The organism is Candidatus Hydrogenedentota bacterium (assembly GCA_035450225.1).
In the GTDB taxonomy this organism is placed as follows: domain Bacteria; phylum Hydrogenedentota; class Hydrogenedentia; order Hydrogenedentales; family SLHB01; genus DSVR01.
This window is the reverse complement of record DAOTMJ010000006.1, coordinates 1-57,671: the sequence shown is the minus strand read 5'-3', so window position 1 is coordinate 57,671 and position 57,671 is coordinate 1. Positions and strand designations below refer to the sequence as shown.

The 57,671-nt window shown below is 57.9% G+C and carries 41 protein-coding genes (1 of these 41 running past the window's edge); 23 read left to right on the top strand and 18 right to left on the bottom strand.

Annotated features, from left to right (window positions below):
• The 5 genes from P5540_05660 to P5540_05640 all read left to right on the top strand — a co-directional run.
• On the top strand, positions 1-662 hold the end of the coding sequence (locus P5540_05660) for an NADH-ubiquinone oxidoreductase-F iron-sulfur binding region domain-containing protein (protein HRT64296.1). It extends 1,168 nt beyond the left edge of the window; 662 of the gene's 1,830 nt are visible here — the last part of the coding sequence; the start codon falls outside the window, past its left edge; the stop codon is at positions 660-662.
• Entirely contained in the window at positions 662-2,065 is a 1,404-nt protein-coding gene (locus tag P5540_05655; GenBank protein HRT64295.1) for a 2Fe-2S iron-sulfur cluster-binding protein, read from the top strand. The genes P5540_05660 and P5540_05655 overlap by 1 nt, the downstream gene beginning before the upstream one ends.
• On the top strand, positions 2,062-3,360 hold the full coding sequence (locus P5540_05650) for a glycosyltransferase family 4 protein (protein HRT64294.1): 1,299 nt from the start codon (positions 2,062-2,064) through the stop codon (positions 3,358-3,360). The genes P5540_05655 and P5540_05650 overlap by 4 nt, the downstream gene beginning before the upstream one ends.
• A complete protein-coding gene (locus tag P5540_05645) occupies positions 3,357-4,595 on the top strand; it encodes a PQQ-binding-like beta-propeller repeat protein (protein ID HRT64293.1) in 1,239 nt (412 codons plus the stop codon). Before P5540_05650 ends, P5540_05645 begins: the two co-directional genes overlap by 4 nt.
• Before the next feature lie 111 nt (positions 4,596-4,706).
• Positions 4,707-5,798 carry a uroporphyrinogen decarboxylase family protein gene (locus P5540_05640; GenBank protein HRT64292.1) on the top strand — a complete coding sequence of 364 codons (1,092 nt, stop codon included), beginning with the start codon at positions 4,707-4,709 and terminating at the stop codon, positions 5,796-5,798.
• Between the two features lie 102 nt (positions 5,799-5,900).
• Here the strand turns inward: P5540_05640 and P5540_05635 are convergent, their stop codons facing one another.
• The 4 genes from P5540_05635 to P5540_05620 all read right to left on the bottom strand — a co-directional run bounded on the left by P5540_05635 (position 5,901) and on the right by P5540_05620 (position 11,339).
• Complete coding sequence (locus P5540_05635) at positions 5,901-7,754, bottom strand: DUF4340 domain-containing protein (GenBank protein ID HRT64291.1); 1,854 nt, start codon at positions 7,752-7,754, stop codon at positions 5,901-5,903.
• A 112-nt stretch (positions 7,755-7,866) separates the two neighbouring features.
• On the bottom strand, positions 7,867-9,546 hold the full coding sequence (locus P5540_05630; protein HRT64290.1) for a GldG family protein: 1,680 nt from the start codon (positions 9,544-9,546) through the stop codon (positions 7,867-7,869).
• Between the two features lie 3 nt (positions 9,547-9,549).
• The gene (locus tag P5540_05625; GenBank protein ID HRT64289.1) at positions 9,550-10,380 is read right to left on the bottom strand and encodes an ABC transporter permease subunit; all 831 of its coding nucleotides are present in this window, start codon (positions 10,378-10,380) and stop codon (positions 9,550-9,552) included.
• A complete protein-coding gene (locus P5540_05620; GenBank protein HRT64288.1) occupies positions 10,377-11,339 on the bottom strand; it encodes an ABC transporter ATP-binding protein in 963 nt (320 codons plus the stop codon). The genes P5540_05625 and P5540_05620 overlap by 4 nt, the downstream gene beginning before the upstream one ends.
• A 742-nt stretch (positions 11,340-12,081) precedes the next feature.
• Here P5540_05620 and P5540_05615 point away from each other — a divergent pair.
• Together P5540_05615 and P5540_05610 are read left to right on the top strand one after the other, a co-directional pair.
• On the top strand, positions 12,082-13,647 hold the full coding sequence (locus P5540_05615; protein HRT64287.1) for a glycosyltransferase family 39 protein: 1,566 nt from the start codon (positions 12,082-12,084) through the stop codon (positions 13,645-13,647).
• A 56-nt stretch (positions 13,648-13,703) separates the two neighbouring features.
• The gene (locus tag P5540_05610) at positions 13,704-14,753 is read left to right on the top strand and encodes a sialidase family protein (protein HRT64286.1); all 1,050 of its coding nucleotides are present in this window, start codon (positions 13,704-13,706) and stop codon (positions 14,751-14,753) included.
• A 15-nt stretch (positions 14,754-14,768) separates the two neighbouring features.
• Here the strand turns inward: P5540_05610 and P5540_05605 are convergent, their stop codons facing one another.
• The 4 genes from P5540_05605 to P5540_05590 all read right to left on the bottom strand — a co-directional run bounded on the left by P5540_05605 (position 14,769) and on the right by P5540_05590 (position 18,330).
• The gene (locus tag P5540_05605) at positions 14,769-15,959 is read right to left on the bottom strand and encodes an MFS transporter (protein HRT64285.1); all 1,191 of its coding nucleotides are present in this window, start codon (positions 15,957-15,959) and stop codon (positions 14,769-14,771) included.
• Positions 15,960-15,969: 10 nt separating this feature from the next.
• The gene (locus P5540_05600) at positions 15,970-16,779 is read right to left on the bottom strand and encodes a PIG-L family deacetylase (GenBank protein HRT64284.1); all 810 of its coding nucleotides are present in this window, start codon (positions 16,777-16,779) and stop codon (positions 15,970-15,972) included.
• Positions 16,780-17,020: 241 nt separating this feature from the next.
• On the bottom strand, positions 17,021-17,650 hold the full coding sequence (locus P5540_05595; GenBank protein ID HRT64283.1) for a hypothetical protein: 630 nt from the start codon (positions 17,648-17,650) through the stop codon (positions 17,021-17,023).
• 86 nt (positions 17,651-17,736) lie between these two features.
• A complete protein-coding gene (locus P5540_05590) occupies positions 17,737-18,330 on the bottom strand; it encodes a TetR/AcrR family transcriptional regulator (GenBank protein HRT64282.1) in 594 nt (197 codons plus the stop codon).
• A 541-nt stretch (positions 18,331-18,871) separates the two neighbouring features.
• On the opposite strand from P5540_05590, the gene P5540_05585 reads away from it, so the two are divergent.
• The 6 genes from P5540_05585 (at position 18,872) to ispE (ending at position 26,754) form a co-directional block, all read left to right on the top strand.
• Positions 18,872-19,570: a hypothetical protein gene (locus tag P5540_05585; GenBank protein ID HRT64281.1), complete on the top strand. Its 699-nt coding sequence runs from the start codon at positions 18,872-18,874 to the stop codon at positions 19,568-19,570.
• Between the two features lie 64 nt (positions 19,571-19,634).
• On the top strand, positions 19,635-21,128 hold the full coding sequence (locus P5540_05580; protein HRT64280.1) for an alpha-L-arabinofuranosidase C-terminal domain-containing protein: 1,494 nt from the start codon (positions 19,635-19,637) through the stop codon (positions 21,126-21,128).
• A 91-nt stretch (positions 21,129-21,219) separates the two neighbouring features.
• Complete coding sequence (locus P5540_05575) at positions 21,220-22,512, top strand: Gfo/Idh/MocA family oxidoreductase (protein ID HRT64279.1); 1,293 nt, start codon at positions 21,220-21,222, stop codon at positions 22,510-22,512.
• A 172-nt stretch (positions 22,513-22,684) separates the two neighbouring features.
• Complete coding sequence (gene lon, locus P5540_05570) at positions 22,685-25,030, top strand: endopeptidase La (GenBank protein ID HRT64278.1); 2,346 nt, start codon at positions 22,685-22,687, stop codon at positions 25,028-25,030.
• 31 nt (positions 25,031-25,061) lie between these two features.
• Entirely contained in the window at positions 25,062-25,874 is an 813-nt protein-coding gene (locus P5540_05565) for a segregation/condensation protein A (GenBank protein HRT64277.1), read from the top strand.
• A gap of 1 nt (position 25,875) precedes the next feature.
• Positions 25,876-26,754 carry a 4-(cytidine 5'-diphospho)-2-C-methyl-D-erythritol kinase gene (gene ispE, locus P5540_05560; protein ID HRT64276.1) on the top strand — a complete coding sequence of 293 codons (879 nt, stop codon included), beginning with the start codon at positions 25,876-25,878 and terminating at the stop codon, positions 26,752-26,754.
• 29 nt (positions 26,755-26,783) lie between these two features.
• Here ispE and P5540_05555 read toward each other — a convergent pair whose 3' ends face one another.
• The 3 genes from P5540_05555 to P5540_05545 are packed head-to-tail and all read right to left on the bottom strand — an operon-like array spanning position 26,784 to position 30,405.
• Positions 26,784-28,337: a GDSL-type esterase/lipase family protein gene (locus P5540_05555; protein ID HRT64275.1), complete on the bottom strand. Its 1,554-nt coding sequence runs from the start codon at positions 28,335-28,337 to the stop codon at positions 26,784-26,786.
• A 3-nt stretch (positions 28,338-28,340) separates the two neighbouring features.
• Positions 28,341-29,633: a hypothetical protein gene (locus P5540_05550; GenBank protein HRT64274.1), complete on the bottom strand. Its 1,293-nt coding sequence runs from the start codon at positions 29,631-29,633 to the stop codon at positions 28,341-28,343.
• 19 nt (positions 29,634-29,652) lie between these two features.
• Positions 29,653-30,405: a ThuA domain-containing protein gene (locus P5540_05545; protein HRT64273.1), complete on the bottom strand. Its 753-nt coding sequence runs from the start codon at positions 30,403-30,405 to the stop codon at positions 29,653-29,655.
• Positions 30,406-30,571: 166 nt separating this feature from the next.
• Between P5540_05545 and P5540_05540 the strand changes: the two genes are divergently transcribed.
• The 3 genes from P5540_05540 to P5540_05530 all read left to right on the top strand — a co-directional run bounded on the left by P5540_05540 (position 30,572) and on the right by P5540_05530 (position 33,674).
• Positions 30,572-30,835: a metal-sensitive transcriptional regulator gene (locus P5540_05540; protein HRT64272.1), complete on the top strand. Its 264-nt coding sequence runs from the start codon at positions 30,572-30,574 to the stop codon at positions 30,833-30,835.
• A gap of 15 nt (positions 30,836-30,850) precedes the next feature.
• On the top strand, positions 30,851-33,271 hold the full coding sequence (locus P5540_05535; GenBank protein HRT64271.1) for a DsrE/DsrF/DrsH-like family protein: 2,421 nt from the start codon (positions 30,851-30,853) through the stop codon (positions 33,269-33,271).
• A 130-nt stretch (positions 33,272-33,401) separates the two neighbouring features.
• Positions 33,402-33,674, top strand: a complete 273-nt coding sequence (locus P5540_05530) for an acyl-CoA-binding protein (protein HRT64270.1) — start codon at positions 33,402-33,404, stop codon at positions 33,672-33,674.
• A gap of 97 nt (positions 33,675-33,771) precedes the next feature.
• Here the strand turns inward: P5540_05530 and ppdK are convergent, their stop codons facing one another.
• From ppdK to P5540_05515, 3 genes are all read right to left on the bottom strand, one after another.
• A complete protein-coding gene (gene ppdK, locus P5540_05525; GenBank protein HRT64269.1) occupies positions 33,772-36,498 on the bottom strand; it encodes a pyruvate, phosphate dikinase in 2,727 nt (908 codons plus the stop codon).
• Positions 36,499-36,670: 172 nt separating this feature from the next.
• Positions 36,671-38,812, bottom strand: coding sequence for a hypothetical protein (locus tag P5540_05520; protein ID HRT64268.1), 2,142 nt, complete (start codon positions 38,810-38,812; stop codon positions 36,671-36,673).
• A 41-nt stretch (positions 38,813-38,853) separates the two neighbouring features.
• Positions 38,854-40,317, bottom strand: coding sequence for a radical SAM protein (locus tag P5540_05515; GenBank protein HRT64267.1), 1,464 nt, complete (start codon positions 40,315-40,317; stop codon positions 38,854-38,856).
• A gap of 206 nt (positions 40,318-40,523) precedes the next feature.
• Here P5540_05515 and P5540_05510 point away from each other — a divergent pair, with 206 nt between their 5' ends.
• From P5540_05510 to P5540_05480, 7 genes are all read left to right on the top strand, one after another.
• Positions 40,524-41,870 carry a radical SAM protein gene (locus tag P5540_05510; GenBank protein HRT64266.1) on the top strand — a complete coding sequence of 449 codons (1,347 nt, stop codon included), beginning with the start codon at positions 40,524-40,526 and terminating at the stop codon, positions 41,868-41,870.
• Between the two features lie 111 nt (positions 41,871-41,981).
• Positions 41,982-44,006, top strand: coding sequence for a sulfatase (locus tag P5540_05505; protein ID HRT64265.1), 2,025 nt, complete (start codon positions 41,982-41,984; stop codon positions 44,004-44,006).
• A gap of 98 nt (positions 44,007-44,104) precedes the next feature.
• Complete coding sequence (locus P5540_05500; protein HRT64264.1) at positions 44,105-45,568, top strand: radical SAM protein; 1,464 nt, start codon at positions 44,105-44,107, stop codon at positions 45,566-45,568.
• A 15-nt stretch (positions 45,569-45,583) separates the two neighbouring features.
• On the top strand, positions 45,584-47,026 hold the full coding sequence (locus P5540_05495) for a radical SAM protein (protein HRT64263.1): 1,443 nt from the start codon (positions 45,584-45,586) through the stop codon (positions 47,024-47,026).
• Positions 47,027-47,096: 70 nt separating this feature from the next.
• Positions 47,097-47,804, top strand: coding sequence for a hypothetical protein (locus tag P5540_05490; GenBank protein HRT64262.1), 708 nt, complete (start codon positions 47,097-47,099; stop codon positions 47,802-47,804).
• Positions 47,805-47,807: 3 nt separating this feature from the next.
• Positions 47,808-49,271, top strand: coding sequence for a radical SAM protein (locus P5540_05485; protein ID HRT64261.1), 1,464 nt, complete (start codon positions 47,808-47,810; stop codon positions 49,269-49,271).
• Positions 49,268-50,758, top strand: a complete 1,491-nt coding sequence (locus P5540_05480; GenBank protein ID HRT64260.1) for a radical SAM protein — start codon at positions 49,268-49,270, stop codon at positions 50,756-50,758. Before P5540_05485 ends, P5540_05480 begins: the two co-directional genes overlap by 4 nt.
• 47 nt (positions 50,759-50,805) lie before the next feature.
• Here P5540_05480 and P5540_05475 read toward each other — a convergent pair whose 3' ends face one another.
• The 4 genes from P5540_05475 to P5540_05460 all read right to left on the bottom strand — a co-directional run bounded on the left by P5540_05475 (position 50,806) and on the right by P5540_05460 (position 57,483).
• Positions 50,806-51,738, bottom strand: a complete 933-nt coding sequence (locus P5540_05475; protein ID HRT64259.1) for a carbohydrate ABC transporter permease — start codon at positions 51,736-51,738, stop codon at positions 50,806-50,808.
• 103 nt (positions 51,739-51,841) lie between these two features.
• Positions 51,842-52,762 carry a sugar ABC transporter permease gene (locus P5540_05470; GenBank protein ID HRT64258.1) on the bottom strand — a complete coding sequence of 307 codons (921 nt, stop codon included), beginning with the start codon at positions 52,760-52,762 and terminating at the stop codon, positions 51,842-51,844.
• The gene (locus P5540_05465; GenBank protein HRT64257.1) at positions 52,759-54,117 is read right to left on the bottom strand and encodes an extracellular solute-binding protein; all 1,359 of its coding nucleotides are present in this window, start codon (positions 54,115-54,117) and stop codon (positions 52,759-52,761) included. The genes P5540_05470 and P5540_05465 overlap by 4 nt, the downstream gene beginning before the upstream one ends.
• Before the next feature lie 63 nt (positions 54,118-54,180).
• Positions 54,181-57,483, bottom strand: a complete 3,303-nt coding sequence (locus tag P5540_05460; GenBank protein HRT64256.1) for a DNA methyltransferase — start codon at positions 57,481-57,483, stop codon at positions 54,181-54,183.
• Positions 57,484-57,671 lie beyond the last annotated feature (188 nt).

Genomic DNA, 57,671 nt, shown 5'->3' with positions numbered 1-57,671 from the left:
AGATTGTCGAGGAGATTGGCGGCGGCGTCCCGGACGGCCGAACTTTGAAAGCGGTGCAGGTCGGCGGTCCTTCGGGCGGTTGCATACCGTCCTGTCTCGCCGATCTGCGCGTGGACTACGAATCGCTTGCAAAGGCGGGTTCGATGATGGGATCCGGCGGGCTTGTCGTGATGGACGACACCGATTGCATGGTCGAAATGGCGCGGTATTTCCTCTCGTTTACACAACTCGAATCCTGCGGGAAATGCGCGCCGTGCCGGATTGGAACAAAGGAGATGCTGGCCATTCTCGAACGTCTTTGCGAAGGCCGCGCAAAAAAGACCGATCTAAACGATCTGGAACGTATAGCGCACGCTGTAAAGAAACAGAGCCTCTGCGGGCTTGGCAAGACGGCGCCCAATCCGGTTCTTACCGGACTGCGCTTCTTTCGGGACGAATTCGAAGCACATGCGGCGGGGCGTTGTCCAGCGCACAAATGCAAGGCGCTCGTCACATATACAATTACGGATGACTGCATAGGTTGCACGAAATGCGCCCAACGCTGTCCGTCCGGCGCGATTCAACCTGCGCCTTACGAAGTGCATGTCATCAACCAGACGAAATGCGTACGTTGTAATGCGTGTTACGAAATTTGTCCAGTACAGGCGGTAAGAGTGGAATAATGGTGCGTGTTATCGTAAACGGGAGATCGGTCGAGGCGCCCAAAGAGGCCTCGTTGCTCGACGCGGCGCGCCTCGCGGGGGCGGAGGTGCCCACGCTTTGTTATCTCAAGGAAACCGGCCCTTTGACCTCGTGCATGATCTGCGTCGTAAAAGATGTGGCGACGGGCAAACTGCTGCCGTCGTGCGCGGCGCGCGTTACGGACGGCATGGCGATCATCACCGACGACGACGAAATTCGTGAAGCACGCCGGGCGGTTCTCGCCATGCTGCTGAACGAACATGCGGGCGATTGCGAAGCGCCGTGTTCGCTTACATGCCCGGCCGGGCTTGACATTCCACGCATGTTGCGATACATCGTCGCAGGGGATGCGGATGCCGCCGCACGGCTTGCCCGGCGTGACTTGGTATTTCCCGCGACGCTGGGCCGGATCTGTAGCGCGCCCTGCGAGCGCGTGTGCCGCCGGGCACAATACGACGCGCCCATCGGAATACGCGCGTCGCATGCTTCGCTGCCGGTTCAACCTTTTTTCAGGGACGCGCCTGTTTCGGGAAAGATGATCGCCGTGGTCGGAGCCGGGTTGGCCGGACTCAGCGCGGCCTTTACCGTTGCACGATTGGGGCACACATGCCATGTGTTCGAAAAGCGCTTGCGTGCCTGCGATTCGTTGCGTTCGCTGCCCGAGCTGCCCTGGGAAATCCTCGACGCGGAAATCGAAGGGATCCGTGCCGCAGGCGTTGCAATCCATCTCGAAACGGATGTGGCGCCCGAATCCCTCCTCCAAGGCTATGACGTCGTGATTGCGGCGTGCAATGACCGCCGTGAATCCAACCCGCGCCTCCTTGACGCTGACGAGGAATCCATGCCCGTGCGCGCGGTGGCCAACGGCAAACGGGCCGCGTTCGATGCCGATGCGATCCTGCGCAAGAGGCCGCCCCTGTCCGCGAGGCCTTTCAACTCATCACTCGGCATGCTGGACGCGAATGAGTTGCCGCACTATGCCGTTGATCGCCTGCGGAATACGGCCCTGAACGACGCAGGGCGCTGCCTGCATTGCGACTGTTTGAAGCGGGTTTCGTGCAGGTTGCGGCAATACGCCACGGAATACGGACTCGGGCCGCGCCTCAAACGGACCATTCCGCGTCCCTTCGTCAAACCGATCGCGCAATCCGATACCATCATTTTCGAACCGGGCAAGTGCATCAAATGCGGGATATGCGTCGAGTTGACGCGATCGGCGGGCGTGCGTCCGGGCATGACGATCGCGGGCCGCGGATTCGACGCTTGCGTGCGTCCCGCGTTGGGTGCGACGCTGGCGGAAGGGCTTGGTGTCGTGGCCGCGGCGTGTGTGCGCGCGTGCCCGACGGCGGCGCTCGCCTATCGGGATGCGGAAGAGACGTCATGAGAATTCTTTATCTTGTACCGGGCAGCGGCGGCAGTTTCTACTGCCAGAATTGCCTGCGCGATTACGCGATTGTCCGGGCCTTGCGCAAGCAGGGTCATGACGTGATCATCGTTCCTTTGTATTTGCCGATGTTCGATCAGCAAATGGCCGCCGAGAGCGACGCGCCCATCTTTTTCGGCGGCATCAATGCCTATCTTCGCGAACGCATTCCCCTGTTCAGAAAAGCGCCTCGCTGGATCGAACGTCTTCTCGACGCGCGTTGGATACTTCGCCGCGCGGCCTCGCGCGAGGGAACGACCAAGGCCGCGGACTTGGGTGCAATGACGCTCTCGATGTTGAACGGCAGAGAAGGAAACCAGAAAAAGGAATACGAACGTTTCATGGAATGGATCGGCGCACAGGAAAAGCCCGATGTCATCCATGTGTCGAATGCGCTGCTGCTTGGATTTGCACCGCTTATTCGCGACACGCTGGGCGTGCCGCTGGTGTGCGGTTTGCAGGACGAGGAACCGTGGGTGGACGCAATGCGCGAGCCACACAGCCGCCTTTGCTGGGATGCATTGGCGGATCGCGGGCAGCACGTCGCGGCGTTCGTTTCGACAAGCCGGTGGTATGCCGATCGGATGATCGATCGCATGGGCATTCCGCCCGGGCGCATGCGCGTGGTGCATCCCGGCATTGATGCGGCGCAGATACGGCCCGTGGATCTATCCTTCGATCCGCCCGCGATAGGCTACCTTGCGCGAATCAATGAGGCACAAGGATTCGACGCCGTTTTTGATGCCTTTCTCCAATTGAGGGCGGAATCCGCCTTTTCGGAGTTGAAACTTCGCGCCACCGGCGGCGCAACGCCCGCCGACCGTGTTTTTCTACAATCCGTTCAGGCGCGACTGCGGGAAGCGGGCGCGACCGATTCGGTTCATATCGATCGCGAATTCCAGACCCTGCCGCACCCCGATTTTTTCGACGGCCTTTCGGTCATGTCCACCCCGGTGCGGGGCGGCGAAGCCTTCGGCATGCCATTGATCGAGGCGATGGCGCGCGGCATACCCGTGGTTCAGCCGAATGTCGGTTCCTATCCCGAAATCCTCGCGGAGGGTGGCGGTGTGCTCTACGATCCCGCCGAAGACGGCGGCCTGGCGGATGCGTTGCGCTCCGTGCTCTCCAATCCCGAATACGCGCGTGATCTTGGATGTCAAGGCCGCGAAGTCGTCCTGCGACGATTTACCGTGGATCGTGCCGCCCGCGAGATGATTAATATATACGAATCGGTTGCGGGGAGGTTGTTGCCATGAACAAACGCAAGGGGCGCAACGTTCTCTTCCTTGCTCTTTTAGCGGTTGTACTGGGCATGGTTGTTGCCGTGGAGTACGGGAGACGGGCTGCGCCGCATTCCAATGATCCCATCCGGCAGAAACCGGCGAATAACGTTCCCGCGCAACCTCCCGAAATTTCGCAAGGCGAATGGAACACGTTTCATGGCGACAGCGCGTTGCGTGGCGTCGCCGACGCATCGTTTCCGGAGCGCCTGGAAGTCCGGTGGCGTCTGAAAACACGCGCACCCGTCGAACAGCCGCCCGTGGTGTCCGGCGGGATCGTTTTTGTCGTTACGGCACGTGGAGAGATTATCGCGGCGAATCTCGATGGAAAAGAAGTGTGGGCGCGCGAACTGTTTACAGGTGAAATCGCTAACAACGAACCTGTGCGCAGACGCATCGAGGCGCCGCCCGCCTGTTTCGGAGGCATATTGTTCGTGGGATGCGACGAAAACATTCTTTTTGCGATGGATGCGGCATCAGGACGCGATCTCTGGCAATTGAAACTGGAAAGCCCGGTCCGCGGCGCGCCGAACTTTGAAGCCGGACGCGTGTACGTCATCGATCGAGCGGACGGCGTCCTCGTCTGTGTGGACGCGAAAAGTGGTAACGTCATTGGACGAGGCACAGGCGTCGGACGCAGTGATGCGCCACCTTCCGTTTCGGCGGAAGCGGTCGTGTACGGCAGTTGCGCATGTGAAGTGCATGTTTGTTCACCCGTGGACGCCAAACGACTGCGCAACATCAAACTCGACGCGGACAGCCAGGTCGCAGGCGGCGTTGCGCTCTCGAACGGTCAACTCGTATCCGGCAGCCGGAGCGGTAAAATCATCGCGGCCGACATCAACACGGGGGCGACTGTTTGGATAAACAGAGATCCGGGCGCGGAAGTCTTCGCCACGCCGGCCGTGAATGGCGACTGGGTGATCGCGTCATCGTACGACGGATTCGTCTATGGCATTGCGCGCGGCGACGGCACAACGCGCTGGCGTTACGACACGGACGGGGGTATGCCGTTGTCCCCGGTGATCGCCGGCGACCAGGTGATTGTCGCCGTGGAAGGCGAATTGCTTCTTCTGCGCCTTGCCGATGGCGCGAAAGTTTGGTCGCTCAAACTCAGTGACCGCATCACCGAGCCCGCCGTCGTCCGTGGCCGCATTTTTGTGGGCAGCGAAGACGGAACCGTCGTCTGCCTGTCCCCGGCGATTCAGTAACCGGCCCGGGAAAAATCCCCATCGCGTTCGTGCAATGGGATGTTCGGATGCGATACTCTCTCGTCTTGAAACAAGTATTTCCGGGCATTTGAGCACAAACAGGATATGGACATGAATTCACGCGAACGCACGTTTGCCGCGCTGTCGTTTACAGAGCCGGATCGCGCCCCCGTGGACTGCTGGCTGTCGAGTGGCATGAAAACGAAACTCGGCTTGCAGTCCCCCGAACGATACGAGGCCTTTCTCGACGCCTACGACGTTGATTTGCGATATATCGAAGGCCCGGTTTACATCGGTCCGCCGCTGCGGACATGGGACGATGGATCGGACGAGGATATATGGGGCGTGCGGCGCCGTTTGGTCGAGGCGCGCGTGGGCGAGGGTATCGAGCGTTACCGGGAAGTGGCCGTTTCGCCGCTGGCCGGCGCGCAAACGGCCGAGGATATCGCGCGGTATCCTCATTGGCCGTCGCCGGACTGGTTCGATTATTCGACAATCGAGGCGCAATGCGACGCGATTCGCGCCCGGGATCGCGTGGCGGTCTTCGTGGGCGACCGGCTGAACCGTCTTGCCCAGCTCAAACCGGCGATGTATCTGCGCGGCGTCGAACGGATATTCATGGACATGGCGGAAAACCCGGAATTGGCATTGTCCATTATCGGCCGGATTCGGGCCTTTTACCTTGCGTATGCGGAACGAATTTTCGACGCGGCCCGTGGCAAACTCGACATTGTGCTTACGGGAGACGATTTTGGATCGCAGCAAGGCCCGCTGGTATCCCCGCCGATGTGGGAGGCGTTTCTGGGAGAGGGTTTTGCGGCTTATGCCGCGCTGGCAAAACAATTCGGCGTCCGGGTGATGCACCACACCTGCGGCGCTGTGCGCCCGCTGATTCCGCTCATGATGGCGCGCGGCCTCGATATCCTGCAATCCCTGCAGCCCGAAGCGGAAGGGATGATTCCCGCGGAATTGAAGGCCGAGTTCGGCAAGACGCTCGCGTTTCACGGCGGGATATCCATCCAACGGACCCTGCCGTTCGGCACTCCCGAAACCATTCGCAAGGAAGTTGCCGATCGAATGCGAACGTTCGGACGCGGCGGCGGCTATATCCTATGCACGGCCCACAATATCCAGGCGGACACGCCCGCCGCGAATGTCCATGCCTTGTTCGCGGCCTACGCGGACCTTGGACGTTACCGGTAGGAACCGGTCGGCTGCATATTTCGTCCGCGGTCTTGCAGTGCAAACTGCTGTGCGATTGTTCTTGACTTTACTCAATACCGGATTCCGTGTAACGGTTTTTCGTCAGGAATCGAGAGATCGTATGTTCTTGAGGGATTCGCGGATTTCGTCCAGGAGGGATTGGGGTATGCGATAGACCCCCGGCAGGAAGGGCGAAGTCGCGAAACGTTGCTGGGAGTCGTCGGGTGCGGGTTTACCAACGACGAGCGGTCCGATTGTACTTCCGCCGGATGACCCTTCGTCTGTTTCCAAGGTCACCGAAATGGCGGCGGCGGGCGCATCGAGGCCATAGAGAGCGGGATCGGCGGGCGGCTCGGCCGATTCCAGCGCATCCGCCCGCACGGAGGACAGGGCTTTGAGCATCGCGCCCATGTCGGATTGGCTGTCCAAAGTTCGGCCTGCCGGTTCCTGGATAATCCATTGTCCATGCGCCTTCTCGAAAAGATAGGACGTGCCGTCCATGGTCATGGCGATTCGGGCGGCTTCTTTCACATCGAAAGCCATCAGGTCTTTTTTCTGGAAGAAAAAGAGCGGTTTTGTGATGGCCGCGACATCGAGTTGGCCGAGCAGGGTTACGCATCCGTTGTCCTGCATGGCGTAATAATGTGTGTTGTCCGCGGTGGGCGTGCCGACGCGGATGACGGCGGGCGGTAATCCGTTTTTGAGATGGAAAGTGATTTCGACGATGGGTTTTTCGAGTCCGAATTCAGGCTTCGGATCTCCGGGAAAACCGCGGCCCTGAAGCGCCTTGAACGCCGCCAGGAGATGGGAAACCGCCACCTGATCGGTGTTCACGCCGGGCGGCGCGGTTACAAGCCATCCCTTGTCTGGATCGTTGCGCAACGTGATATCGGTCGCGCCGGCCACATAATGGATGGCCTCGACATCCAGGAGCGGGTGGCTCAGCATGCGGGCTTCGCGAAAGGCATCCGGTGTGCGCGGCAGCAGGTTGAGTAATCCAGGATCCATCACGAACACGGCGGGGTAGGCGGCATTTTTAGCAAAGAGACCGCCGGCTTTCTTCTCATCGCCGGTGGATTCCAAAGCGCCGACCAGCAAGGTTTGGGGCGCCTTGCCGGCGGGCTGGAGGGTGATGCGCGCCTTGGGGGGATCCAACCCGTAACTGTCGAGTGCCTTGGGTTCCTCGACATACTTCTGCGCCGTGGCGAATTGGACATATTTCACCAATTCGTTGAGGGCCTCCTGATTGGCGACGGCTTCGATGGGCGAAGTCATTTTCCAGAGTCCATCGTCGGATTTTTCCACGACGACGACCACGGATTCCTGGCCGGGTTCGGGATGGTTTTTGCTTTCGCCGGTTGCGACGCCGGTCCAGAAACGCGCAAATTCGATCCGGACGATTTCATCCTTGCCCAGCGCAAGCACATAGGGGTCGCGCAGGAGACTCAGGGGACGATCCATTTCCTGAAAGGCCTTTTGCGCGGCCAGAAAAACAACGCCGTCGCCAGTCAGGGCGTACCGGAAGGTCTGCGTCGGCTCGACCGCGCCGAAGGCGATTTCGAGGGATTCCCCGGAGGCCGTCTTGGCGGCGATGGAGAGCACGGGTTTGTCCAATGCGTATTTGGCGAGATCGCTGGTGTCTTTGGCAATCGTCCGCTCGTTGGCCAGCGCGGCCAGCGCGGCGGCCAACCGGTCCCATACCACGACATTGGGGCGGATTTGATCATGCGGCTTGACGATTGTCCATGTGCCGTCCGGCGAGTGGGATGCGACGACAGGCGTTTCGCCGATGCGGCGCACTTCAATTTCTCGAAGGGCTTCGGGACCGAATGAAAACAGTCGTTTGACCTCTTCCCGGCGCACTTGCCGGCCCGTTTCGTAACGGGTCATGCCCCAATACGCAATGCCCAGCACAATCAACACCGTCAATAAGAGGCCGGTCGTCTTGAAGTTCATCGGGGGCTCCTCCGGCAATTATTGAAACCCGAATCGGGGGTTTTCCCACCGTGATTGTGCATATCCATATACCGGTGACTGCAAATGAGATGACCGTCGGACAATATCGGTATCATTGGTGCTTTCTCCGGAAGGCATAGGCGGCGAGGCCCGCGAGCGTCACGGCTTGCAGGGTGCCGAGGACGGCTATCCACACGAGGACGCGCTGGTCGAAGTCCGTAAGCAGGACGGGCGGATCCTGTTTGCCGGAGGGCCGTATCGCGATGAGATCCTCGTTTTCCGTGAGCCATGCCACGGCATTGAGAATGAGGTTGAGGTTGCCCGGCATGGCCGCGATTTGGCCGTTGGCGACAAAATCGGAATCGCCGAACACGACAATACGCGCGTCGCGTGTCTGGCCGGAATCGCCGATGGCGGCGTCCGTCTTGGCCGTGACGGCCACGCCCATCGAAAGCGGGCCTTGCTGTTCTTCGGGATTCTTGATGGCCTTGCCTTGCGACATAAGCAGCGCGAGATCCGTCTCGGCGAAGAAGTCCGGCGTCGTTCGCAACAGTTGCGATCCGGCGACCCCCGCGGGCATTCGTTCGTCCAGGCGCACCGTGCAAGCCGCCTGAAACAGCGCATTCTGATCGCAGTGCTGCGTGACGGGATGGCGTGCATTGAATGCGCCCATGAAGCCGGTCTCGGGCGTGTCTTCCTTGAAGGGCGCCTGGTTTGCCGTGAACGGCACTTTCCATTTTTCGGTGGGAGATACGGCCATGTCAGCGCCGACGATGATGCCGTAACGTTGTTTGAGCCAGGGCATGAACTGTTCGATTTGATTGGGGGAGGAATCCAAGCGGCGTCGCGGATCCATGAGCAGCAAAAGGCGCCCGCCGTGGTCCAGATAGGCTTGGATGGCCTTGATTTCTTCGGGATGCAGGTCTCCGTGAAGGCCGGTCGTGCCCATGCCGTTGATGAACAGGACGCTGCAATGCGGCGGGATTTCAGGATGCGTAATGGAAATGGCGATGCGTTCCGTTTGGTAGGACTCGCTTTCAAGGACGGTCTTGAGCAACGTGCCCCCGTCTTTTTCGTCCTTGTCCTCCGTGCTGCGCTCGCCGTGTCCGGTGAGAAAGGCGATCGTGGGCTGCGTGTCGCGGACGACATTGATCAGGGCGTTCGTGAAATCCTTTTCTTCAAGCCGCGGACTGCCCCCCTGGAGCATGATGACTTTCTGCCGCGTGCCGCATCGGACCACCACGGTGCCCTGCGTGCTGGCATGGGTGATTTTGAGTCCTTCGAGTTGGGCGCGATCGACTTGGGGATCCAGTATCTGTATTTTCAGATGCGGCGTGTGGCGTTGACACAATTCGAGAAAACGTTCCGTCTTTTCCTGGGCGATACGCACAAGTTCGTCGTCAATCTGGAGGAAAAAACAGATGACGTCCACATCCTTGTTGAGGTTTTCAAGCACTTGGACCGTCTGGGGCGCCAAGGTACGGCGGCCTTCCGCCGTCAAATCCCATGACCATCCGCCGTGTTTTACAAAGGCGTAGATCATCATGCAGATGCCCAGAAACAGGATCGAAGTGATGACGGCGTTGATGTCGTGGAGGAAACGTCCCTTTTGGACCTGCCGGGAGACATGCATCAGAGCCATGGCCAACCATGCCAGACCGCAGGCAATTCCGAGGATCAGCGGAACCGCCACCCAAAAGGAAAAAAGCGTCTGTTGGAGGACCAGCAGGTTTGCGCCGACCAGCAACAGCGCCAACGCCACAAGGCCGCACAATGAACGGGGGTGCGCCATGGTTTATGCCCTCCACTTCCGGCTTTCGATCGCGCGGAACGTCAGGAACAGGAAAAAGGCTGAAACCAGCAGGTAGTATGCGATATCTTCCGGCTGCAGAATGCCCTTTGCCATTTCCTTGGCGTGCGCGTCGAGCGGCAGTTGTTGGACCGCTTCGCGAAACACCCCGTACACGGTCCCCGCGGCGTTGCGCAGCGTTTCGGGCCAGGTGTCCGGCGCGGGATTCTTCTTGGGAAGGTTCTCGCCGAGCGTGCCGAGGATATAGAGCACGAGGCTGAGACCGAATGTCATTGTGCCCGCAGTGATCTGATTGCCGGCCATCGCCGACACGAAAAGGCCGAGGCTCATGAAGGCGGTTCCCATGAGAAAAACGGCCAAGAGGCCAAAAAGAAGAACGTCTGCGGCCACGGTCGCGTAATAGGCCATGATGCCCAGATACACCCCGATCACCGCCATCATGACCAGCAGCATGCCCAGCGCGGCGCCGAATTTTCCGAAAACGATTTCACGGTCGCGCAGGGGATGCGTCAGCAGCAGTTCCATCGTGCCGCGGTTGCGTTCCTCGGCAAGCAGCCGCATTGTGACCAGCGGCCCGATGAACATGACCAGCATGCCGCAGAAAACCAGGAACGGGCTCAACAGCGTTTCCGTGAAACTCGGCACGCCCGAATAGGCAAATTCGGACGGATTGACGCTGACCTTGGCATAGAACAAAAACGACGCGCTGAATCCAAGCCCGGATATGAGCGCATAGGTTCCAACGACCACGTAGCCGATGGGGGTCAGGAAATAACTCGCGAATTCGCGTTTGCAGACGGCCCATGTGTTTCTCATGACGGGTCTCCCGCATCGGACGTGACCGCCGCCACGAAGATGTCCTCCAGGGTGCGTCCCCGCTCACGAAGGGCGCGAAGGGTATATCCGGCCCCGACAATCGCCCCGGCGATTTGCTCCCGCCATGGGCCTCCGGATACGCCTTGGACACTGAAGCGGCCTTCGCCTTCGTCCACCACTTTTTCGATTCCGTCCAAATCCATAAGAATTTGCCTGATCCGGTCCGCATGGCCTACATCATTCCCCTGAAGACCGGCATCCGGAATGCCAATTTGGATTTCACAGGTCGTTTTCGGGCCGCCAACCAGATTTTCCATGGAATCCTGCGCGACGATGCGTCCCCGGTGAATAATCAAGACGCGCTGGCAGATCATGGTCACTTCGGGAAGGATGTGGGTGCTCAGCAGGACGGTGTGTTCCTTGGCGAGATCCTTGATCATTCGGCGTATTTCGATGATTTGCTGCGGGTCGAGTCCCACAGTGGGTTCATCCAGGATCAGGACCGGCGGATTGCCGATAAGCGCCTGCGCCAAGCCGACCCGCTGCCGGTAGCCTTTCGAGAGGTTCGCGATAATGCGCTTGGCCATATGCGCCACGCCGCATCGTTCCATCACGTGGTTGACCTCGCGCGTCCGGGCCTGCCGCGGAATTCCTTTGATTTCAGCGACATAACGCAGAAAACCCGATACGAGCATTTCGCCATACAGGGGTACATTCTCGGGCAGGTAGCCAACACGTCGCTTGACCTCGATGGGATTCCGCGTAATATCGAATCCCTCGACAAGGGCCGTGCCGCTCGTCGGAGGCGAAAAGCCGGTCAGGATGCGCATCGTCGTCGTTTTGCCCGCCGCGTTCGGTCCCAGGAATCCCAAAATTTCGCCGGATTCAACACAGAACGACACGTCGTCAATCGCGGTTATCGGCCCGTAGCGTTTGACAAGGCCTTTGACCTCGATCATGAGTGGCCTCCTTCGGACCGGCTTGGGAAATCCTTGCCGAGTCCATAATGGGTTTCGGAAGCATCCATTTCTGCCATTATAAAACGATATGTAGTGTCGAGTCCACTGACATCATCAGGCTATTGTGTTTTGGAAAGGAATCCCCTCGATTTTCAGGGGCTCAAAATAATGCTTGACATTATGAAATATGTCAAGTAATATCCCATTATTGGACGGCAGACTGACAAAAAGTGTCCATGATTCGGCAGAATGGGTCGAAAAAAGGTGTTGCGAATGGCGACCCTGCGCAAAACGCCGATGACGTTGATTGGTATAATCTATTAGAGTTGAATGAGTTAGGCAGATTGCAGTCCGGTGTCTTCGAGTAGGCACAGGTTATGCTCTTTCAAACCGACGCCACCAAATTGAATCGGGGAGAAAGCGAGGAATATGATTGTTCAGTGCTGTATTTGCAAACAAGTCCGCAAAGGCAAACAATGGGTCCAACCGGATCCGGTTGCCTTGGCCGATGAGCATATCAGCCACGGCTACTGCCCGGCGTGCGCTGTGCGGGCATTTGCGGAAATTCGGGCGATGATTGGCGCGAAGCGAACTCCGCCCAAATGGGCGGCCGTCCCTTGAGACGGACGAAGGCGAATTGTATGGGCGGGCTGCCGAAGCCCGCCTTTTTGGTTTTGGGGTATTGCGCTTGATGGACTGTGCAGGGCAAGAAAAAGAGAGATAATGGAGTTTGCGGGGGACAATGGAGCCAACCGCTGACAGGGCAAGCATCCAGTCATTCCTTGTGCGCACGGGAATCCCTGTAACGGGTATTGGAACATCATTCGTCTGTCTGACGGGGATCATGATGGTCGCGGCGCTGCTTCGTTGCTGGCAATTGCCGAACGAGTCGGCGTGGTGGGATGAAGTCGTGACTCTGCGATGCCTTCCGGAACCGGCGTTGGGGGCCTTCATCCGGTGCGAACGGGCAAAGGACCCGCCCATGACGCCCGTTTATTTTACGTTGGCCCATGCGTGGTCGCGGATCTTCTCGCCCGATGAAAGGGTCATGCGCATCCTGTCCATCATCACGGGATTGAGTTCGATAGTCTTGCTTTACGTCCTTGGACGGCGAATCATCAATGCCAACGCGGGACTCATCGCGGCGGCGGCAATGGCGGTTTCACTTCCTCACGTCTATTATTCGCAGGAAATCCGGGTGTACGCCCTTGTCATGCTCCTGGCGATCCTCTCCATGTACGCTCTAGCGGGGGCGATGTCATCGAAAGGCCCGGCATGGTGGGTATTGCATCTCGCAATCAATGCCTTGCTCGCATTTACTCATCTTTTTTCAGTTTTTTTATTCGTGGCGCAAGGGCTTTATCTTGCGGCATGCCGGAGACGGCGAATTTGGATTCCATGGGGCGTCGCACACGGCATCGTCGCGATTGGACTTGCCACGTGGCTGTTGGACGCGGACTTCAAGGGAATCCATGGCGCGGCATCATGGATGGCGCGTCCGGGTTGGCGCGAGGCAATCGTGGCGTTGCTCATCTTCGCCGGCGGGCGTCCGACAAACGAAAATCCGTCCGCGCATCTCTCAACAGGCGTTTCGCTCGATTTTCCTTTGGCCGTTCTGGTTTTTGGGTTGATCGGTTGGTATCTGCTGCACATAGTCAAAACGGGAAAAAAGGGCAGGTGGACGTGCCCGGACATGCCCGTCGGGAATGTTCAACGGCCAATCGCCCATTGCCGCCGGCCGTATCTTATTCTACTTTGGCTTGCCGTGCCGACGATGGGCCTTTTTGCCGTTTCATGGTTGTGGCGTCCCTGTTTTGTGCCGCGTTATGTGCTGTACGCATCGCTGCCCGTCTATCTTTTGCTTGGGGCGGCTGTGGATGCCATCCCGCGGCGATGGGCAAAGCGGGCCGTCTTGTCCGCGCTGCTTCTGCTCTACGGTCATCAAGCGAGCGCGGTTGCCGTGGGACCGTTCCGTCCGGACTGGCGTTCCGCATGCCGGTACGTCGAGGCGCAGGCGGGGCCGGAGGACACCTTCATCGCTTTTCAGGATCTCAACCTGTGGGCGATGGCATACCATAGCCGCTGGCCGCGGGAACGGCTGGACTGCGCATTGGTCTGGTCGGAGATCCCGGCCCACGTGCGCAAGGCCCACGATCGCGGCGGGACGGCTTGGGTGGCCGTATGGCTGTGGGCCGATCCATCGCGCATCGAAGCGCGTTTTCGTGAAAACGGCTGGCTTTTTACGGATACGGATTTCAAGGGCTGGCCACGGCTACGCATCTATCGCGTGAACGCGCCGCAAAATTGACACCCCCGTCCGGCAGAGCCTATTCTTCGATGCAGACATGCAGGAGGAATTTCGTAATGAGAATCAATGCGATGGTAGCGGGCTTGTCGATCGTAATGTCCCTGTCGGGATTGCAGGCACAGGGCCAACGGGTTGTTGACCGGGATTACGTGCTGGTGTGCGCCGACGCGGGGCAGGGCGCGTATGAGGCGTTTCCCGACGTTTGCCGTCTGAAAGACGGCCGCCTTCTCTGTGTGTTCTATGCGGGATACGGCCATGTTTCACTTCCAAACGACGCCCTTCCAAAAGGCGGCGCCGTGGCCGGCTGCTTCTCGTCGGACGAGGGAAAGACGTGGACGCCCGCGCAGATCGTCCACGACGGTCCGGACGACGACCGCGATCCGTCGGTTGTCCAACTGGCCGACGGGCGAATCCTGTGCAATTTCTTTTCGTTGCGGGCCAAGGAAGGCGGCAAATGGGACGGGTTGGGAAGTTGGCTGGTCGAATCGTCCGACGGCGGAAAAACGTGGTCTGAACCGCGTTGCATCAGTTCGACCTACTATTGCAGCGCGCCCATCCGCGAAATGCCCGGCGGGGTGCTGGTTCTGGGTTTGTATCGTGAAACCGGCAGCGACGCCAACGGGGCGGTGACCCTTTCGTCCGACGCCGGCCGAACATGGTCGAGACCGGTTGACATAGACAATGGGGGTCTGCGCCTCGATGCGGAAACGGACGTGATCCGCCTCAAGGATGGCGCGTGGTACGCGGCGCAGCGCACCGCCAAGGAAAGCATGCGGTATTCGGTTTCCGAGGACAACGGCAAGACGTGGAGCGTATCGCAGCCGATGGGATTTCCCGGGCATTGCCCGCATCTGCACCGCACCCCCGAGGGGATTATCGTTTGCGCCCATCGCATCCCCAACACGAGCCTCCACTACTCCCTCGACGAATGCCGGACATGGAGTCCGAATGTCGAAGTGGATACCGTCGGCGGCGCCTATCCGAGCATGGTTACGCTCAAGGACGGCAGCATCCTGATTGTTTATTATGAGGAAGGCGCCGGTTCGAGCATCCGTGCGCGAAAATTCCGTGTGGACAAAGACGGCGTGACATGGCTTACGTGGTGACCTGTGTCCGGCGCGTCAGGCCTGTTCCTTGAACCGGAACGCCAACACGGCCGAAACGGCAAGGCCGAGTGCGGCGGGAACCAGCCAGAACAATCCGTAATGGATATGGCCGGTCGCGGGATCGGTGAACAATTGGCCCGTGAAACCTGACGCGAGGGAACCGCCGAGCACGCCCAATCCGGAAATCATGATGGTGAAGATCTGTTGCGCGCCCGCGCGCGTTTCGGGGGTGCTATGGCGATCAATGTAAATATACCCGGCGGTGAAGAAGAATGCGTAGCAAACGCCGTGGGTGGCGATGGCGGCCAGAATGAGCCCCGTCGGCTCGCCGACGGCAAAAGCGATGTAACGCAGACCCTGCGCAAACGCGCCGATGATCATGGCGCGCTTGATTCCAATCCGCGCGAGGCACGCGCCCAGCAGACCCAGCACGACGACTTCGGAAATCTGGCCGATGCTCATGGCGGGCATGATATAACTGCCGCGATATCCGAGTTGGCTCAAAAAGGGACTCATTCCGAAATAATAGAATTGATGCACCATGCTGTTGACAAAGGTGAGGACGCAAAGCAGGATCAGGCCCGGTTGCGCGAAAACGCGCAGCGCGTTCCAGTACATGAGCGTGGAACGGTCCACGGCCCGGACATGCGAGCGGGGCAGCGTGAACGAGTAGGCCGCGAGGACGCACGAAGTGAACGCGGAGACGTACAGGGCGTGGGGAAGACGGTCGTCGCCTAGACCGCCCCGCAGCCAGAAATACCCAAATGCCCAAGCAACGACGACCCAGCCCGCGGTGCCCCACATGCGTATCCCGCCGAAGTCGCGCCGGGCATCGGGAACGTGATGCAACGCGATGGCGTTGGTCAGGCCAAAGGTCGGCGTGAACAAAAGGCCGTAGACGCAAAAAAGCGCCAGGAAGGGGAGGAATTCCGTCTGCCGGGCCAGGATGATCATCGTGCCGGCGGCCAGCAGATGGCAGAGGCCCAGCAGGCGTTCCGAACTGATGAAACGGTCCGCGATGTGCGACATGAAAAACGGCGCGAGGAAACCCGCCAGCGCGGGCATGGCCAAGATCTCGCCGACCTGGTAAGCGGGAAAATGCAGATGATTTTTCAGGTACAGGCTGAGCACGGGAACCGTCGCGCCGGGAACAAAATATTCCAGAAACATCATCAGGGAAAGTCTGAACTTCAAGCGGCGGGACACGGAATCCCTTTCAATTGTTCGGAGTGCGAACAAGCGCCCGCTCGTATTCTTCGGACACGACGCACTTCTCTCCGAGGGCGTCGGCGAGCGGATCGGCGTTTTCAGCGCAAAAGCCAAGGTGGAGATGCCGGCGCCAACCTTCCGCATACTCGAAGCGACCGGACTGGCGGCCGACTTCGCGCGCCATCTCCTCCATGGTGATGAGATAACTGTCGAGTCCTTGGCTGGCGTCGAGCCATTCCTTCTGGCTTTTATGGCAGGCGAGCGCTTCCCGTTTGCGCGCGAGGACGGTCGAAATGTCGGCATACTGACCCGCCGTGACGATGCGCCGCAGACTGTCGCGCAATCCCCACGGCAGCGCGTGGTACAGCGTGACCTCGCCCATGTAGACCGGGCGGGGCGGAACGGCGGGATAATTGCGCATGCCCCGGCAAAAAACGGCCGTCACGACGACCCGGCAGGCGTTCATGTGGTCTTCCATATAATCTTGCGGCGAAGAGAGAAGAACAATGGAAGGTTGCACCTCGCGCACAATGGACACCATGCGGTCCACGATTCGCCGTTCGTAAAAGAGATCGAGATCGTCCACAAGCGGTTCGTGGAAAACGGCGCCCAGCGTGCGCGCGGCCTCGCGGGCCTCCTGCGTCCGGCGCGCAACGATGGCGTCGCGATCCTCGACGGCCGTGCCGCAACTGCCGTTGCAGATGTTCATCGTATGCAGTTCGTATCCGGCTTCGCCCAACAACAGCAACGTGCCCGCCATCATGAATTCGACGTCGTCGGGATGCGCCGCCACCGCGAATGCCACATGTTTGCCCATCGTTGTCTCCTCCGCCGGTATTGCGCGGTAGTGTAGCGGAAGGACAGGCCGGGAACAAATGGGCGCGGCGGAATTTCCGGAATCTTGCCTTTGCGAAATCAGGCCGGAGCGCTATGATAGATTCACATGACGTTTACTGCGTTAACTGCTGTCCAATGAATCGTCCGCATGGCGCCCCTTCGCAAGTCATTCTATGTCAATAAGTATGAGTGTTCAGGAGCCGCTCCTGTCTGGACTTTAATTACAGGCACATTTCGATCCAATTGTGCAGCAAGGGGTACATGACGGCATGGATTGCCGTGAGCGGAACGATGGTGCGGAACTTGAGGAAGTAGAAGGCCGCGAAAAAGCCAGCCGGCAGGGTAAGAATCATCTGTACGGGAACGATGGTGCCCGGAATGCGTGCCGGAGTCCAGAAATGGGCGAGACTAAACACAACGCCCACCGCAAGCGGTAATCGCCAGGAACCCCTAAACGCGCGCAGCGTCGACAAAGCCGCCAAGCCTATCGAGCACATCACGAACTGTTGCGGGAACCCCGCGGGGATATACTCGATCATCTGCGACACGTAAGCAGGCTCAAAAGAGAGCGTGCCATTGGCCAAAATGGTCCCGGCGACCAGCATTCCGATGCCGATGGCGGCCAGCGCCACGCCCATGAGCACCGCCGGCCAGGTAATGGGCGTCGAAAGGCCCCACTCATCAAGCTTTTCGGGGTGCCGCCGTGCCCGTGCGATTACATAGCCTATGATCATGACAGAAGCAATGTCATCGATCGTTGTCCTGCAGAAATGCCAATCCGGATGGGCATCTGAAGTCACTTTCACAAACACCATGATGACGCCAAGCAAAAGAGCGAACTTTGCGTCCACCCAATCCACGTGCCGAGGCACATCTAGTTCATGGGACGCCGTATCTTGTTCGGATAAAGTATTAGCTGGTCTCATCAAATTGTCCCCTATTCTGGCCGGTCGTTGAGAAAACCATCCAAGAATACATCACACAGTGTTTTGAAGCGCGCCTCGAAAGTAGTGTCTTTCCCACCGAGCAGCGCCCTGTCTTTTGGCGTCATCGTGATTTCCAGCAGTGCAACGCCGTGAATTCCTGCCCACAACGTCGCCGCAACAAGCGCCGGTTCCGCATATTTTGCCTTAAGCAACCCTATGGCTTCTTTGACAAGCACAGTCAGAACTGAAAGGGCTTCCTGTTCCAGGGGAATGCGTTTTTGCCGGTGCAGCTCCCGGTTTTGTTCAACCCAAGCCGGCGGCGGGACGAGCATCAGGCGGTAATGGTTGGGATGCGTGACCGCCCACTCGCCGTACAACCGGGCCATTTCAACCAACTGCCTAACGGGGTTGCCCACTTTCAGGCATTCCAGTAAATGGATGCGCAGGTCATCGGAATCCCTGCGAATGATTTCTCTCACCAACGACTGTTTGTCCTTGAAAAGTTTATAGACAAAACCCGGCGTATACTCGATCGCCAGGGCAATGCTTCTCAAGGTGACCGCTTCATAACCGTCGCGCACAAACATCTCGCGCGCAACATTCATGATTCGCTCTCATCTCTGTCCAAATTGCGGCTTGCAGAAAGCCATGTTGAGTAAATAGACAACGATTTTTTCGGGAAAGCGTTCTTAGGACACCTCTTCTTAGCGATGAAAAAGAAGTGCCCCCCAGTCAATCGTATTTTGGACCACTCTGACATGCGGATTCGAGTTTGGAATCGCCTGGTCCGAACATTCGTGCCCTGTTTTCCATCTGCGTCATCTGTGGATCATGTGGTTTTCCGCAGATGAGGCAGATACACGCAGATATTGAACAGATGAACGGAATAAAAAGGTAAAACGTGACTCCTTGCGGTATTGTGGTTTTTATGCAATTGTTTTGGACAGCAATGATTCGCTCTCTCAGTTCATTCCATTCGCGCTCGCGGCACAATTTTGAAACAGAGGGCGTGTTTTTGGGGTTATTTCATTCTGGCCCGGCCAAGCCTGTTGGCCCGTTCATCACTTTTCAAGGCCATTGAAAAATTCGCCCTGTATAAGGTTCTTCCCGTATACTTCATTTCAGTCCTCGGGACGGGAGAATGTTATGCATACCGAAGACCGTTCGATACATTTTTCGATGGAATTGTTGCATGCGCCGGTGCAATACCGCGTGCCGGCCTTGCAAAAGCTCTATTTTGAACTCACGCAGACGCGCGCGAGTTACGACAGCACCGATTTCAGCGCGCCACCGCAATTTCGTTTCCATTCGAAACGCAGCACCAATACTCAATCAATGGCATTGTTTCTTCCGGACCGTTTGGTATTGATCGAGGAGTGGGCGGACATCCCGCTTTCGGGATTTTTGGACAAGGTTCGCGAAATTGCGCCGAGAGTCTTGCAAATTATTGAACAACCCTGTTTCCTCGCACAGACGGTCACATTGCGTTCAACATTCGCGCTGACGCATTTTGACGACGCGCGCATTTTTCTGCTTGACCATGCCTGCCGGCAGGAAGGATGCATCGGCCCCCACTTTAGGCGCCCCATCGCGGTGGGCGGGCTCCGTTTCGTGTTGCCGGAAACCCCGGAGAGCCGCGGGGCTTTTCATGTTATTATCGAATCGTTCCGGCATGATGTAAAAGAAGTTTTCGTCGAACTGAAAGCGATTTTCAGCCAGCAGCGGATCACTGGAGACGATATCGAACAAGCGGCCTCGAACGCCTGGGAAGCACGGCGCTTCATCACGGACAACATCTTTCCGTATCTGGATCAATTCGATCAGCCGCGGGAGGTGATTCCGTGAGAACGATCGGACAGATCGGACGGATCAATCGGATTGCCCACGCAACGAAACGGGGGCGTGCGGCATGAGCGGTGCGGTGATTCGGCTGTGGGCGGATCTTCCCGGGACCACGATAAATCCAAACATTTACGGTCATTTCGCGGAACACTTGGGGCGCTGCGTCTACGAGGGGATTTGGGTGGGACACAAATCGCCGATTCCCAACGAAGGCGGATTGAGGCTCGATGTGTTGGCCGCGCTGAAACAATTGCGTGCGCCGGTCGTACGGTGGCCGGGCGGATGTTTCGCAGACATGTACCATTGGCGCGACGGCATTGGATCAAAGAAAGAACGTCCGCAGACGGTCAACATCTGGTGGCGGCAGGCGGAGCCGAACCGGTTTGGCACGGATGAATTCATCCGCTTCTGCCAGGCGGTGGGTTGTCAGCCCTATATTTGCGCCAACGTGGGGACCGGATCGCCGCGCGAGGCGCTCGAATGGCTTGAATACTGCAATTTCGGCGGTGACTCGACCCTCAGTCGCGCGCGGGCCATCAATGACGGCGCAAAGCCGCACGGCGTCAGATATTGGGGGATCGGCAACGAAAACTGGGGCTGCGGCGGGCGTTATGCCGCGGCGGATTACGCGAAGGAATTCATTCGGTATGGATCATTCATGAAGGCACTCGATCCGTCCATCGAACTCATCGCGTGCGGTTGCAGTCCGATGGACGGCCAGAATCCGGCATTCGCATCGTGGAACCACGACTTTTGCAACGCCATGCCGCATGCGGACCTGATTGACCACCTGAGCCTCCACCGCTACTTCGGACGCGGCGACGGCATCCATTTTACCGAATCGGAATATCAGGCGCTGTTTGTGGACCTTGTCGCGATGGAACGCGATCTGCAACTGGCCGATGCCGTGCTCCGATATTTTTATCCGGACAAGCAGGTCGGATTGGCGGTGGACGAGTGGGGCGTGTGGCATCCGTCGGCCATTGTGGACAATGGCCTCGAACAGGCCAACACCCTGCGCGACGCCGTGTTTGCGGGCGCGGCGCTCAACCTGTTCAACCGGTATGCGCACCGCGTTTCGATGGCGAACATCGCGCAGACCATCAACGTCCTGCAATGTCTTGCAATGACCGACAAGGCCCGGATGGTATTGACGCCGACCTACCATGTATACGATATGATGCGGCCGCATATGGGCGCACGTCTTCTCACCCAGGAAGTCGAAAGTCCTTTGCTGGAAGGGCATCCCGTAGGATTGCACAAAACTTTTTCAACCCCGGCGCTGAGCGCAAGCGCATCCATCGCCGCGGGAAAAATTCTGTTGACGGTTGCGAATCAAACCTGGGATCAAGATATCGAAACACGAATCGATCTTCGCGGCACAAAGGCCGAAATCGCCAGCGGCCGAATCCTGAACGCTTCCTCGCCGCGCGACGTCAACACGTTCGACGCACCCAAGACGGTCATGCCTAAACGCATCCGTGTCGAGGCGTCACACGGCGAGTGGGTGCATGTGTTTCCGGCACATTCCTTCACCGCGTTGAGCCTGACGCTCGCGTGATCAGACGTTTACGGGAACGTGCAGGCATATACTGGATATTGACACGGGCCATCGGCTAACGTGTGTATGAAAACAACAGGGAGAAAGAACTATGGGATCTCAAATTTCACGCAGGAATTTCATGAAAGGCGTCGCGGCGGCGGCAGCCTCGCCGGTTTTTGCCGCCGGATGCGCAACGGCATCCGAAAAACGGGCCGCGCCCAGCGAACGGGTCGTGATGGCCGGCATCGGCATGGGTTGGATGGGCACATCAAATATCGAGGAATTTCTGAAGCGTGGCGATGTTCAGGTCGTGGCGGTATGTGATGTGGACCGGAACCATTTGATCGCGTCGCGCGACATGATCAATCAAGCCTACGGCAACAAGGATTGCGCGATCTACAACGAATTCGAGGAATTGCTTGCACGCAACGATCTCGACGCCGTCATGATTGCACTGCCGGATCACTGGCATGCCCTGCCGGCAATTGCGGCCGCCAAGGCCGGTCTCGATATCTATGGGGAAAAACCCCTGTCGCATTCGTTGGTCGAGGGCAGGGCTATCTGCGAGGCGGTGAAACGACACAAGCGGATCTGGCAAACCGGCAGTTGGCAGCGCAGCGTGTCCAATTTCCGGCGGGCCGCCGAACTGGTGCGAAACGGACGCCTCGGGAAAATACGGTGCGTGGAAGTCGGGCTTGGCCAAGGCCACACGGACTACGCGAAAAACAAGGAACAGACGACCCCCTGTGATCCTCCGCCAGAACTCGACTTCGACCGATGGCTCGGCCCCGCGCCCAAGGCGCCCTACTGCCCCGCGCGCGTCCATAAAAATTGGCGCTGGGTCATGGCGCACGGCGGCGGCACCCTGCTCGACTGGGTCGGCCACCATCTCGACATCGCACACTGGGGCCTTGGACTCGATGAAACCGGTCCCGTGACTGTCGAGGGCACCGGTGTCATCCCGTCGGGCCAACTGTGGGATGCGCCGACCGATTATGACTGCACCTGCACCTACGCCGATGGCCTCGTTATCAAGATCAGCAGCAAATACCCGATGGGCACAAAATGGATCGGCGACGACGGCTGGCTGTTCGTGACCCGCGGCGAAACCCAGGCCAATCCCGTTTCCCTGCGCACCGAAAAAGTCGGCGACGGCGCCATCCGCCTCTACCACAGCGACGACCATCATGGCAACTTCATCGAGTGCGTGAAATCGCGAAAAGAAACCATCACCCCCTGCGAGATTGCCCACCGATCCGCTTCGGTCGGCCATCTCTGCAATATCGCCATCTACACCGGGCGTAAGATTCACTGGGATCCGGAGAAAGAGGAAATCATCGGCGATCCCGGCGCTGCGGCTATGCTCAGTCCTTCTTACCGTCCTCCATGGAAACTCGGTTGACGCCGCGAGCCGAACCGGCGTGCCGAAATTACAGTTTTTGCACTTGACCTGGGCAGGGTAACCGGCAAGACTGCAACGGGAAAGGCGGTTCCCAAATTCCTTGGTGTCGGAATGGCGTTGTTTGTTAGAATACCTGCTTGGGCGAGTAACCAAGCAGGATACGTTTAGCAAAATGGGACGCCAACCGAAATCATCCGACGAAATGCCGAAGAGCGCACCGCGCGGTCTGTTGCCGTTGCTGCCTCTGAAAGAAGCCGTTGTCTACCCGCGCATGGTGGTGCCGCTGATGGTGGGCCGTCAGGCGTCCGTCGCGGCGGTCGAGGAATGCCTCGCCTCGGACCGTCCGCTGTTCATTTGCGCGCAGACGGATCCGAACATCGAATTGCCGGGCATGGGAGATCTGCACAAGATCGGCGTGACCGCCAATATCCTTCAGACCATGCGGATGCCGGATGGAACATTGAAGATCGTCGTCGAGGGTCTCGCGCGCGCGTCCGTGCGCCGAATGATCCAAAGCCGGGGGTTTTCCGAGGTATCCGTGCGTGTGTTTACCCCCGTGCCACTGCAAGGCAAGAAGGATTTGGCGTTGATGCGGATGGTTTTGACGCAATTTGAGGAGTATGTGCGCCTCAGCCAACGTATTGCGCCCGAGGTCGTCATGTCGTTGCGCAACATACCGGACGCGGATGTCCTGTCGGATCTGGTGTGCGCCTATCTTTCGATCCGATTCGAGGAACGGCAGGAACTGCTTGACGCCATTGATGTCCGTGCGCGACTCGAAAAAACCGCCAATCTCCTCATGCGTGAGAACGATCTGTTGAAAATCGAGCAGAAAGTCCGGGATCGCGTTCGTGAACAGATGGAACAGAACCAACGCGAATACTACCTGCACGAACAACTCAAAGTCATTCATCAGGAATTGGGCAATCGGGAGGAAGGCGATGAGATTGTCGAACTCCGCGAAGCCATAGAAAAATCCGGCATGCCCAAGGATACCCGCGAACGCGCCGAACGCGAACTGGCGCGCTATCAGCGCATGCCTGCGATGAGCCCCGAAAGCGCGGTGACGCGCACGTATCTCGAGTGGCTGATTGACATGCCCTGGCAAAAACGCACCGATGACGCCCTCGATATCGAAGAGGCCCAGAAAATTCTCGACGAGGATCACTATGGATTGAAAAAGGTGAAGGAGCGCATCCTCGAATACCTTGCCGTTCGCAAATTGAGCGAGAATCCACACGGTCCCATCCTGTGCCTGGTTGGACCGCCGGGTGTGGGCAAGACCTCGCTGGGCAAGTCGGTCGCGCGGGCAATGAACCGCAAGTTTGTGCGCGTGTCGCTCGGTGGCATACGCGACGAGGCCGAAATCCGCGGACACCGGCGCACCTACGTCGCGTCGTTGCCCGGACGCATCATTCAGAGTATGAAAAAGGCGGGGGTGCGTAATCCCGTGTTTATGCTCGACGAGATCGACAAGATGAGCATGGATTTCCGGGGCGATCCGTCCGCCGCCCTGCTTGAAGTGTTGGATCCCGAGCAGAACAAGGCGTTCAACGATCATTATCTCGAAGTGGACTTCGATCTCAGCGAGGTCTTTTTCATCACGACGGCGAACAATGAGTACGAGATACCGCCGCCGCTGCACGACCGCATGGAAATCGTTCGCCTGCCAGGCTATACGTTGTATGAGAAAGAACGTATCGCGCGCCAGTTTCTCATCCCGAAACAGATGAAGGCGTGCGGAGTAACCGATGCCCATCTGACGCTTACGGACAGCGGATTGAAGGTGTTGATCGAGCGCTATACGCGCGAGGCCGGCGTTCGCGAACTCGAACGGCAGATCGCCAATGTTTTCCGCAAGATTGCCCGCAAAGTCGTCACCGCCGTTCCCGATGCGCCTGTATGCGTGGATGCGGATTCCCTGCCCGAACTGCTGGGCCCTTACGAATACAGCGCGATCCGCGCGGAACTCGAACCGCAGATCGGCGTGGCGGTCGGCATGGCGTGGACCAGCACCGGCGGCGACACGCTGACCATTGAAACTTCCCTTATGAGAGGCAAAGGCATGCTCACGCTGACAGGCCAGCTGGGCGAAGTAATGAAGGAATCGGCCCGCGCCGCCTATAGTTACCTGCGGGCCAATGCCGAAGCCTTGAAGATCTCGCCGTCGTTCTACCGAAACACGGATCTGCACGTCCATGCGCCCGAAGGGGCCATTCCCAAGGACGGGCCTTCCGCGGGGATCGCGCTAACCGTTTCCATGCTTTCCGCATTGCGCAACGTTGCGCCGAAGGGACCGTTTGCAATGACGGGTGAAATTACCCTGCGCGGACGCGTGTTGCCGGTTGGCGGCATCAAGGAAAAAGTGATCGCCGCTCATCGTGCCGGTATGCGGCACATCATTCTTCCCCGGGAAAACGAAAAAGACTTGGTGGAGATACCGAAGGAAATCCGCGACGAAACCACGTTTACCCTTGTCAAGGAAATCGGCGAAGTGCTTGCGATGACGTTCGATTGAATCGCCGGCGCCTTATTGGAAAAAATTTGTGATGGCCAAAATGACCGCCCCCAAAACGGAGATAGCCCCTCCGGAAGAGTCGTTTATCGTTGACGAGGCGACCGATGCGGTGCTGCGCCTGCAACTCGACAAGTTCGAGGGACCGTTCGAGGTCCTTTTGTACCTAATCAAGTCTCAGGAAATAGATATCTTCGATATTCCAATCGTAAAGATCACCGAACAATACATTCGTTTCCTGGAATTATTGCGCGACCGGAATTTGGATGTCGCCGGCGAATTTCTCGTGATGGCCGCAACGCTGATCCATATCAAATCGAAGATGATATTGCCCGTCGAACAGGATGACGAAGACGAGGAAGTCGAAGAGGAAGATCCACGGCTCGATCTGGTGACGAAACTTCTCGAATACCGCAAGTTTCGTGACGTCGCGAAGCGCCTCCAAGACATGGAGGATATGCGCGGCAACTGGTTCACGCGAAGCGTCAAGCCGGATATCCCCCCCGATGAGGACGGCGAGGAACTGCCCGAACTGGGCCTTTACGATCTGATCGAGGCGTTTCGCGGTGTCTTGCGCTTCATCACGGACGACCTGGCGCATACGGTAATCGGAGAAGGCGCGTCGGTTGACGAAAAAATCGCGCACATCGAAGAACAACTCGCCTCGAAAAAGAGCATCGCATGGGTGGACCTTTTCCGGGAATGCCGCAGCCGTGTTGAACTGGTCTGTTGCTTTCTAGCCATTCTTGAACTTTGCCGGATGGGCAAGATTCGGGCGCATCAAAGCGGGACTTTCGGCGAGATACGATTGTTCGCGCGGGAAAACGCGACGGAAACCGGGGAATAACGTGGCCTCGAGCATTGCATATCGTTCCTATGCCAAGATCAACCTCTATCTCGACGTGCTCGACCGTCGCCGCGACGGATATCACAATATCGAAACGATCTTTCAGAGCGTCAGCCTGTACGACGAACTCCATTTCGAGGACGGCGAACCGCGCGTGAGTCTGTCTTGCTCCGTGCCCGAACTCGACACGGCGGATTCCAATCTGGTGTATCGCGCGGCCATGTTGCTCAAGGAACGGACGGGGTTTGCGGGCGGCGTCCGAATCCGGCTTGAAAAACATATTCCCATCGCGGCCGGCCTTGCGGGCGGATCGGGAAACGCCGCCGCGACGCTCGTGGCGCTCGATGCGCTTTGGGAATTGCGGCTTGCGCCGCGGCAATTGCACGCGCTCGCGCTTGAACTGGGTTCCGATGTGCCGTTCTGCACCGTGGGCGGAACCGCCGCCGCCTCGAAACGCGGCGAGGTTTTGACGTCCCTGCCGCCTTTGCGCGAGACGTGGCTGGTATTGGTTCATCCCCCGATTGCCGTCAGCGCAAGCCGCGTCTACAACGATCCCAAACTCGAACATTCGCACGAAACGCCCTTTGCGGGCCGGACGGCGTCCTTCCGCGGGGCCATTCGCGCGCTGGCGCGGGGCGACTTGGGGCGCGTTGTTTTCAACCGCATGGAAAGCGCCGTCTTTTCTGAACATCCCAATCTCAAGGAGGCCAAGACCCGTCTGATCGAAGCCGGATGCCTGGCCGCCGCCATGAGCGGAAGCGGGCCGACCCTCTTCGGTGTGTGTAAAAGCCGCAATGATGCCCGCCGCGTCGCTGAATCTTTTTCGGATTTTCGCACGTCAATCGTGACGACCGTTCCCTATGGCGTGGAACGAATGTAATCCCGCAGCGTTGCTGTTCGAAAGCAAGTTTACTGTAAGCGCTCGCGAAGGTGTGGCGCAAGTAGTTCCGCGATGGCTTGGGCTTTTAGTTTCATGCCTTTGGGACGCATGTGGGTGATGTCGCCGAAGATCGCGATGCCGCCATGGAATCGTTCCGCGAAAGGCAGATAGATCAAGTCTTGTTCTTCGCACAACGCCTTGAGTTTGGCGTTGTATATTTTTAGAAGGCGGCAATAAGTAGAGAATGTGAAACACCCGCCTTGCCAGGCCGACCGTAGGTTCCATTGCATGTAATCATGTTCTGACCGGTTCAACAATCCAGCGTCCGGACAGGCAAAACTGCAAAAGGCAACCGAAATACCGCGTTCCCTGAATACGCGGACCATGATGCGAAGGTTGTGAAACGTGATCTGTTCCATGTCCGCCTCAAGGACGTCACGTTCCGGCAACAGCAAGGCATTGGCCCATGAGGCCAGAAAGACCGAACGCGCCAGCCATGCCCGCCAACCTTTGATTTCCGCATTCCATTTTGGAAAATAGCCATGGCAAATATCGTTGACAGCGCCGTATTCAACGACGAGATCGGGCTGAAGTTGGACATAATCCAGCGTGCGTCGGCGCTCTCCAAGTGAATCCAACCCGACTACGCCGCAATTGATCACCTCGATGTCTTGTTCGGGAAAGGCTTCGTGCAAGGCCTGTTCAAGAAATTTCGGATAGGTTGTCTCGTTTGTGAGTCCTTCTTCCGTGGTCGAGCCACCAATACAAAGAATGCGAAACCGTCCCCGTGGTTTGGGAAGTTCGACGTCATGATCGCGGAATCCGGCGTTGTTCGTGTGCCAATTGTCATTCAATCGGGCGTTTTTTCGGTATTCAAAGAATGGCGATTTCCACATGCGATCATTCGCGGCCTTTTTCTGCCGGGCCATTACTTCCGTCAGCGACAATCCCGTCACATTGCTGATGGCGCACGCCACGGCATGCACAGTACCCGAAGCGTCTTTTACCGGATAGGCGTTCATCTCAAACGAAGTCGGGCCTTGGGGCAAGGCCACCGTGAAGGCCGTGCCGTCCGGAGCGCCCGACTGTGCGACGCGCCGAATCAATTCGAGGCCGTCTTTCACTTCCCGGCCGAGAGGAGATGCCTCGAACGGCCTGCCCGTGATGTCTTCTTTTCGAATGCCGAGCCGCCCTGAAATATCCGGCCCGCCGTAAACGGCCAGATTGGCGCCGTCCGTATCGTAGAGCGCAATGACCATTTCGCGCAGCGTGGCGAACAGTTCGCGATCGGCTTCGTTCAGGGAGGCCATTTGCGTTCCGAGATGATCGTCGTCGGTGACAACCGTTTCACTCGTGTTGGCGGCAAAACGGTTTTCATGCGTTTCGATAACCGGCCGGTTGTCGCCATCCAAATCGGCATGTTGCCAGATTGCGCCGTCCTTTTTGGCCGCCAGAACGAAGGGATTGAATTCTTCAATGCGCCGCTGATGCCAGCGCGCGTGCAATTCCAAACCCATCACGCCGACTGTCAGCCAGAGAACGGCAAAAAAAACATGGGCGATGCGTTTTATCGCGGTTCTCATCTGCTACTCATCGGGCGCTATGCACTTCAAATAACGCCCGAACCAATAGGCCAGCAGAAAATCATGCCCGTTGTATTCGATTCCCTCGTCCGGGCGTTGTTCGACGGGATGTGCAAACGGATCCTGCACCCAAGCCGACCACGTCCGCGCGCGCCGGTCGAGCGGCACGGCCTCGCCGGGTTTTGGCGCGGCGCTTTTCAGGGCTGGCTCGAATGTGAATCCGAATTCTTTTCCGTAGGCGGCGATGGTGTCCCGATTCCATTTCATGTCGAGCGGAAACAGGCGTAGATTATCCACGCTCTCCGCAATGGCGTTTTCATCGCCGAGCACCTCCCGCGCAAGCAGCGCATAGACGAGATTACGTTGCGCTTTCATGCCGGGGACGCGCCCCTCGCCATGCCATGAACGCTTGAAACTGGCGATGTAATGGGCGCGGAGGACAGGATCGTTTTCAAGCCTGAACAACGGATAGTACGCAAGCGCCAGCATGACATCGTCCGAAAAATTGACCTTGAACAGCATCCACCGCGCGCGCACCGCAGTCTCCGCATATTTTTCCTCGATGGCGATGCGCCGGTACTCGCGCGCGAACCGGTCGTCGCCGGTCACGTGCGCCGCCACTTTCAGATGCTGCAGCAGGACCAGCGCGTTCATCGCCTCGAAGGTCTTCACAAACTGAGGTGAATAATTGCCGAACCGCGTTGGCTTGCCGTCCACATCAACGACTCGCATGTCGTTGTCGAGAATGTGCGTGACGATGTCGCCCACGTCCTGCGCGATGATTTCTTTGTGTTTGTCGTCTGCGACGAGGTCAAAGGCGAGGCTGTAGCCGAAAACGATCCCATCAAGTTGATCACTGCTGACATCACCGCGCCAGCGGTACTTGCCGTCCTGCGAATCGCGCCATTCACCGTCATCCGCAAGCGGCCGGTCTTTGGGCCATATCGCGCGAGCAGGCACGCCTTTTTTCCCGCTCACCGTGCAAAGGCGGTGCAAGGCGTTTATGGAGTCAAATGCGGCGGCCTTGTCCGCTTCGTCGCGGGTGACGGCGTATTTCATCGCCAGCGCGCCAAGGTAAATACCGGTCATATAGGCATTATCCGGCATGTTATATGAAACGAACGGACGCCGTTCCGTCGGCACATACCGCTTGCAGAGCGCCTGACCGTCCAGCAGGAAGCGTTGCTCCATGTCATGCTGGAAGATCGCGGCCTTGCGCGCCAGCGTCAAGCCGCCATCCGCCGAAACGTTCAGACACACCATCAACGTCGCGCCGAGCATCACGCACCATGCCATCGCGGATCTCCTGTCGGGGTCATTCGCGAATAACGACGTTTTCAATCGGCGTCACGTTGCCCCGCACAATAGTCCGGACGCCCGTTTGTGCGGCCCATTTCACCGCGTTGTAAATTACGCGAAGCACATTTTTGTCGTAATAGATGGGAAACGTTTCGTGCCCCGGGCGGAAATAGAACACCTTGCCTTGGCCCCGATGCCAGCAACAACCGCTTCGGAACACTTCTCCGCCTTGAAACCAACTGATGAATACCAGGCGATCAGGTTGTGGAATGTCGAAATGTTCGCCATACATCTCCGTGTGGGGAAGTTCGAAATATTCCGGAAGCCCCTCGACGATTGGATGCGCCGGATCCACCACCCACAGGCGCTCCAATTCGCCAATCTCGCGCCACTTCAAATAGCAACTCGTTCCCATCAGTTTCATGAAAGGCTTGGACATATGCCCTGAATGAAGGACGATCAGACCCATGCCCTCGTTTACGCGCCGCCGGACCTTTTCCGCGTTCTCGTCCGTGACTTCATGATGGGCCATGTGCCCCCACCATGTCATCACGTCCGTCTTGTCGAGGATCGTGTCCGTCAGACCCTGCCCCTCATGGTGCAGTTCGGACACGTGCGCCGATGCGATACCCGGCTGTTTGCGCAGATATTTCGCGATGGGATCGCCCAGGCCGTTCGGATAGATTTTCCGCACGGCTTCGTCCCGGCGTTCGTGAACGCCCTCGTTCCATACCGTTACCCGAATGCCTTTGCCCGCCGCTGTCGCCATGCCGCTGTCCTTTCGCTGTTGAGACCACCATGCCCGTTCGCCATTGTATTGTAGAAACTTGCACACCGCCGATCAATGGTGGGAACCGGCTTGACAAAAGGCTCACGGCGGGAATATACTTATACCCGGTATATGTAATAGGGTTATAAACGGAGCGGAATACGGCATGGATACGCGGAAAAATGTGCTGGACCGGCTGAGCCGGATTGAAGGGCAGATAAAAGGCGTCAAGAGGATGGTCGAGGAACAACGACCCTGTTTCGACACCCTGCAACAGGTCGGCGCCATCCGGGGCGCCCTACGATCGCTGGAGCAAATCATGATGGAACATCATCTATGCCTGTGCATCGAGGAGGCCATGAGGAAAAAAAGCGATCGGGAACGGTTGCTTCGCGAATTGTCTAAGACCTTGAGCGGATTGTTGCAATAGAAGGAGCGTCGAACTATGGGGAAAAAAGTTGTAATTGTTGGCGGTGTCGCAGGCGGAATGAGCTGTGCGGCCCGAATCAAGCGTTTGGACGACACGATGGATGTGGTGGTGTTGGAACGTGGACCGGACGTGTCTTTTGCGAATTGTGGCATGCCGTATTATATCGGCGGCGAGATTCGGGAACGATCAGACATGCTGGTGCAAACGGTCCCGACGCTTGAACAGCGATACAGGCTTGATATACGGACACGCCATGAAGCGGTGCGGCTCGACCGCGAAAAAAAAGTTGTCGAGGTTCGCAACCTCGAATCGGGCGAGACGTACGACGAGCCGTACGATGTTCTGGTGCTTTCGCCGGGCGCCTCGCCGGTTCGCCCCCCCATACCGGGTGCGGACGGTCCCAAGGTCCACGTGTTGAACCATCTCGGCGACATGGACGCTATTGCAGCGGTGGCGCGGAATGCAAAAAAGGCCACGGTTATTGGGGCGGGCTTTATCGGCCTTGAACTGGTTGAAAATCTTCGCCGGCTCGGTTTGGAGGTGGCCCTGATAGAGTTGTTGGACCAAGTGCTGCCGCCATTTGATCGCGAGATGACACAGCCGCTCCTTCAGGAACTTCGACTCAACAAAGTGGACGTCCGCCTTGGCAAGACGGTCGCGTTCATGGACGATCGCGGTGTCCAACTGAAGAACGGTGCCCGTATCGAAAGCGATTTCGTGTGTTTGTGCACAGGGGTGCGCCCGAATACGGAATTGGCGCGTGAAGCCGGTCTCGAACTGGGCGCACGCGGGCATATTCGCGTGGATGAAACCATGCGTACCTCGGATCCGGCGATTTATGCCGTGGGCGATGCCGTGGAAACGGCGGATCTCGTCACCGGTGAGCCGTCTGCCTTCCCCCTTGCGGGTCCGGCGAACCGCCAAGCCCGAATAGCCGCTGATGCCGTCTGCGGGCGCGCATCGTCTTATCGCGGAACGCAGGGAACGGCTATCGTGCGTGTGTTTTCGCTTACGGCGGCCTGCACGGGTTGGAACGAAAAGAAACTCAGACAGGCTGGAATGCCTTATCGTCGCGCGTTTCTCCATCCGATGCAGCACCCCCGCTATTATCCGAACGCGCAGCCGATTGGCGTCAAAATTCTGTTCAGTCCGGAGGGAAAAATTCTAGGCGCTCAGGCGGTCGGCGCGGAAGGCGCGGACGTGTTGATCAATACTATTGCAACGGCGATGCGCGCCGGCGTCACGGTTCAAGACCTTGAGCAGCTCGAACTGGCCTATTCCCCGCAATACGGGGGCGCCAAGCACGGCATCAACATGATCGGTTATGTCGCCTCGAATATCCTGAACGGCGACATGGAAACGATCGAGCCGGACGAGGAAGCGCAAAACGTCCAATGGATTGATGTCCGTAATCCGGCGGAAACGGAATGCGGCATGCTTCCCAATGCCATCCTTGTTCCGCTCGACGAACTCCGCACACGAGCGGATGAACTTCCCCGCGACCGGGAACTGGGCGTCTACTGTGCCGTTGGGTTACGTGGCTACATCGCCTATCGCATCCTGAAGCAAATGGGCTTCAAGGCACGCAATCTCAACGGCGGCTATCGTACATGGACATGGTATCACAAGCCTGACGTCGGTTCTTTGCCCGCCTCGTGCGGTTCGGGCGCGATGAAACCGGACGCTGTTTCCGCCACGTCGTCCGTATCAGTCGAATCACTTGACTGCACGGGCATGCAATGTCCCGGACCTCTCCTGCGCGTGAAGGAGGCCGTTTCCAAACTTGCCGCGGGCCAGGAAATAGAGGTCGTGGCATCCGATCCGGGTTTTGCCGCCGACGTGCCCTCATGGTGCAAACGCACCGGAAACACCCTGCGCGACATTTCCGTGTCCAACGGCCGGTATGTGGCGCGCATTGCCAAGGGCGAAGCGCCTGTGCCGGCATCGGGAGGCGTCCCATTGCCCGGCAACAAAAAAACAATCGTTTGTTTTTCGAATGATCTCGACCGTGCGCTGGCCGCGTTTGTTATTGCCAACGGCGCGGCGGCCATGGGGGACCAAGTGACGATTTTCTTTACCTTCTGGGGGTTGAACATTTTGCGCAGGGAAAAAGGGCCGTCTGTGACGAAAGGTTTTCTCGATCGCATGTTCGGCATGATGATGCCAAAAGGCGCCGACCGCTTGAAATTGTCGAAACTGAACATGGCGGGAATAGGCACGATGATGATGAAGCACGTCATGCGTACAAAGAACGTTTTGTCGCTACCGGAACTGATGGCCTCCGCAAAGGCGAACGGGATAAGGCTTGTGGCCTGCTCGATGTCCATGGACGTCATGGGCATCAAACGCGAAGAACTCATTGACGGCGTCGAGATTGCCGGGGTTGGCAACTACCTCGGCGAGGCCACCGAATCCAACGTCAACTTGTTTATTTGAGGCATGCATCGAATTCAAGAATTTGTATGAACGCCCAAAAATCATGTATAAGGGAAACGAAGTCGGTAGTTTCAGTACATGCGGTGGTTTTGGGAATGGCCGGTGAACGGCAAAAATGGAGGGTAGTCAAATGTCGGAAGACCTCAAAGCGGCGTTTCTACAGGCAAAGGACGATGTGGTCAAATTGTCGAAGGCGCCGGACAACGATGTGAAATTGCAGTTGTATGCCCTGTTCAAACAATCCACGGAAGGGGATTGCAAAGGCGATCGTCCCGGTATGCTCGATTTCGTTGGACGCGTAAAGTACGACATGTGGAAGAAGCTCGAAGGCACTTCGCAGGAAGCGGCCATGCAGCAATATATAGATCTCGTTGCCCAATTGAAGGCCGCGGACGGCAAATAAGCATCATCACGTTTGCTTCTTTGGAAATATAACTGAAACCAATCGCCCCCGAATCGAAGCGAGATTCGGGGGCGATGATTTTGGATGGGGAACTCGATTACTTTTTGGCAGCCTTGCGCGGGGTCTCAATGGCGGCCTGTGCCGCGGCCAGACGCGCGATCGGCACACGGAACGGGCTGCAACTCACATAGTCGAGCCCGACACGGTGGCAGAACTTCACCGAGTTGGCATCGCCGCCATGCTCACCGCAGATACCGCACTTGAGCGAGGGACGCGCCGAACGGCCACGCTGGACCCCCATGGCGATCAACTGGCCAATGCCTTCCTGGTCGAGCGTCTGGAAGGGGTCGTCCGGCAGGATTTTATTGGCTAGGTAGAACGGCAGGAATCCACCGATGTCGTCCCGCGAAAAACCGAAGCCCATTTGTGTAAGATCGTTCGTGCCGAAACTGAAGAACTCCGCCTTTTCGGCAATCTTGTCGGCAACGAGCGCGGCTCGGGGAATTTCAATCATTGTGCCGACCATGTAGTTCAGTTTGACCTTGTACGCTTTCTGGACACGTTCGGCGACGGCACGAACGATGGCTTCCTGGTTTGCGAACTCATTGGGATGCCCGACGAGCGGAATCATGATTTCCGGCGCAACCTTGATTTTCTTTTTTGTTAATTCCGCGGCGGCTTCGAGAATGGCCGTTGCCTGCATCTCGGTGATTTCGGGATACGCGATGCCGAGACGGCAGCCGCGATGACCAAGCATCGGGTTCAACTCGTGCAACTGTGCGATGCGGGCGCGGATCTTGGAGACTGGAACATTGATTTCCTCGGACAGTTCCATGATTTGCTCATCGTGCAGCGTGACGAACTCGTGCAGCGGTGGATCCAGCAGACGGATGGTTACCGGCTTTCCGGCCATCGCTTTCAGGATGCCCAAAAAATCCGATTTTTGATACGGCAACAATTTCATGACGGCCTTGCGGCGGGCTTCCTCGTTTTCCGCGAGAATCATTTCGCGGACATGCACGATGCGTTCCGGCTCGAAGAACATGTGCTCGGTGCGCGTCAGGCCGATGCCCTCGGCGCCGAACGCAATCGCCTGCGCCGCGTCAACCGGACGATCCGCGTTGGTGCGGACCTTGAGTTGCCGTGTGGCATCCACCCACGTCATGAGTTTCTTGTACCACTTGTTCCGCTCGGGCTCCGCCGGCACAACAGGCACCTTGCCGGAATAGACCAGCCCGTGGGAACCGTTCATCGAAAGCCAATCGCCTTCACGGATTACAACGTCCCCGACGGTGACGGTTTTCGCCGCCAGATCAATGTGCAACGCGCCGCAACCGACGATGCAACATTTGCCCCAGCCGCGCGCGACCAGCGCCGCGTGAGAAGTCATGCCGCCCTTCGCGGTCAGAATGGCCTCGGCGACGTGCATGCCATGGACATCCTCCGGCGACGTTTCATTGCGGACGAGGATGACTTTCTTGCCCTGTTTTGTCCATTCCGCAGCCTCATCGGCCGTCAACACAACCTGCCCGACGCCGCCGCCCGGACCCGCCGGAAGGCCTTTTGCGATGACTTTGGCGGTCTTTTCGGCCTTTGGATCGAGCATCGGATGCAGCAATTCGTCAAGTTGATCCGGCGCGACGCGCATGATGGCCGTTTTCCGGTCAATGAGTTTCTCTTCGCACATGTCCACGGCCATGCGGACCGCCGCCGTGCCCGTGCGTTTTCCGACGCGGCACTGTAGCATCCACAAGACGCCTTCCTCTATGGTGAACTCGATGTCCAGCATGTCCTTGTAGTGCTTCTCGAGCTTGGTGCGGATGCCGTCCAGCTGCTTGTACAGTTTCGGGTTGACTTCCTCGAGCGACTTGAGATGCTTGCTTTGTTCGGTTTTGGTGGATTTGTTCAAAGGGGACGGGGTACGTATGCCCGCAACCACGTCCTCACCCTGAGCGTTGACAAGCCATTCACCATAGAATTTGTTGTCGCCCGTAGCCGGATCGCGCGTGAACGCCACACCGGTTGCCGACGTTTCGCCCGTGTTGCCGAACACCATGGCTTGGACGTTGACCGCCGTCCCCCATTCTTCGGGAATGCGCTCGATTCGGCGATACTCCTTTGCACGTTTGCCGTTCCAGGATTGGAACACTGCCTTGATCCCGCCCCAAAGCTGCTCGGTCGCATCTTCGGGAAATGGCTTGCCGATGCATTTTTTGACGATGGCCTTGAATTCGCTGCACAGCGCCTTGAGATCCTCGGTGGTGAGATCGGTATCGAGCTTGTACCCCTTGGCCTTTTTGACGGCTTCCATGGCATGTTCCAGTTGGAGGCGTACCCCCTGTCCCTCGGCTGGTTCCAGTCCCGCGGCCTTTTCCATCACGACATCGGCATACATCATAATCAGGCGGCGGTATGAATCGTACACAAACCGTTCATTCTTCGTTTTTTCGATGAGACCCGGAATGGTCTTGGGGGTCAGGCCGACGTTGAGCACCGTGTCCATCATGCCCGGCATGGATCGGCGCGCACCGGATCGAACCGAAATCAACAAGGGATTCTTCGGGTCGCCGAATTTCTTCCCCATGGCCCTCTCGACCTTGGCCAATGCCGCGTTGACCTCCGCGGTAAGCGACGCGGGCAATTTCTTGTTGTTCTTGTAATACTCGGTGCACATTTCGGTGGTAATCGTGAAACCGGCCGGCACTGGAATGCCCAAGTTGCACATCTCGGCTAGATTCGCGCCCTTGCCGCCGAGCAGGTTTTTCATTTCGGCTTTGCCGTCGGATTTGCCGGCGCCAAAGTAATAGACATTCTTCTTCGCCATGGTGGTGCTCTCCTTCGTTTTTCGGGTTATCCTGCGACTACACAGGCTTCTTGTGTTTTGCATTCCGCTAACAAACGGTCCCCCATTTTACTAAACACGTCCGATAGCAATCAATGCCGCCATGGAAATATTCGAAAATTACCGCTGTAATTTTGCTTAATATACTATTAAATTAGCGCTGTAAAAATATCAAACGGCGCAAGTTGACCGTGTACCGTCCGCCGGCATCGCCGTTTATTTTAAGAAAGAGCGCCATCGTCTTGACCTTGCCGCGCCAGTAGGAATTGGCCGAGAGTGGCTCCAGCGCCGGATGGATGACGCTGGATCGCCAACGGTGGAACGGCCACCAGCCGCCCTGTTTCCACACATCCTGTTCACTTGCCCACAAGAAGACCATGGCGTAATCGGGCGTGCGGCCCTGTTCGTCCACCACGGAATGTTCCAGGATGGCGGATCCGGCGGTGCGTGTGTCCAGCGCGACATCATCGCAGCGTATCAGCGGCTGGTTGCCCTGGATTTCAATCGTAATGCCGTCGCTTGACTGCACATGTTTGTCCCCGAAGTATTTCCAAGCCTCTGCGTTTGGCAGCGGCGCGGTAAAATCGTAGGACAAGACGGCCGGGTTTTCCGGCGTCTGTATATAGACAGTTGGCCGCGCAAGGTATTTCCAGAAAAAATTATCCTCGTGAGTGACAATTTTTTCATTGGATTTACTATAGCGCTCCAGTTTTTCGGGAATATACATTGCCCGTTCGCGAGGCGGCGGCTGAAATGAAAAGCCGAATTCCACCGCGCGATACACGATGCCCAAGGAGGACCATGTGCCTATCACAAGTGCCCCTATCAGGATTCGCCTGCGGATCGTCGCGTATTTCCCCTCCGGTGCGCGGATAGCCGTAGCCAAACAAACCAGGAAGACGAGTTGGCTGGGAATGATGACTTTCGTCGTGAAATCGCTGTACACGCCCAGACGATACCATGGCGCAAGGATAAACACGGCCAGCGCGCCGTAAAACCAGAGTCGGCCCGGGCGATATTCGTTGCCCCGCATGCCGGGTGCGGCAATCGCATAAACGCCGAAAGCCGACAGGTAATACAACAGCAAGTAAGACCATGTCTTACCCACATCCTGAAACGTCCACAGCCAACTGCTCGGTATGTCGGATTCGACGGATTTGTAATAGAAAATGAAGGAAAAAACGAGGAGAGGGCCTACAACCGCGTTACCCAAAGTGAATAAACGCCTTCCGCGGGTGTGAATGGTTGCCATCAGCAGCACGGGAATGGTTCCGAGGGTAACGAAGATCGAACAGATGGGCAGTATCGAGGCAAGCAGAAAAGAACGTTCGAGCGTCTTTCGGCGCAGCGCGTCGTGGAGCACGATGAAAATCAGCACCCATGCCGGTAAGACGTGATTGGGACCGTCGAACAAAAAGGAAAGCATTCCGTAGAACCGGTAGAAAACGCCGCCCATGATTGTCTGGCCGTCGGGTGTGAGAAGAGAAAAATTGGCGGACCAATGCGCCATCCAGCCGCGCCCGATGGACCACCAGAAACCGCCGGTAAGATAATCAAGCCATGAAATGTCCTGCGTGCCGGGAAGCGGCGTCGTGTAGAGGTAACCGATGATGTCAACTCCAGCAAACAGGAGGAACATGAGGGCGAAACGCAGGCGAAAAGTTCCGATCAGGCGCAAAAACCAAATGACGGCGAGCAAAACGCCAATCGAATGCCATGCGTAGGTGAACAGATAGGCGGCGTTCCATCCAAAAAGACGTCCCACAACGGCCGGTGGCAGGAAATAGGCCCAGTAATGGCAAAGTCCCGGGAAACGCGTGCCCGGACTTGGATAATCGCTGATGGCGCCGGGTGGCCAAGGGTTCTCGATCAGACTGCGGAGAATCCCGTCATAGGCCATGTAGTCCGAAAACCGGAACGTGAACCCCCCAATGCCCGTGCAGGCCACAAGAAACGCCACCAGACCCGCCAAGAGGAAGATACGGAAAAACAAATCCTCGTCGCTGTAGGACGCATCGGGAGGCGGCCGGTCGCCGCGGGCGTCGCGGGCCCATGCCACCGCCCGCTTGGCGCTGTAAAAGAACAAACCAATAAAGGCGGCGGAAAACGCGATGGCGAGGGAGAGACGAAACCACCCCAGAATGAAAATCAAAATCGGCGCGCCCACGTACAAGAGCGACGCCGCCTCGAGGATCGCCACGCCCTTGGGCCCTTCGATCGCGCTTACCCAATGGCTTGGCCGGGTTGGGCCGGGCGCCGGTTCGGGATTTGTTGTCTTAGACGCGCTTTCGCTCATTTTTCCCCATTGACGTCTTTACCGATTGATTTTGGGCGCTGTCATGGCGTCCGAAGTATCCGCAGGAATAAATACAGAAGAGATAACCATTCCCGCGGCGAACCCACAGGCAGAAAAAAACGGGCCGGATATTGCCGAAATGTTTGCGCATAGGCGACACGCATGAAATAAACGGCCAGATAAGGCCAAGTCAGGGGTAGTGAACAGATAAATTCACAATGTTTCCGAAGCCATGGAAAATGAACAAACAAATCAAATAGTTTGTGCAGATTCTCAATCTTGCGCTGTTCGAGGGGCGATTGAAATGTGAAGACCGAATTTCGCCTCACGGAAGGATTTACGGGTTTGCCGGGCGACAAAAAACCATGATCCACGGCGTATTGGTAAATGGGCGTGCCCGGCCATGGATAGATTAGATTCGCCATCGAGGAGGAAGCCCCCATTTGAATGTTGAGATCGAGTGTCTTGAGATCCACTTCGAAACTGTTTTCCACAGGCATTCCAAGCATGTTTAACAAGACTAGCCGTATGCCGTGCGCCTTGGTCCTTTCCGCGGCTTGCAGTATCAAGTTATTGGACAAGTTTCGGTTCAAGACTTCGTTGGCAACGCGTTCATCACCGCATTCGATCGCCAACATCACCAGAATCAACCCGGCCTGCTTGAGCGCAACAATCGTTTCTTCCGTAAAATACTCGGGACGCCCGGTGCAGCCAAAGGGCACGCCCACACGTTCCCGGTAAAGTGTGCTGAATTCCTCGATCCATCCCGGCGGTCGAAGAACAAAATTGTCATCCGGGAAACCGGTAAACAACAAGGGATACCGTGCTTTTACCGAGCATATTTCATCCACCACGGCGCGTGGAGAACGATGGCGGACCGAGGGGGTTTCTCGCGGGTAGAGTTCGCGGTAACGGACGTTGAAGCAATAGGTGCAGGAATACGGGCATCCGCGCGAAGCCATGAAAAGTTTGCCACCGAGTGAACCTTGAAACGGGTCCCCGTCATAGACAACGCTGTGATTGGGCGGTGGCAGGGCGTCGAGGTCGTGAACCAAGGGCATCAACGTGTTTTTATGAATACGGCCCTTGTGCCGAACCCAAAAACTCGGCGTCTCCCAATAGGCTTCATGCCCCTCGAGGCGCCGGCAAAACTCGACAAAAGCCATTTCGCCCTCGCCGATACATACCGCGTCGCAATCGGGATCCTCCTCTATCATTTCGGGCGAAAATGTCGGGTGAATGCCGCCAAACAGGGCCAGAAAAGAGAATTCCCTCTTCAGTTCGCGATTCAGGGCGACATGCCCCGGATAATCATGCGACATGATGCTGTAGCCAATGATATCCGGCTGAAAGGTTCGAATAAGTTCTCTCAAGCCTTTGCGTCCCAAACGCAAAGCGACGGCGTAGCGTACCTCATGGCCGTTGGCAATCAAAGCGCCGGCCAACCACGCGATGCCCAACCGGGACATCTTGCTGTATTCTGCCGAAAGGAACAAAATTCTCATGATCGCGCATACCTCGTGTAACGCCGTTCCTTCACGGCGGTTATTCGGGGCAAAATCATGCCGCAAGTTTGCCACAGCGGACTTTGGCATTCAAAAAGCCGCAAAGAGGACCATGGCGGCATTGCGGTAAACACGCACGGTGTGACATCATGCAAACAATGAATCTTGCCCGTCGTAACGTACGCACTCAGCGGGAGCAGTCATAAATGTGCATGATTCGGAAAACCGTTGCCGTGTGCCCAGAATGCGCGCGCGAGGTGGAAGGCCGCGTCGTGCGCGAAGGCGAAACCGTTTACTTACTTCGCGAATGCCCCGATCATGGTTCGTATCGGCTTTGCGTGTCGAATAACGGGGCGTCGTATGCGGATTTCGACCGTTTCTATTGCGAGGTCCTTGGCAAGGGACAACCCGCCGAGAAAATCGCAAACATCTGGATTGTCGGGAGCGCCTCGTGCCAGATGTTATGCCGCTACTGCAACGCCGACATGCGCCAACCGGCTTTCGAAGACATGACCCTCGACGATTTGAAGCAAATCCTGGACGAGCATGGCCATGTCAAACTGACGTTTTCAGGGGGCGAACCCACGCTGCATCCGCATGTGTTCGATTTTTTCCGCGAAGCGGCGCGCCGCGGCGTGGCGGCCCAACTGGCCACCAACGGCGTCACGCTGGCGTCGCTGGACTTTTGCAAAAAGTTGATCGAGGCGGGGGTAACGGATGTCCGGATCACGGTGGATTCCCTGAATCGTGAACAGACGCAACTTCTGGGATCGGAAGCGTTCCATGAACCGAAGATCCGCGCGCTGGAGAACCTGCAGGCCTTGAACGTTCCCACAACCTTGTCGGTGACGGTTCTCCGGGATATCAATGAGGACCAAGTAGCGGCCTGCATAGACTTCGCTCACGACAAACCGTTCATTCGCGCCGTTTCCGTCAACGGATTCACGTGGTCGGGGGGCGGGCGTTCGCTCGACCGATCGCACGTGATGATGCCGGATGAAATCATGGATTTGATTTACGCGCGATATTCCACCCCCGCCAGCCGCCGCGAAGATTACCTTACATTTCAAAAGGCGCTTTTTTCCCTCATGCAGATCATGGGCATGCGGCTGTGTCTCTACACGCAGCTCATGGTGTTCGTCCGGACCCGGCAGGGCATGGCGCCCATTACCGAATTTCTCCACATGAGACGACTGAATCGGGCGATGAAAAGGTGGGAGCGGCTCGCCTCTTCGGGACGCTTCGTGCAGGCCGTGGCCATGGGCCTTGCCTTGACGTATGCGTTGCGGGCCAAATCTTTTACAATCATCCCGCACATCGCGCGGATGTTTCTGGCCAACCTGTTGCGCGTTTCCGCCCGGAACACGCCCTCGAAGTTTCTGAGCCTTTCGATCAACACCAGTTGTTCGGTCCTGAACTGGGATCGCGCGGTCGCGGATCGTTGCATGAGCAGTTTTCTTATACGAATGAACGGCGAGGTTCGCTTGGGCGTCAGCACAAATTCGGTAATGGAACGCGAAAGAAAAGAAGTCGCCGCGACGATCGCGAAATAGTTTCTTTGTCCGCAACTTCTGTGCATGGCACACAGAAGTTGCGGACAAAGAAATCATATCCTTGATTGAGGCATTGCGGCTGAGCCGCGTTAGGTGAAAGGGAAACGTCTAATGACCCGAAATGGAAAGATCATGGGCGCATGCTTGGTCGTTATTTGTTTGGCGCTGGGGGTATCAGGCTGGCGCTATCTGTGGAATGGAACGTGTCCTTTCCGGAGACAAGACTCCGCCCCGCGTCCGGCGGTTGCAATCCCAACTGCTCCCGATACGGATTCCACGGCCGCCATCGCAACGCCTGGCGACGCGGAACGATCTCCCGGCCGCTCCAATGTGATTTGGATCGTGCTCGACGCCTGCCGCGCCAAGAACCTGTCCTGTTACGGCAATTCGCGTCCCACATCGCCCGTCATGGACGCGCTTGCCCAGCGCGGCGTCCTTTTCGAAAAGACCTTTTCCCAAAGCACCGGCACCTGTTTTTCCGTGCCATCCTACATGACGGGGCGTTATTTCCCCGTGTCGTGCTTGAGCGATCGGTTTTCCCGCGCCGTGGTGCAGCGCACACCGCCTGCGCACGAGGTCCTTGTGGCGGACACCCTGCGGGCCAATGGCTACCACACCGTCATGTTCAACGCGCATCCTATGTTCGATGCGACGGACCGAATGGGGCAATCGTTCGACGAATTCATCAAATTGCCGTGGGCTATCGGCATAGGCGGCGTGCCCACGCTGGCGCAACTGAACGAAAAGATCTTTGCATGGCTCGATACACGGCCCGACAAGCCGTTTTTCGCCTACGTCCATGCCATGGATACCCATTTCCCGATTATCCTGTCGCCGCCCGACGATCAATGGATCGATCCGCGCTATGCGCTGGACAACTTGGCGCCCGTGGATTTCGCGCAATCGTACGTCCGGCGGGACGGACAGCCGTTCACCGCGGACGATCGCGCCTATCTCGAAGCGTTGTATGACGGCGCCATCCACTATTCGGACACCCAGATCGGAAGACTGATCCAGCATCTCGAAGAGATCAAGGCGCTGGACAATACCATCATCGTTATCGGTTCCGACCACGGGCAGTCGCTTGGAGAAGACGGTTTCTTTGTCGGACATTCCAAAAATCTCTCCTACGACGAACTGTTGGAGGTGCCGTTCATCATGGCCGGCCCCGGCGTTTCCGGCGGAAAACGGATCGGCGCGCTTGTTGAAAACGTGGATATCGCGCCCACGTTGCTGGAACTCTTGGGAATCGCGTCAGACGCCCGGTACGACGGGAAAAGTCTTGTTCCATGGATAAACGGCGTCGCGAAAGATCCACCGCATGAATTTGTGTTTGCCGCTCCGGATCGCGGCTTCTACGACGGGCCTTATTCATTCATGATCCGAAACGGCGAATACCGGTATCAGGAATCGCTGGACGGCAATGAGGCACATTTATGGCGCATGCCGTACAACTATGCGGCGCCGGAGGATCTGATTGGCGCGAGGCCGGAACAGGCCGCTGCGCTGCGCAAGCGGTTGAACGCGACTTGGGGGGGATATTGGCGGGACTATCTCCAATTGCCCCAAGTGGCCGTGACGCTCGACGCGGCATGGATTGCGCCGTTTTGCGTGTCCGGCGGTCCCGTTGAAGGCAGCGTGATACTGCCCGTCAAATCGCCGCGCCTCCGAACGGACAACAAGTGGGCCTGTACGGATGGGGCCTTGTGGTGTTCATGCGCCGAAGAGGAATGCCCCGTTTTGCAGGTGCGTTTCCCCGTACCGCCGGGAACCTATAACGTGCATATCAAGATCCTCAACGATTCTTCGCATGAAGGCCGCCCGGCCTCGGCGGTTCTTGTGAAAATGCGGGGAGAAACCGGGGCCGTCATGATACAGAAGGCCGACGCCCCGCCGGATCAGGCGCGCTTCGAGGCGATTGCCGCGGGCTCCTACGATGCCGGCGACGGCCTGTTCGAGTTTACCCTAGCCGGCGCCGACCGCGAACACTGGGCCTGCGTGCAGAAAATCATTCTGACGCCGGCCTCGCTTTCGGAATCCCCGGGCGGAAAACTGGCCGCGGAAAAACTGGACCCCGAACCTTTTCAGAAGGTCAAAGCCGCCGATGAGGCGCTGCGCGCGCTGGGCTATTTCTGAACCGGTTTCCGCGTGTTTGTCGTGCCCATTCCCGTGTTTTACAGGCGATTGCCGCTACGGCTATACTCGCGCCGAACGGGCAGGGAGTGATACCGCGCGTGAGAATACTTTTCTTGTCGGCCGAATTGAATCGAATGCCCCGGCTGGGCATTTCGTCGCTGGCGGCCTGTCTTTCCGCCGACGGCCATGAGGTCCGGCATGCCGTGGCCGCGCGTCTTGGGAAAAAACGGTTGCGGGATCTCATGCGGACCTTCAAGCCGGATATCGTCGGCTACAGTATCATGACGTACGATTATGCATCTCATGTGGCGCTCAACCGCGAATTGAAAAAGGAATTTCGCTTTCGGGCCGTTTTTGGGGGCATTCATCCGACGTTTTTGCCCGAAATGATTGACGACGATCCGGAATGCGACGCGATCTGCATCGGCGAGGGAGAATGGGCGCTGGCCGAATTTTGCCGGCGTATTCAGGAAGGCGGGGCCTACTGGCAAACGCCGAATTTTTGGGTGCGGCACGATGGCGTGATTCACCGCAACCCCTTGCGTCCGCTGGCCACGAGCCTCGATGCATTCCCTGTTCCCGACCATCGCGTTCTGTACGAGGGCGATCCCTATCTGGCCCGGCTGGGATGGAAGATATTCATGGCTTCCCGTGGATGCCCCCATGCGTGTTCCTATTGCTTCAACGCCCAATGGAATCGGATTTACCGGGGCTGCCGGCCCGTCGTGCGCCATCGCGCCCCGCATGCGGTGATTGACGAAATTTGCGCCGTGAAAGAACGTTATCCGCTTCGGGCCGTCGGGTTTTGCGACGACGATTTCGCGTTGAAACCGGAAGGCTGGATGGAGGCGTTCTGCGCGGAGTACCGCGATCGCGTAGGACTGCCGTTTGGATGCACGTGCCGGCCGGAACACGTGACGGACGAACTCATCGGACTGCTCAAGGCCACGGGGTTGTGCGCCATGTGGATAGCGGTCGAGTGCGCCGACGAACGCGTCGCCAACGAAGTGCTTCGACGCAATCTGAAAAATGAGCAAATATTGAGAGCCACGGAAGTCGCCAAGAAACATGGCATACGCCTGTTCCTGTTCAACTTGGTGGGCATTCCCGTTGAGAATAGTTTTGAGACCGATCTCAAAACCCTGGACTTCAATGTCGCGGTGCGTCCGACCTATTCGCTGGCGACGCTCCTGTATCCGTGGCCCGGCACAAACATTTACGACTATGCCGTCGAGCATGGATTCCTGTCCCCCGGGGAACGATTGTCTCCATCGGTGCGTCGTTTTTCCGTTTTTTCTTTCCGTTCGCCCGCTGAAAAACGAAAAATAGAGAATCTGCACAAGTTGTTCGATTTCTTTGTGCGTTTCCCGTGGCTACGCAAGCATTGTGAATCCATTTGTTCGTTGCCTCTCTCGTGGATTTATCTCGCGGTGTACCTGGTGTGGCAGGCGTATGTGATGGCGGTCAAGCAATGGCCGCCCCGTGCTTCCCTGCCCGTCCGCTCGATTCGCGAGCACCTGACCAATGCCCGTTTGATGCTGCGTCTGTTTCGGACCCCATAACCCAAGGGCCGCCTGATGGCTGCATTGCATATAGCGCTGGTAAATGCAGGACGCGTCGAAAAAGTGACGGCGTTCACGCCGCCGTTGGGACTTTTATACCTTGCGGCGTATGTACGGCAGCATCATCAGGCGGATATCACCATCCTGGATCAACGCGCCGCCGATTGGACCCATGAGGAAACCGTCTCGCAAGTTGTCGCACTGAAGCCCGATATCGTCGGGGTGCGTTGCGTCACGGGCGCGCATCGGGGTCTGCATATTCTGTCACAAGGGATCAAGCAGGCGCTGCCGGATTGCCTTGTTGTCCTTGGAGGGCCGCATGTTTCCGCATTCGGCGAAACACTCTTGGATTCCACGCTGGCCGATATGCTGGTGCGTGGAGAAGGTGAAATAACCTTCGACAGCATCCTCCAAGCCTTCCAGGACAACAAAGACTACAGCCGGATTCCCGGCCTGATTTGGCGCCATGAAGGAGAGGTCATTACCAATCCGGGACAGCCGCCGTTTATCGGGGAGTTGGATAGCCTTCCGTTTCCGGCCTATGACTTGATTGACATTCGCCGGTATTGGCGTCTGCCGACCCAATGTTTCTTTCCGCTTCTGCGCAATTACATTGCGCTGTTTACCAGCCGCGGATGCCCATGGCAGTGCAACTATTGCCACAACATTTTCGGAAAAAATTACCGTGTCCATTCCGCCGAACGGGTCGTGGACGAGATTGAGCACTATGTCCGCGCATACGGCGTCAGCGATCTCGAATTGGTGGACGACTGCTTCAACCTGTCCGCCGATCGCGTCATGGAAATCGCGGATTTGATGGGACGCCGGAACATCAAAGTGCGCACGGCGTTTCCCAACGGACTGCGAACCGATATTCTTCGCAACGACACGGCGGATGCGCTTGCCGCGATGGGCGCATGGTACAGCGGATGCGCGCTGGAATGCGGTTCGGATCGCCTCCAGAAAATGATCGGAAAAAACCTGAACCTGCCGCGTTTTCTCGAGGGAGTGGAAATGCTGGTCCGGCGGGGCGTTTTTACCACGGGTTTTACCATGATCGGGTTTCCGACGGAAACGGAGGCCGAAATGCGCATGACTGTTGATACGGCATGCGCTTCGATGCTCCATTCAACGTTTTTCTTTTACGTGACGCCGTTTCCGGGAACCGAACTCTACCATCAGGCCATGCGATGGAAGCCGGATCGCATGAAGGCCGTGAATTTCGATGAAAGCCTTACGTTCTTCACCGGGGATGCCATCGTGAATTTGTCCGAAATGCCCGATGACCTGTTTTACGGCTTTGCGCAGAAGGCATATCGGAAATTTTACCTCAATCCGGGACGCATCGGGCGAATCATCCGCGATACGCGATCGAAGCGCACATTGCCAATCCACGCGCTCATCTTCGGCGACTACTGCACGCGCGATTTTCGATTGCGGCGTTGGCTGAATATCTGAGTGTCGCATCTTGACAACGTTGAACACCGAACGGGATACTTGACGCTGGTCATTGGGAGTGTCGGACATAATGAGAGATTTGATCATCCTTGGCGGCGCAGGCGGGATGGTGGTGCTGTATCAGGATTTGCGCGAGGTGTATCCGGGCATCAAAGTCGCGATCCTGGATGAACGGTCCGAGGCGGAAACGGCGGTAGTCTGCAAGGATACGCTGCCGGTCATTCGCGATTGGGACTTCGGGCCGGCCCGCCGTTTTTACGGACTGGACGATTCCGCCTTCCAAAGTTTCCTGCCCACATTCACGTATCCGAGGGTCAAGAAACTGCTGGTCGAGAAGGCGCTGGCGCGCGGGTTGACGCCCGCACCGACGTTTGTGCATCCCGCGGCCAAGATTTATGGGGAGATTTCGTGCGGCGTAGGCGGGTTCATCACGATGGGCACCTGGATTGCCTCCGATGCGCGCATCGGAAATTATGTCTGTGCGGGTTCGCCGAGCGTCATCGGGCACGACGTGGACATCGGCGATTATTGTACCATCGGCACCAACTCCGCGCTACTGGGATTCGTCACGCTGGGCGAAGGCGTGCAAGTGTCTCCGGGCGCCATTATCCGGACCGGCATCAAGGTGGCCCCTTGGGTCATCATCGGTATCCAGGCGGCCGTTGTGTCGGATATTGTCAAGGAAGGGATTACCGTCGGCGGCGTGCCCGCAAAAGAATTGAAATCGCGCAAGAGCGGGCCGATTCCGATGGATCGCTTTCGTCCGCCGGAGACATAATTTGTGAATGTCTTTCTCGTCAGCCTCGGCGAGTACCTGAAGACGGCGCCGTCCACGCCGCCGCCCGTCGGCATCCTATCGTTGGCGGCATGGGCGCGCGCCAAAATCAAAGGGCTGCGCATCACGCTTCTTGATCAGCGGCTTGAGCGCATCAATCATCACGAGGTGGCGCGGCGCATCATTCAGGCGCGGCCGGATGTCGTCGGCATTTCGTATATGACGTCGGCGGACACGTTCGTTCCCGGAATTACCAAGGCCGTCCGCGATGCACTACCCGGTTGCACGATTCTCTTGGGCGGTTCGCATCCGGCGGCGGTACAGGCAGCGGCCATTGAGGGCACGCAGGCCGATGCGCTGGTTGCGGGCGAGGGCGAAATCGCCTTTGAAATGATCCTGCGCGCGATCCAGGAAGGGGAGACATTCGAACATGTGCCGGGACTTTATCGCCGACTTCCCGACGGGTCGGTTGTGCGTAATCCCGGCGAATTGCCTATCGTGCAAAATCTGGACGAACTGCCCTTTTTGGCTTACGACCTACTGGATGTGCCGCGGTACTGGACCGTCTATTCTCAGTCCCCGATCCCGCCGCCGCAGAAGCAAATCGTTCTGTCGTCGAGCCGCGGCTGCCCGTTTCCCTGCATCTTTTGCCATAAAATTTTCGGAAAGACCTTCCGCGGGCAAACGCCGGAACGACTCGTGGACGAAATGGAGTATCTGCAAAAAAAATACGGCGCGGAACGTTTCGATTTCATTGATGATGCTTTTATTCAGGATAATGAGCGCGTGTACCGTTTTAGCGAGGAGGTCAATCGCCGTAATCTACGCGTCAAATTGACGATGCCGAACGGTCTCCGCACGGATGCGCTTACACAAGAAATCGTGGACGCCATGGTGGCGGCCGGATTGCGCTCGTGCGCGTGCGCGTTGGACGCGGGCTCCCCGCGCATACAGAAACTGGTCCGCAAGGGACTGAACATTCAGCGTTTTCTCGACGGGGTCGAAATGATGGCCCGTCATCGCGTGTTCACCTATGGATTCATGATGTTCGGTTTCCCGACCGAAACCGCCGAGGAAATGCAGATGACGATCGATATTTCCCGGAAATCGCTGTTGCACATGGCCTTTTTCTTCAAGGCCACGCCATATCCGAATTCGGGATTGTACGATTTGGCTATGCAACTATGCCCGGAACGCATGCAGAACCTCGATTTCACGAATCATGACGTCTACTACAATCCGGTCGTCAACCTGTCCGCCGTGTCGGACGAGGAACTCCTCTATTACCTGCGCAAAGCCACGCGGGTATTCTTTGGGAATCCGGTTCGGCTGTTCCGTTTCACCCGCGACTGTCCGCATCCGTTCCGTTTCCTGCAATTCTTCCCAGGCGCCATCCAGCAATCATTCAGCCGGAAACGCGGCCGTTTCCGTCATCCGGTGCATTATCCCGAAGGTCCCTCCGGCTTATGAGCGCCGCGTTGCGCATTGTCCTAATCAACGTGGGCCGGCGGGAACAAACGCCGGCATTGACGCCGCCGCTGGGTCTGCTCTACCTTGCCGCGTATGTGAGACGTCATCTAGACGTGGACATCACGATTCTGGATCAGCGCGAAGCCGATTGGCCGGACCCTGATCTGGTTTCCCGAGTGGCTGAACTTGAACCGGACATCGTGGGCATGCGTTGTCTGACGGGCGCGCATCGCGGACTGCGCGTCCTGACACAAGGCATTCGGCAGGCGCTTCCCAAGGCGCTCTTGGCGCTGGGCGGGCCGCATGTGTCGGCCTTTGGCGCGGTCATTCTGGATCATACGGCCGCCGACATGCTGGTGGCGGGCGAAGGGGAGCGAAGTTTCCTGCATATCGTGCAGACGTTTTTGGACAACCGGGATTACAGCGGCATTCCCGGTTTGATTTGGCGCAGTCCAGACAGCGGGATTGTTTCCAATCCGGGCCACGGGCCCATCGTCGAGAATCTCGACGACCTCCCGTTTCCCGCCTATGATCTGATAGACATCCGCCGGTATTGGGCCAACTCGACGCAAGTCTTTTTCCCGATGCTGCGAAAATACATCGCGATGTTCAGCAGCCGGGGGTGTCCATGGCATTGCTCCTATTGCCACAATATTTTCGGGAAAAAATTCCGTTTCCATTCCGCCGAACGCGTCGTGGACGAAATCGCGCATTATGTCAAGACCTTCGGCGTGGAAGATGTGGACTTCATGGACGACAGTTTTAATTTCGCCCCGGAACGCGTGGCGGCTATCGCCGACTTGCTTGGAAAACGGGGCGTCAAAGTCAACGTCGCGTTTCCGAACGGAATGCGGACGGATATCCTAACGCAAGAAACGGTGGATGCCTTGGCGGACATGGGCGCGTGGTATAGTTCGTTTGCGCTTGAATCCGCATCGGAACGCATCCAGAAACAGATCGAAAAGCACCTCAACATACCGCGCTTCATCCAAGGGGTCGAGATGGCCGTGCGTCGTGGAATTCTGGCCACGGGTTTCACGATGATAGGATTTCCGGGCGAAACACTCGAAGAAATGCAACTGACGGTGGACACCGTATGCGCATCGAAACTCCATTCGGCGTTCTTTTTCTATGTGACGCCGTTTCCGGGCACGGAATTGTACCGCCAGACCTTGCGCGACATGCCCGAACGGCTCCGGAACATGAATTACGACGACAGTTTCAGCTACTTTACGTTCGATGCCGTGTCGAATTTGTCAACCGTTCCCGACCCTGTTTTTTTCCGCTTCGCCGATAGGGCGTATCGGAAGTTTTACCTGAATCTGCGACGGATCGCCCGCATCGTCCGCGATACGCGATCGCGGCGCACGTTGCCGATGCACTTGCTCTATATCGGCGATTACTGCACCCGTGATTTGGCTGTGCGCCGTTGGCTCGGCAAGCGCATTCCGATAGAATCCGGCCTGCTGGGAAAAAGACGACGGTAACTGTCGCGGCGATCAGAATCCATGGCGATGCGTGACGGTTGTGTAGCCTACCCTTTCAGCGCGCCGATCGTGATCCCGCGGGTCAACTGCCGTTGCAGAAGCATGTAGACAAGCAGCGTCGGCAGCATCACGATCACCAATCCCGCGAACATCAACCCGAAATCGTTCTTGTACTGAGCCTGAATGCTCACGCTGGCGAGGCCGAGCGGCAAGGTCTTCTTCGCCGAGGCATTTACGAAGACCAACGCAAACAAATACTCGTTCCAAAGGCCGAGGAAATTGAAGATGGCCGCAGTGACGATGCCGGGCTTGCCGAGCGGCAACATGACATGCCAGAAAACACGGTATTCGCCCGCGCCGTCCATGATCGCCGCCTCGCGCAATGCGCCGGGCAGCGACTTGAAGAACCCGGTGAGCACGAGAATCGTGAAGGGCAGGCTCAGCGCGATGTAAAGAACCGTCAATCCGAAAAGGGAGTCGTGCAACTGGACTTCGTAACCGAACGGGACCGTAAAGCGCGTCAGGAACCGCGACATTTCCGTGAACTGGAAAAACAACGGCACCAGCACGAGTTGCGCGGGGATCATCATGCCGCTGATGAAATAAAGGAACAGCAGGCGGCTGCCGCGAAACGGGAATCGGGCCAAAACATAGGAAGCCATCGCCGACAGGGTCAGTACGCCGGCCAGCGAGGCGCCGGTCACGATGACGCTGTTGAAAAAGAAACTGCTGAAATGCGACTTGACCCATGCCGAGGCGAAATTGCTCCGGGCCGCGTCCCATGGGGCGGGAACGGCGGGATTGTCCGCGTGGGGCGAACCGGCAATCAACCACGGCAATCCAAAGGGATTCTCGAATATTTCCTGCGAACTGCGCAGGGAATTCATGAACACCCACGCCAGGGGCAGCACAACCGCCAGGAGCCACGCCAGCAGCGTGGCGTGGAGGACCGCGGTGCGGAGTCTGGTTAGTATGGACATGGGTTTGGATTCCGGAAGGATGAAAAATGAAGAATGAAGAAACTTCGATTATGGACACAAGCACAATGAGGCGATCCGGTTCTGGAAGCATGGAAAGGCCGCATCAGTATTCCAGCGCCTCCCTGCGCGACAGGCGCAACGTCAAGAGCGTCGCAAAAAACACCAGCACGAACAGCAACACAGCCACGGCCGATCCGTATCCCACGTTGTATTCCGTGAACACCTTCTGATAAAGCAGCGTGGCGAGGACATGCGAGTCCTTCGTCGGCCATTGGTTTTCCATGACCCAAATGGCATCGAAAAACTTCAGCGAACCGATCACGAGAAACACAAGCCCGACCGTGAACACTTCGCGAATCAGGGGAAATGTGATGTGGCGGAACTGGGCGAAGGACGACGCCCCATCGAGCGTCGCCGCCTCGTAGAAGGTCTCCGGGATGTTTTCCATTGCCGCCAGAAACAGCACCATGTAAAACCCGGTCGCGGTCCAGACCATCATGGGCACGATCGAGTAAATGACGTATTTCGAGTCCACGAAGGGAAAGGGAAGCGTCCAACCCGCCGGCCACGGAATGCCGATGACCGCCAGCGCGTCTCTCAGATGGAACAGCAGGCCGTTGATTACGCCGAAATTCGTCGTGCTGTACAGGAGCACCCAAAGCAAGGCGATGGCCACCGACGCAATCACGTTCGGGAAGAAGAACGCCACACGAAACAGCGCCGCGCCCCGCACGCGCCGGTGCAACACGGCGGCGAAGAACAGCGCAAGCAGCAGGGTCAACGAACCGCCCGCCGCCATAAGAAAGAGGTTGTGTTTCAACGCGGTCAGAAATAACTCACTGTCGCGGAAGAGTGTCGCGAAGTTCTTCAGGCCGACGTAAACCGGCGTCGAGAGGCCGTCCCACCGGCGCAGGCTGTATCCGAGCGCGCGCACACCCGGTAGGGCCACAAAGACGGTGAACAGGATCAATGCCGGCGCGAGGAACGTTGCGATGAAGATGCGCTGTTCTCCCCGTTTTTTCATGGCTGTTCTCCGAACCGGACTGGGTCGTAAGGGACATGGGGCGGAATGATCGCGTCCGGATTGGCGCATGCCGCCGCGATGCCGTCGTCGAGCCGACGGCAGAACTGTTCCGGCGTGGATTCGCCGCGCAACAGGGCCGACAGCGACGGTTGCATAACCTCCTGCGTCCATTCGAGGAATAATGCGTCGGCCCGCACCGAAAAAATGCCCGGCGCGTTGTCCATCATATCGAGAACCGATTGCAGTGCCGGACTGACCGCCGACCGGGGCGTAGCGCCGCGCATCGGGGAGATGACGCCGATGCTCGCGCCCATGTCCGGCGCGTTGATCGGCGAGACCAGATAACGCGCGAAATCCTGTGCCTCCTCGGGAAATCGCGCATCGGCCGGGACGAAGATCCACTCTGCGCCCATGCCGTTGAAGAGGTTCGGGTTGCCCTTGCCGCCCTCGACGGCGGGCACGTTGAAACAACGCATCTCGAAACCGGGCGGGGTGCTGTTTTTCATCTCGTTTTCGAGCCAGATTCCGCACCAGATCATCGCCGCATGACCGTTGACGAACTGAAGCTGGCTTTCCGTGTGCGTCATGGCCATCGCGCCCCGTTGAAAGTGGTTCCGGGCCATTTCCTGTGTGAGCCGCGCGGCGTGCACCACGTCCGGGTGCGAGAAGGCCCCCGGTTCGAACAAGTTGATCCGGTTGATCGCGGCAAGCCCGCCGCACCGTTGTATCAGCGTGACGAATGTAAACCAGCCGTAGTTCGGATACTTCCCCTGAAACGCAATCGGTTCCACCCCGGCCATCCGAATCGCGCGGCAAAGCGCGTCGAACTCGCGCCACGTCTTCGGGACCGTCCAGCCGTGCCGGCGAAACATGCGCGCGTCGTACCAGCAGGCCCACGCGCCGAACGCGCTCGGTAGCGCGTACACCTTGCCATCGCTCGTGAACATATCCAGGGTGCCCGGAATGAACAGGTCACGCCACCGTGTGGCGGTTCCGTAAGCGGGCTTTTCGAGCGCCGCGTTGAAATCGCGCAATTTCCCGTCCGCGATCAACATCCACACCGGCAACCCCAGCATGAGAAAGAGATCCGGCGGATCGCCCCGCAACAGCCTCGGCTTGATCTTCTCCGCCACCCGCGGATCGCCCCAAAGTTCCACCCGCACGTGGTCGCCCGCATGTTCTTCCGAGTATTTCCCGGCGACTTTCCGGTGCCATTCGATTCCATATCCCCCCTCGAATACCGCCGCTTCGACGATCTTCATGTCGCCGGCACCCACGGGAATGCGCCGAAGCGCATCGCATCCGCACAGCGCGAACGCAAGGCAGGCTGCGCCCATGACGGCCCTAATTCGCATCGGTCCCATGAAATGGGATTGTAAATTCTTGTGCGGGTCTTCCGCGAATTTTTCCGATGGGATCTACCGAATGGGCCAGCCGCCTTCGCTTTCGATTGCGGCGTCAATCTGGCGCATGACGCCGATGGTCTCGCGCAGCGCGGCAACGATTTGCCCGTATCGGCCGATGTCCTCGAATTCGAGGACGCGGCCCTTCCGATCGGCCAGCCACTTCCGGCAGACCGGATAGCCGCCGACATGGAAGTTCCAGATATCCGGCGCCACGCCGTCGAAGTATTGCGTCTTATTGATGAAGACGCGGCGGGCGGCTTCGACATACTCCGGCTTGTCCACCTCGTTCGTGCCGGATACGGGGAAAGAGACGCCGTTGTCCGGCGGTTCTTCGAGGAGATGCCAGCGCACCAAACTCGCGCCCAATGCGCAAAGCTCGCGGAACAAACGCGCGTTCGAGGCCAACGGTATTCGCGGAAAATCGGTCTTGAGGAATTCCGCGTAACGCGCGCGGTATGTGGGCGAATGGAGGACGGCGTAGATGTAATGGAACACGTCCTCCGGCCCGAAGGTCTTCTTCAGGTTGCCCGTACCATCCGGCACGAAGGTCATCTTCAGCCGTTGTGAAATGTCCGCGATGAATTCTGCCGACAGATTCGCTTTTCGGTGGATGCCATACGCCGCCGCCTCTTCCCGCGCCGCATACGCCTCGATGTCTTGTGGGTCTTCGCCGGTATCCGTGTAGAGATATAGCGGAAAGAGATAGTTGACCTCCTTCAAGGACACCGTGTGGTGCTGGATGATGTTGCGCGTGCAGAACACATGCTCCCAGCCGCGTCCAATCTCGACGGCGCGGGTCGTGGACAACCCAAGATTCTCGCCCGCGAGCATGTGGCGCATGACATCAGGGCGCGGCATGCAAAGGAAACCGCGGGAGCGGCCCGTGTAGTATGTCCAGCGGCGATCAAAGGGGCGGTAGAGCACTTGCGCAATGCGCTCTTTCGTCGGGCCTGATGACTGAATGTCCTCTTGAGCCAGGGTAACCTGCCAGTCGCGCGCATCGGGTCCGAGACTGAAGCGATCCCTTGCCTCTTCCGGCAGCATGGAAGAAAACTCACGGACAGTCTTCCAGACCTGCTCCGGTGTCCAGTGGACGCTCAAGTGATCGCGGGCGGTGACGATTCCCACCGAATTGACCGGAATGATCCGCGTAACGACCCACCCCAACTCGTACTCTTTCCGTCTCTTGCCATCCTGCGGAATGAACAAATAGAACGGGCTCGTCGGAGTCAATTGCATCCACTTTGTCGAGAGCACGTCGTCGCTATTCAACGCGGCATACTTGCCCCCTACGAGCCGCCGTTCACCTTTCTTCCCGCGATCCCAGACTTCCCGCTCGCCCCAAAGCTCGGCGTGTCGGATTGTGGTCGTTTGTTTTTCTTTCTGGTTTCTGTATTTGACAAAGATGCCGATGGCGACGCCCTGCTGGATGTCGAAGACGTTTTCGTCCTTCGACCCGTCCGGCGCCTTTTCCTTCTTCTTGGAATTACCGTGGAGATCCAGGAGATAGAGATCGTCGAAAGTGTGCATCAGGCTCCGGCGCATGCCACGGAACGTCGGGTTGTCGAGATAGCCATGATTGCTGATGAACGCGAGGATACCGTAGCCGGTTTGCTCGATACGCCACTGGGCAAAACGGATGAATTTCACGTAATCGTCATTGAGCCATTTCGGATTTCGTTCGCGAAGTGGCTCGCCGTCCACCTCGAAGTAACTGCCGGTGCGCCGATTCGATTTCTTGTCCACACCACGCAATAGATCCGAGATCCATTCTCCCTTGTTGACTGAATGCCCGGAATAGGGCGGGTTTCCGAGGACGACCATGACGGGATACTTGGTCTTGATGCGTCCGGCCGCGTTGGCTTCTTCGGCGATGATGCTGGCGAAGAGGGGAAGGTCTCCGAGCGCGAAGGCTTCTTCAAGGGTGTTGGTAAGATAGACGCGGAGCCGTTCGCCGCTTTGAAAGGTGTAGCCGGTTTCGGCGAGTTGGATGCCGAGTTTCATGTGCGCGACGGCGTAGGGCGCCATGAGCAGTTCGAATCCGAACAGGCGCGGCAAGAGATGGGCGGAGACGTAGCTGTTCCACGCGCCTTTGCCATGCTTTCGGCACACGGCTTCGTGGATGTGATCGACGACGCCGTGAAGGAAGGTGCCGGTTCCGACGGCGGGATCGAGGATGAGGACTTGGTGCGTTTCGCCCACCTTCCGGCGTTCGGGCGTCGAGGCGTTCTTGCCTTGGTGCATCTCGTAAATCGGGACGGTCTGCGTGGCGGCAAGGCCATCCTTGATCCCGAAATCGCGTTTCAGGATCGCGTCCACCGATCGCACGATATACGAGACGACGGGTTCGGGCGTGTAGTAAACGCCGCGCGCTTCGCGCATGGCCGAGTCGTACGCGGCCAGAAACGTTTCGTAGAAATGGACGACGGGATCTTCCTGCCGCGTGCGGCGTCCGAAGTCGCGCAGAATCGCGCCCATGTCCGCACGGTCGAGGAGTTGCGCCAGGTGGTCCACGGCCCACGAGAGGCGCTTGTCGAGGCTGGGTCCGGCGATATGGCCGAACATTTGGCGTAGGAAGGGGTTCGTTTCGGGGAGTTCGTAAATCGCCGCCTCGCGCGTGAACAGGCCGCGGACTTCGCGATGGTTGCAGCGCGCGGCGAACAGGCCGTAACAGATGGTCTGCGCGTACATGTCGGCGAACTGGGCCGGTTCGAGGTCGTGGAGCAGCACGCGGCGGAACGCTTCGAGTTGGCCGTGCAGCTCGCCGATGTCTGCTTCGGTTTCGAGCGCAGCGCGGATCACTTCGCGCAGTAGGCGCGCCGTGGCCGCCATGCGGGCAGCCAAATCGTTCGGCGTGGCCATTTCCGGGAACTGCGCGGAGAAAAACGCGTCGAACAAAGAGTTCAGTTCGCGCTCGCCATCCTTGTTTGGGCGCAGTTTGCCTTCGGGAGCGATTCGGGCGAGGCGGGCTTCCATGACGAATTCGCCCGCGTGATACAGCCGGAATTCCAAATAGTCCGTGAGGATCAGGTTCGGCAGCCCTTCGAGATAGCGCGCGAGTTGAGCCGTCCGTTCGACCTGATCGAGGTTCTCGCCGATGTCCTTCGCCTCGATATACCCGACGGTGACGCCGTCAAGCGCGACGATGAAATCCGGCGCGCCGCAAGCCACGCGCGTGGGTTCGTTGGTGGCCACGGCGTTCTTGCGCATGGCGTCCACGAGTGCCTGGAGGGCCGGGCGATGGGTATGCTCGGTCGCGCGGCCCGTTGCCAACTGCTTTTCGATGTCCTTGAGATAACGCGCTATCGGATTCATGCCGATGCTGTTGCTCCCCGTATTGGCCACGGGCGCGATTATGGCATTGCGGAAAATGGAGTGCAACCCACGCGGAAAATAGGACCGGCGCTATTTCAGCCGCATGCGGCCCTGCAGGGCGTGCGAGAGGGTGATGTCGTCGGCGAACTCGAGGCCGCTGCCGGTGGGGACGCCCTGCGCGATACGCG

Bases quoted from the DNA above. Each gene is read 5' to 3' on its own strand.
- P5540_05495 (HRT64263.1), top strand. From the start codon at position 45,584: ATGGCTGCATTGCATATAGCGCTGGTAAATGCAGGACGCGTCGAAAAA.
- P5540_05615 (HRT64287.1), top strand. From the start codon at position 12,082: ATGGAGCCAACCGCTGACAGGGCAAGCATCCAGTCATTCCTTGTGCGC.
- lon (HRT64278.1), top strand. From the start codon at position 22,685: ATGGGACGCCAACCGAAATCATCCGACGAAATGCCGAAGAGCGCACCG.
- P5540_05550 (HRT64274.1), bottom strand. From the start codon at position 29,633: ATGGCATGGTGCGTGATGCTCGGCGCGACGTTGATGGTGTGTCTGAAC.
- P5540_05490 (HRT64262.1), top strand. From the start codon at position 47,097: ATGAGAGATTTGATCATCCTTGGCGGCGCAGGCGGGATGGTGGTGCTG.
- P5540_05610 (HRT64286.1), top strand. From the start codon at position 13,704: ATGAGAATCAATGCGATGGTAGCGGGCTTGTCGATCGTAATGTCCCTG.
- P5540_05515 (HRT64267.1), bottom strand. From the start codon at position 40,317: ATGAGAATTTTGTTCCTTTCGGCAGAATACAGCAAGATGTCCCGGTTG.
- P5540_05520 (HRT64268.1), bottom strand. From the start codon at position 38,812: ATGAGCGAAAGCGCGTCTAAGACAACAAATCCCGAACCGGCGCCCGGC.
- P5540_05565 (HRT64277.1), top strand. From the start codon at position 25,062: ATGGCCAAAATGACCGCCCCCAAAACGGAGATAGCCCCTCCGGAAGAG.
- P5540_05600 (HRT64284.1), bottom strand. From the start codon at position 16,779: ATGGGCAAACATGTGGCATTCGCGGTGGCGGCGCATCCCGACGACGTC.
- P5540_05535 (HRT64271.1), top strand. From the start codon at position 30,851: ATGGGGAAAAAAGTTGTAATTGTTGGCGGTGTCGCAGGCGGAATGAGC.
- P5540_05530 (HRT64270.1), top strand. From the start codon at position 33,402: ATGTCGGAAGACCTCAAAGCGGCGTTTCTACAGGCAAAGGACGATGTG.
- P5540_05630 (HRT64290.1), bottom strand. From the start codon at position 9,546: ATGGCGCACCCCCGTTCATTGTGCGGCCTTGTGGCGTTGGCGCTGTTG.
- P5540_05545 (HRT64273.1), bottom strand. From the start codon at position 30,405: ATGGCGACAGCGGCGGGCAAAGGCATTCGGGTAACGGTATGGAACGAG.
- P5540_05465 (HRT64257.1), bottom strand. From the start codon at position 54,117: ATGCGAATTAGGGCCGTCATGGGCGCAGCCTGCCTTGCGTTCGCGCTG.
- P5540_05580 (HRT64280.1), top strand. From the start codon at position 19,635: ATGAGCGGTGCGGTGATTCGGCTGTGGGCGGATCTTCCCGGGACCACG.
- P5540_05625 (HRT64289.1), bottom strand. From the start codon at position 10,380: ATGAGAAACACATGGGCCGTCTGCAAACGCGAATTCGCGAGTTATTTC.
- P5540_05540 (HRT64272.1), top strand. From the start codon at position 30,572: ATGGATACGCGGAAAAATGTGCTGGACCGGCTGAGCCGGATTGAAGGG.
- P5540_05510 (HRT64266.1), top strand. From the start codon at position 40,524: ATGTGCATGATTCGGAAAACCGTTGCCGTGTGCCCAGAATGCGCGCGC.
- P5540_05640 (HRT64292.1), top strand. From the start codon at position 4,707: ATGAATTCACGCGAACGCACGTTTGCCGCGCTGTCGTTTACAGAGCCG.
- P5540_05635 (HRT64291.1), bottom strand. From the start codon at position 7,754: ATGAACTTCAAGACGACCGGCCTCTTATTGACGGTGTTGATTGTGCTG.
- ppdK (HRT64269.1), bottom strand. From the start codon at position 36,498: ATGGCGAAGAAGAATGTCTATTACTTTGGCGCCGGCAAATCCGACGGC.
- P5540_05650 (HRT64294.1), top strand. From the start codon at position 2,062: ATGAGAATTCTTTATCTTGTACCGGGCAGCGGCGGCAGTTTCTACTGC.
- P5540_05460 (HRT64256.1), bottom strand. From the start codon at position 57,483: ATGAATCCGATAGCGCGTTATCTCAAGGACATCGAAAAGCAGTTGGCA.
- P5540_05480 (HRT64260.1), top strand. From the start codon at position 49,268: ATGAGCGCCGCGTTGCGCATTGTCCTAATCAACGTGGGCCGGCGGGAA.
- P5540_05655 (HRT64295.1), top strand. From the start codon at position 662: ATGGTGCGTGTTATCGTAAACGGGAGATCGGTCGAGGCGCCCAAAGAG.
- P5540_05620 (HRT64288.1), bottom strand. From the start codon at position 11,339: ATGATCGAGGTCAAAGGCCTTGTCAAACGCTACGGGCCGATAACCGCG.
- P5540_05475 (HRT64259.1), bottom strand. From the start codon at position 51,738: ATGTCCATACTAACCAGACTCCGCACCGCGGTCCTCCACGCCACGCTG.
- P5540_05645 (HRT64293.1), top strand. From the start codon at position 3,357: ATGAACAAACGCAAGGGGCGCAACGTTCTCTTCCTTGCTCTTTTAGCG.
- P5540_05585 (HRT64281.1), top strand. From the start codon at position 18,872: ATGCATACCGAAGACCGTTCGATACATTTTTCGATGGAATTGTTGCAT.
- P5540_05470 (HRT64258.1), bottom strand. From the start codon at position 52,762: ATGAAAAAACGGGGAGAACAGCGCATCTTCATCGCAACGTTCCTCGCG.
- P5540_05590 (HRT64282.1), bottom strand. From the start codon at position 18,330: ATGAATGTTGCGCGCGAGATGTTTGTGCGCGACGGTTATGAAGCGGTC.
- P5540_05505 (HRT64265.1), top strand. From the start codon at position 41,982: ATGACCCGAAATGGAAAGATCATGGGCGCATGCTTGGTCGTTATTTGT.
- P5540_05555 (HRT64275.1), bottom strand. From the start codon at position 28,337: ATGAGAACCGCGATAAAACGCATCGCCCATGTTTTTTTTGCCGTTCTC.
- P5540_05575 (HRT64279.1), top strand. From the start codon at position 21,220: ATGGGATCTCAAATTTCACGCAGGAATTTCATGAAAGGCGTCGCGGCG.